This window comes from Saccharibacillus qingshengii, assembly GCF_013185195.1.
Taxonomy (GTDB): Bacteria; Bacillota; Bacilli; order Paenibacillales; family Paenibacillaceae; genus Saccharibacillus; species Saccharibacillus qingshengii.
This window is the reverse complement of sequence record NZ_JAAZWC010000001.1, coordinates 285765-343435: the sequence shown is the minus strand read 5'-3', so window position 1 is coordinate 343435 and position 57671 is coordinate 285765. Positions and strand designations below refer to the sequence as shown.

57 protein-coding genes (1 of these 57 only partly in view) are annotated in these 57671 nt (G+C 53.9%); 46 read left to right on the top strand and 11 right to left on the bottom strand.

Going from position 1 to position 57671, the window contains the following annotated elements; all coding sequences use genetic code 11:
• Positions 1-41, top strand: partial view of a hypothetical protein gene (locus tag HRQ60_RS01570; RefSeq protein ID WP_172193879.1) — the final stretch only. 349 nt of this gene lie to the left of the window's left edge; the window shows 41 of its 390 coding nt (coding positions 350-390); its start codon lies beyond the left edge, outside the window; its stop codon occupies positions 39-41.
• Positions 42-157: 116 nt separating this feature from the next.
• Here the strand turns inward: HRQ60_RS01570 and lexA are convergent, their stop codons facing one another.
• Entirely contained in the window at positions 158-784 is a 627-nt protein-coding gene (lexA, locus tag HRQ60_RS01565) for a transcriptional repressor LexA (RefSeq protein ID WP_172193878.1), read from the bottom strand.
• A 310-nt stretch (positions 785-1094) separates the two neighbouring features.
• Here lexA and HRQ60_RS01560 point away from each other — a divergent pair, with 310 nt between their 5' ends.
• From HRQ60_RS01560 to HRQ60_RS01465, 20 genes are all read left to right on the top strand, one after another.
• The gene (locus HRQ60_RS01560) at positions 1095-1496 is read left to right on the top strand and encodes a LysM peptidoglycan-binding domain-containing protein (RefSeq protein ID WP_172193877.1); all 402 of its coding nucleotides are present in this window, start codon (positions 1095-1097) and stop codon (positions 1494-1496) included.
• Positions 1497-1641: 145 nt separating this feature from the next.
• Positions 1642-1842: a DUF896 domain-containing protein gene (locus HRQ60_RS01555; protein ID WP_172193876.1), complete on the top strand. Its 201-nt coding sequence runs from the start codon at positions 1642-1644 to the stop codon at positions 1840-1842.
• A 157-nt stretch (positions 1843-1999) separates the two neighbouring features.
• Positions 2000-2530, top strand: a complete 531-nt coding sequence (locus HRQ60_RS01550) for a hypothetical protein (protein ID WP_172193875.1) — start codon at positions 2000-2002, stop codon at positions 2528-2530.
• A gap of 60 nt (positions 2531-2590) precedes the next feature.
• A complete protein-coding gene (locus HRQ60_RS01545; RefSeq protein WP_172193874.1) occupies positions 2591-3400 on the top strand; it encodes an HAD family hydrolase in 810 nt (269 codons plus the stop codon).
• A 148-nt stretch (positions 3401-3548) separates the two neighbouring features.
• Positions 3549-4490, top strand: coding sequence for a ribonuclease Z (gene rnz / locus HRQ60_RS01540; protein ID WP_172193873.1), 942 nt, complete (start codon positions 3549-3551; stop codon positions 4488-4490).
• Positions 4491-4496: 6 nt separating this feature from the next.
• Positions 4497-5303, top strand: coding sequence for an HAD-IIA family hydrolase (locus HRQ60_RS01535; protein ID WP_172193872.1), 807 nt, complete (start codon positions 4497-4499; stop codon positions 5301-5303).
• An 18-nt stretch (positions 5304-5321) separates the two neighbouring features.
• Positions 5322-6149, top strand: a complete 828-nt coding sequence (locus tag HRQ60_RS01530; RefSeq protein WP_172193871.1) for an Fpg/Nei family DNA glycosylase — start codon at positions 5322-5324, stop codon at positions 6147-6149.
• A gap of 27 nt (positions 6150-6176) precedes the next feature.
• Positions 6177-6545, top strand: a complete 369-nt coding sequence (locus tag HRQ60_RS01525) for a cyclic-phosphate processing receiver domain-containing protein (protein WP_343044579.1) — start codon at positions 6177-6179, stop codon at positions 6543-6545.
• Complete coding sequence (locus HRQ60_RS01520) at positions 6542-6850, top strand: thioredoxin domain-containing protein (RefSeq protein WP_172193870.1); 309 nt, start codon at positions 6542-6544, stop codon at positions 6848-6850. The genes HRQ60_RS01525 and HRQ60_RS01520 overlap by 4 nt, the downstream gene beginning before the upstream one ends.
• A 122-nt stretch (positions 6851-6972) precedes the next feature.
• On the top strand, positions 6973-8049 hold the full coding sequence (locus HRQ60_RS01515; protein WP_172193869.1) for an SAM-dependent methyltransferase: 1077 nt from the start codon (positions 6973-6975) through the stop codon (positions 8047-8049).
• 210 nt (positions 8050-8259) lie between these two features.
• Positions 8260-9663, top strand: a complete 1404-nt coding sequence (locus tag HRQ60_RS01510) for a protein kinase domain-containing protein (protein ID WP_172193868.1) — start codon at positions 8260-8262, stop codon at positions 9661-9663.
• Between the two features lie 50 nt (positions 9664-9713).
• Positions 9714-10688, top strand: a complete 975-nt coding sequence (locus tag HRQ60_RS01505) for an SAF domain-containing protein (protein ID WP_172193867.1) — start codon at positions 9714-9716, stop codon at positions 10686-10688.
• 12 nt (positions 10689-10700) lie between these two features.
• A complete protein-coding gene (locus HRQ60_RS01500; RefSeq protein ID WP_172193866.1) occupies positions 10701-11372 on the top strand; it encodes a hypothetical protein in 672 nt (223 codons plus the stop codon).
• Between the two features lies 1 nt (position 11373).
• Positions 11374-12219: a CpaE/TadZ family protein gene (locus tag HRQ60_RS01495; RefSeq protein WP_172193865.1), complete on the top strand. Its 846-nt coding sequence runs from the start codon at positions 11374-11376 to the stop codon at positions 12217-12219.
• Positions 12220-12222: 3 nt separating this feature from the next.
• The gene (locus tag HRQ60_RS01490) at positions 12223-14118 is read left to right on the top strand and encodes an ATPase, T2SS/T4P/T4SS family (protein ID WP_172193864.1); all 1896 of its coding nucleotides are present in this window, start codon (positions 12223-12225) and stop codon (positions 14116-14118) included.
• Positions 14115-16193 (top strand): hypothetical protein, encoded by a 2079-nt coding sequence (locus tag HRQ60_RS01485; protein ID WP_172193863.1) that lies wholly within the window; start codon positions 14115-14117, stop codon positions 16191-16193. The genes HRQ60_RS01490 and HRQ60_RS01485 overlap by 4 nt, the downstream gene beginning before the upstream one ends.
• Positions 16194-16229: 36 nt before the next feature.
• Positions 16230-16694, top strand: a complete 465-nt coding sequence (locus tag HRQ60_RS01480; RefSeq protein WP_172193862.1) for an ABC transporter permease — start codon at positions 16230-16232, stop codon at positions 16692-16694.
• 61 nt (positions 16695-16755) lie between these two features.
• Positions 16756-17136, top strand: coding sequence for a hypothetical protein (locus tag HRQ60_RS01475; protein ID WP_172193861.1), 381 nt, complete (start codon positions 16756-16758; stop codon positions 17134-17136).
• A 3-nt stretch (positions 17137-17139) separates the two neighbouring features.
• Positions 17140-17691 carry a hypothetical protein gene (locus tag HRQ60_RS01470; RefSeq protein ID WP_172193860.1) on the top strand — a complete coding sequence of 184 codons (552 nt, stop codon included), beginning with the start codon at positions 17140-17142 and terminating at the stop codon, positions 17689-17691.
• Entirely contained in the window at positions 17678-18652 is a 975-nt protein-coding gene (locus HRQ60_RS01465) for a hypothetical protein (RefSeq protein ID WP_172193859.1), read from the top strand. Before HRQ60_RS01470 ends, HRQ60_RS01465 begins: the two co-directional genes overlap by 14 nt.
• Positions 18653-18709: 57 nt before the next feature.
• Here HRQ60_RS01465 and HRQ60_RS01460 read toward each other — a convergent pair whose 3' ends face one another.
• The 3 genes from HRQ60_RS01460 to HRQ60_RS01450 all read right to left on the bottom strand — a co-directional run bounded on the left by HRQ60_RS01460 (position 18710) and on the right by HRQ60_RS01450 (position 20910).
• Positions 18710-19033: a helix-turn-helix domain-containing protein gene (locus HRQ60_RS01460; protein ID WP_172193858.1), complete on the bottom strand. Its 324-nt coding sequence runs from the start codon at positions 19031-19033 to the stop codon at positions 18710-18712.
• Positions 19034-19304: 271 nt separating this feature from the next.
• A complete protein-coding gene (locus HRQ60_RS01455; protein WP_172193857.1) occupies positions 19305-19946 on the bottom strand; it encodes a thiamine diphosphokinase in 642 nt (213 codons plus the stop codon).
• Positions 19947-20184: 238 nt separating this feature from the next.
• Positions 20185-20910 carry an alpha/beta hydrolase gene (locus HRQ60_RS01450; protein WP_172193856.1) on the bottom strand — a complete coding sequence of 242 codons (726 nt, stop codon included), beginning with the start codon at positions 20908-20910 and terminating at the stop codon, positions 20185-20187.
• 276 nt (positions 20911-21186) lie between these two features.
• On the opposite strand from HRQ60_RS01450, the gene pdhA reads away from it, so the two are divergent.
• From pdhA to HRQ60_RS01410, 8 genes are all read left to right on the top strand, one after another.
• The gene (gene pdhA, locus HRQ60_RS01445; protein WP_172193855.1) at positions 21187-22254 is read left to right on the top strand and encodes a pyruvate dehydrogenase (acetyl-transferring) E1 component subunit alpha; all 1068 of its coding nucleotides are present in this window, start codon (positions 21187-21189) and stop codon (positions 22252-22254) included.
• A 125-nt stretch (positions 22255-22379) separates the two neighbouring features.
• Complete coding sequence (locus tag HRQ60_RS01440) at positions 22380-23357, top strand: alpha-ketoacid dehydrogenase subunit beta (RefSeq protein WP_172193854.1); 978 nt, start codon at positions 22380-22382, stop codon at positions 23355-23357.
• A gap of 30 nt (positions 23358-23387) precedes the next feature.
• Positions 23388-25088, top strand: coding sequence for a 2-oxo acid dehydrogenase subunit E2 (locus tag HRQ60_RS01435; protein WP_172193853.1), 1701 nt, complete (start codon positions 23388-23390; stop codon positions 25086-25088).
• Positions 25089-25091: 3 nt separating this feature from the next.
• Positions 25092-26516, top strand: a complete 1425-nt coding sequence (gene lpdA, locus HRQ60_RS01430; RefSeq protein ID WP_172193852.1) for a dihydrolipoyl dehydrogenase — start codon at positions 25092-25094, stop codon at positions 26514-26516.
• A 313-nt stretch (positions 26517-26829) separates the two neighbouring features.
• On the top strand, positions 26830-27624 hold the full coding sequence (locus HRQ60_RS01425) for a thymidylate synthase (RefSeq protein ID WP_172193851.1): 795 nt from the start codon (positions 26830-26832) through the stop codon (positions 27622-27624).
• A 14-nt stretch (positions 27625-27638) separates the two neighbouring features.
• Positions 27639-28142: a dihydrofolate reductase gene (locus HRQ60_RS01420; RefSeq protein WP_172193850.1), complete on the top strand. Its 504-nt coding sequence runs from the start codon at positions 27639-27641 to the stop codon at positions 28140-28142.
• A gap of 117 nt (positions 28143-28259) precedes the next feature.
• Positions 28260-29747 carry a glutamate synthase subunit beta gene (locus HRQ60_RS01415; RefSeq protein WP_172193849.1) on the top strand — a complete coding sequence of 496 codons (1488 nt, stop codon included), beginning with the start codon at positions 28260-28262 and terminating at the stop codon, positions 29745-29747.
• Between the two features lie 225 nt (positions 29748-29972).
• The gene (locus tag HRQ60_RS01410) at positions 29973-32252 is read left to right on the top strand and encodes a type IA DNA topoisomerase (RefSeq protein WP_172193848.1); all 2280 of its coding nucleotides are present in this window, start codon (positions 29973-29975) and stop codon (positions 32250-32252) included.
• A 15-nt stretch (positions 32253-32267) separates the two neighbouring features.
• On the opposite strand, the gene HRQ60_RS01405 is transcribed toward HRQ60_RS01410, so the two are convergent.
• Both HRQ60_RS01405 and HRQ60_RS01400 read right to left on the bottom strand, forming a co-directional pair.
• Positions 32268-33032, bottom strand: a complete 765-nt coding sequence (locus HRQ60_RS01405; RefSeq protein WP_172193847.1) for an HAD family hydrolase — start codon at positions 33030-33032, stop codon at positions 32268-32270.
• 63 nt (positions 33033-33095) lie between these two features.
• The gene (locus tag HRQ60_RS01400; protein WP_172193846.1) at positions 33096-34040 is read right to left on the bottom strand and encodes an ArsR/SmtB family transcription factor; all 945 of its coding nucleotides are present in this window, start codon (positions 34038-34040) and stop codon (positions 33096-33098) included.
• Between the two features lie 107 nt (positions 34041-34147).
• Between HRQ60_RS01400 and HRQ60_RS01395 the strand changes: the two genes are divergently transcribed.
• The 6 genes from HRQ60_RS01395 (at position 34148) to HRQ60_RS01370 (ending at position 40265) form a co-directional block, all read left to right on the top strand.
• Entirely contained in the window at positions 34148-35323 is a 1176-nt protein-coding gene (locus HRQ60_RS01395; RefSeq protein ID WP_246280995.1) for an MFS transporter, read from the top strand.
• A gap of 73 nt (positions 35324-35396) precedes the next feature.
• A complete protein-coding gene (locus HRQ60_RS01390) occupies positions 35397-36122 on the top strand; it encodes a phosphonate ABC transporter ATP-binding protein (protein ID WP_172193845.1) in 726 nt (241 codons plus the stop codon).
• A gap of 61 nt (positions 36123-36183) precedes the next feature.
• Positions 36184-37482, top strand: coding sequence for a hypothetical protein (locus HRQ60_RS01385; protein WP_172193844.1), 1299 nt, complete (start codon positions 36184-36186; stop codon positions 37480-37482).
• Between the two features lie 50 nt (positions 37483-37532).
• Entirely contained in the window at positions 37533-38231 is a 699-nt protein-coding gene (locus HRQ60_RS01380; RefSeq protein WP_172193843.1) for a response regulator transcription factor, read from the top strand.
• Positions 38228-39691, top strand: a complete 1464-nt coding sequence (locus HRQ60_RS01375; RefSeq protein ID WP_172193842.1) for a sensor histidine kinase — start codon at positions 38228-38230, stop codon at positions 39689-39691. The genes HRQ60_RS01380 and HRQ60_RS01375 overlap by 4 nt, the downstream gene beginning before the upstream one ends.
• A 61-nt stretch (positions 39692-39752) precedes the next feature.
• Positions 39753-40265, top strand: coding sequence for a GNAT family N-acetyltransferase (locus tag HRQ60_RS01370; RefSeq protein ID WP_172193841.1), 513 nt, complete (start codon positions 39753-39755; stop codon positions 40263-40265).
• Between the two features lie 108 nt (positions 40266-40373).
• On the opposite strand, the gene HRQ60_RS01365 is transcribed toward HRQ60_RS01370, so the two are convergent.
• Positions 40374-41585, bottom strand: coding sequence for a glucose-1-phosphate adenylyltransferase (locus tag HRQ60_RS01365; RefSeq protein ID WP_343044587.1), 1212 nt, complete (start codon positions 41583-41585; stop codon positions 40374-40376).
• A 245-nt stretch (positions 41586-41830) separates the two neighbouring features.
• Between HRQ60_RS01365 and glgB the strand changes: the two genes are divergently transcribed.
• From glgB to HRQ60_RS01350, 3 genes are all read left to right on the top strand, one after another.
• Positions 41831-43942, top strand: coding sequence for a 1,4-alpha-glucan branching protein GlgB (gene glgB / locus HRQ60_RS01360; RefSeq protein ID WP_172193839.1), 2112 nt, complete (start codon positions 41831-41833; stop codon positions 43940-43942).
• Positions 43939-45369, top strand: coding sequence for a glycogen synthase GlgA (gene glgA / locus HRQ60_RS01355; RefSeq protein ID WP_172193838.1), 1431 nt, complete (start codon positions 43939-43941; stop codon positions 45367-45369). The genes glgB and glgA overlap by 4 nt, the downstream gene beginning before the upstream one ends.
• A 170-nt stretch (positions 45370-45539) precedes the next feature.
• On the top strand, positions 45540-45911 hold the full coding sequence (locus HRQ60_RS01350) for an iron chaperone (RefSeq protein ID WP_172193837.1): 372 nt from the start codon (positions 45540-45542) through the stop codon (positions 45909-45911).
• Between the two features lie 106 nt (positions 45912-46017).
• Here the strand turns inward: HRQ60_RS01350 and HRQ60_RS23860 are convergent, their stop codons facing one another.
• The 3 genes from HRQ60_RS23860 to HRQ60_RS01340 all read right to left on the bottom strand — a co-directional run bounded on the left by HRQ60_RS23860 (position 46018) and on the right by HRQ60_RS01340 (position 49544).
• Positions 46018-46152: a hypothetical protein gene (locus HRQ60_RS23860; protein ID WP_281358010.1), complete on the bottom strand. Its 135-nt coding sequence runs from the start codon at positions 46150-46152 to the stop codon at positions 46018-46020.
• A 182-nt stretch (positions 46153-46334) separates the two neighbouring features.
• The gene (locus HRQ60_RS01345) at positions 46335-48116 is read right to left on the bottom strand and encodes an alpha-glycosidase (protein WP_172193836.1); all 1782 of its coding nucleotides are present in this window, start codon (positions 48114-48116) and stop codon (positions 46335-46337) included.
• 204 nt (positions 48117-48320) lie between these two features.
• Positions 48321-49544, bottom strand: a complete 1224-nt coding sequence (locus HRQ60_RS01340; RefSeq protein ID WP_172193835.1) for a M20 family metallopeptidase — start codon at positions 49542-49544, stop codon at positions 48321-48323.
• A gap of 202 nt (positions 49545-49746) precedes the next feature.
• Between HRQ60_RS01340 and HRQ60_RS01335 the strand changes: the two genes are divergently transcribed.
• The 7 genes from HRQ60_RS01335 (at position 49747) to HRQ60_RS01305 (ending at position 55596) form a co-directional block, all read left to right on the top strand.
• Complete coding sequence (locus HRQ60_RS01335; RefSeq protein ID WP_172193834.1) at positions 49747-51222, top strand: ABC transporter substrate-binding protein/permease; 1476 nt, start codon at positions 49747-49749, stop codon at positions 51220-51222.
• Positions 51209-51931: an ATP-binding cassette domain-containing protein gene (locus HRQ60_RS01330; protein WP_172193833.1), complete on the top strand. Its 723-nt coding sequence runs from the start codon at positions 51209-51211 to the stop codon at positions 51929-51931. Before HRQ60_RS01335 ends, HRQ60_RS01330 begins: the two co-directional genes overlap by 14 nt.
• 153 nt (positions 51932-52084) lie before the next feature.
• Positions 52085-52777, top strand: coding sequence for a dihydroorotate dehydrogenase electron transfer subunit (locus HRQ60_RS01325; RefSeq protein ID WP_172193832.1), 693 nt, complete (start codon positions 52085-52087; stop codon positions 52775-52777).
• The gene (locus HRQ60_RS01320) at positions 52774-53718 is read left to right on the top strand and encodes a dihydroorotate dehydrogenase (RefSeq protein WP_172193831.1); all 945 of its coding nucleotides are present in this window, start codon (positions 52774-52776) and stop codon (positions 53716-53718) included. Before HRQ60_RS01325 ends, HRQ60_RS01320 begins: the two co-directional genes overlap by 4 nt.
• A 16-nt stretch (positions 53719-53734) precedes the next feature.
• Positions 53735-54079, top strand: a complete 345-nt coding sequence (gene lpdD, locus HRQ60_RS01315; protein ID WP_172193830.1) for a prenylated flavin chaperone LpdD — start codon at positions 53735-53737, stop codon at positions 54077-54079.
• A 102-nt stretch (positions 54080-54181) separates the two neighbouring features.
• Entirely contained in the window at positions 54182-54853 is a 672-nt protein-coding gene (locus HRQ60_RS01310) for a PspA/IM30 family protein (RefSeq protein WP_172193829.1), read from the top strand.
• Between the two features lie 332 nt (positions 54854-55185).
• A complete protein-coding gene (locus HRQ60_RS01305; protein ID WP_172193828.1) occupies positions 55186-55596 on the top strand; it encodes a DUF350 domain-containing protein in 411 nt (136 codons plus the stop codon).
• A gap of 216 nt (positions 55597-55812) precedes the next feature.
• Here HRQ60_RS01305 and xerS read toward each other — a convergent pair whose 3' ends face one another.
• On the bottom strand, positions 55813-56913 hold the full coding sequence (gene xerS / locus HRQ60_RS01300) for a tyrosine recombinase XerS (RefSeq protein ID WP_172193827.1): 1101 nt from the start codon (positions 56911-56913) through the stop codon (positions 55813-55815).
• Positions 56914-57109: 196 nt separating this feature from the next.
• Here xerS and HRQ60_RS01295 point away from each other — a divergent pair, with 196 nt between their 5' ends.
• Positions 57110-57604, top strand: a complete 495-nt coding sequence (locus tag HRQ60_RS01295) for a GNAT family N-acetyltransferase (RefSeq protein WP_172193826.1) — start codon at positions 57110-57112, stop codon at positions 57602-57604.
• Positions 57605-57671: the final 67 nt, after the last annotated feature.

Genomic DNA, 57671 nt, shown 5'->3' with positions numbered 1-57671 from the left:
GCGGCCAGGAACACCCGCCTAGGCGGCGTAGGGCCGATTAACGACAAGTCTATTCAGAATGATCACCCGTATCCATGCAGACACACCAAAAAAACTCCTCCGAAATTCGGGGGAGTTTTTTAGTGCGAGCGATAGGCCGTAAAAGACCTTGTCGACCTCAATGGAAATTGCGGAACAAGCCGACGACTTTGCCCAAAATCGTAACGTGAGTCAGGCGAAGCGGTTCGTACGTTGGATTTTCGGGCTGAAGGCGAATATGGTCTTTCTCCTTGTAAAAGGTCTTGACCGTCGCTTCGTCTTCTTCGGTCATCGCAACGACAATGTCGCCGTTGTTGGCCGTCTGCTGCTGGCGTACAACGACATAGTCGCCGTTGTTGATTCCGGCTTCGATCATGCTGTCACCCATAACGGATAACATGAATACCTGATCGTCCCCGACCATCGTCTGAGGCAGCGGGAAGTAATCCTCGATATTTTCGGTAGCCGTAATCGGTACGCCTGCCGTAACTTTGCCGACAACGGGAACGCGCCGGATCGTCGAGGCGAACAAATTGCCGCTTTCCGATTCTTCAAGTCCAAGCAGCTCGATCGCACGGGGTTTCGTCGGATCGCGTCGGATCAAGCCTTTTTTCTCCAGACGGTCCAAGTGTCCGTGAACGGTAGAACTGGAAGCAAGGCCTACCGCTTCGCCGATTTCCCGGACGGAAGGCGGATACCCTTTCGACTTGACTTCGGTACGGATAAATTCCAGAATAGCCTGCTGGCGTATGGATATCTTCGACATGTCGTATCAACCCCATCCATTATTCGTTAGTAGTTGGCTTATAAGTACCCGGCAAGGAAGATGATGATTTCGAATGCGAATACGGGAAAATTATATCATAGAACTTCCGTTCGTACAAACGTAAGTTCTAAGATTCAGCTGCTCATTCTGCCGAATCTGCTCGTTTTCGCTGAAAAGCTTAGGCCGCGCGGATAAGAAAATGCGAACAAATTTTCCCGAACAAACGTTCCAAAAAACTCTTGTCCAAAACGTATGTTCGTGCTATATTGGATTCCAGAAGGCAGAACAAACGTTTGGGAGAGTGTTGAAAATGCCAAAATACACGACTTATAAAAGTATCTATGAAACGGCCGGTACAACCGACAAATCGAGCATGGGCGCACCTTATTCCATTTCTTCTTTTTTACATAGTCTGGGACTGTCCAAATACCGGTGGACGAGAACGGGAGCTTCCCGGATCCGTCTGGTCCTGTTCGTTGTAATTGGACTGTTCGCGGGGACCGGAGTGGTTCACGCCCTGCAGAGCAGCGAGCCTGCCGCGGAAGTGCATACGGTTATCGTGTCGCCGGGCGACACCTTATGGTCCATCGCCGAACGAAGCAAACCGGCCGGAGCGGATATCCGCATTTTCATCACAGGCATTCAGCAGAAAAATGGTCTGAGCGGAAGCGAAATTCAAGTCGGCGAAGAATTGATTCTTCCCAATTTTTAACGGCTGCACGCAGGGTACTGTGACGGGTGTGAACCCTTGAAGCGTGCGGCTTGTAGAAACCTATAGAGCTTGCAGGGCTGTCGCCTTGACAAGCTCTTTTTTTCGTGTGAAAGTATAAAGAAGTATGGTTACAAGGAGGGTGCACATGGATATCGATACTCTGGTAAGCCGGATCAACGAGCTTGCCCGTAAACATAAAGCCGAAGGCTTGAGTGAAGAAGAACATAAAGAGCGTACGGAACTGCGCAAAATTTACTTGGGCAATATACGGCGCAACTTTCGTCAGGAGCTCGATTCGATCGAATGGGTCGATGAAGAGCCGAGCAGCGATTCGAAGCTGCATTGAGGAACGGCGTCAGCCGGGTTATCTTTACCTTGGCAAGCGGCGATATCGGAATGCGCTTCACCGGAACGGAAACGGCTCGCCGGTTCGCGGAAAAGGGAGTGCCGCGGCTGGGCGGGTTTTTCTTGTATAGAGTTACCTATTTTAAGGGGGAAAACGAATGTCCCGTTCATGGGAGAGAAAGGTACGCCAAAATCAGCAAAAAACAAACAGCCTCAGACAGAAAACCGGGCAGGACCGAATCGGAAGTTCGGGAACAGGCAGCCAAACGTTCGATACGTTCAAAGGAAGAAACTATATGTTCCCATCCTTCCTGCTTATCGTTGCGATTTTCCTGACCATTATTACGGTAGCCGCGCAAACTTCGGGAGTTAAAGAAGCTTCGGGCGCTTCGTACTGGTTTATTATCGTCATGTATCTGATTCTGGCCGTGATCATGTTCCTGCGCCGTCCATTTCTGCGGATCGGCAAAGATCGGATGAGTACGATTCGCTTCAACCGCGAACGGACGATCATGGCCGGCGATATTGCCAAATTCCGTATCGAAAAAGGCTACGTGACCGTAGAAACCAAAGGCAAAGGCGCCAACTGGATTTTCTCGCGTTTCCTCAAAATGTTCAAGACGGAAGAGATTGCCCAGCGCGTTACGGAGTTTGCGGCTCAGCACCAAATTCCGGTAGAAAAGAAATAGTCCGTTTTTTGCAGGCAGGAGTCGACAGAACGATTATACAAAAGAGCGAGGGGACAACGAATGACGGTGAACAACGAAGTCAAAGCGGTGATTTTTGATCTGGACGATACGCTGTTGTGGGATGAACGCAGTGTCAAAGAATCTTTTGTGGCAGCTTCCGAAGAAGCGGCACGCCGCACGGGCATCGACGCGAATGCGCTCGAAGCGGCCGTGCGCGAGCGAGCACGCGACTTGTATGCGACTTACGAAACTTTTCCTTTTACCCAGATGATCGGCATCAGTCCTTTTGAAGGGCTGTGGGCAAACTTCGATAAAGGCGAACAGCCCGAATTCCGCAAGCTGCAGGAAATTGCTCCCGTGTACCGCAAAGAAGCCTGGCGTCTCGGTCTGGCCGATCTCGGTATCGAGGACGAAGAGTTGGCTGTGGAACTTTCCGCTCTGTTCGCTTCCGAACGCCGCAAGCGCCCTCTCGTGTATGAGGAGACTTACGAAGTGCTGGATGAACTCAAAGGCCAAGTCAAGCTGCTGCTGCTGACGAACGGCTGCCCTTCGCTTCAACAAGAAAAGTTGGACGGCGTTCCGCAGCTAGTGCCTTACTTCGATCATATCGTGATCTCGGGTACCTTTGGCAAAGGCAAACCGGATACGTCGATTTTCTATCACGCTCTTGATCTGCTTGGGGTCAAACCCGAAGAAGCGTTAATGGTCGGAGACAAGCAAAGCACCGATATCCGCGGCGCATTGGATACCGGCATTCCGTCCGTCTGGATCAACCGCGGCGGACGTTCGCCTCATTCGGGCATTGTGCCCGTTTATCAAATCGATTCCCTGCGCGACCTGCCCGAGTTGGCGGGAATCCGCGTTTCCTGAGAAATCGGCGACACGGTTTTCCGTCCGCCCGCTGCGGCGGGCGGGCTTTTTTTCGCCCTTTCGCCGAATGCGGGAGAAAAGGCGCAGGCCGACAGCCGAAAATCGGGTATAGGATGCCTATAGAATGAAGAAAAGGAGGAGTGCGGCTGTGGAACTTTATTTTCTCGGCACCAATGCGGGGCTGCCGACCACGCAGCGCAACGTTACATCCGTCGCGCTCCGCATGTTGGAGGAGCGGCGTTCTTCGTGGCTGTTCGACTGCGGCGAAGCCACGCAGCACCAAATTCTGCATTCGCCGCTCAAATTGAGCCGCTTGGAGAAGATTTTTATCACACATATGCACGGCGATCATGTCTTCGGGCTGCCGGGGCTGCTGTCCAGCCGTTCTTCGCAGGAGGGCAGCCCGCCGCTTACCGTATATGGACCGCAGGGGCTGAAGCAGTTCCTTGAAGTGACGCTCGGATCGACGCAGAGCCGCGTCACTTTCGGCCTCGAAATTGTGGAACATGCCGGCGGAGTGATTTTTGAAGACGAACGATTCAAAGTGGAAGCCCGGGCATTGGAACACCGGATTGAAAGCTACGGTTACCGGATTACGGAGAAAGACCGTCCCGGCAGTCTGAATCTGGAACTTCTGCAGGAATGGGGCGTGCGTCCGGGGCCCGAATACGGTAAGCTTAAGAATGGAGAGAACCTCGAAGTGGGTGGGCGTCTCATTACGCCCGAACAGGTTCTTGGTCCGCCCAAACGAGGGCGCGTGGTAACGATTCTGGGCGATACGCGTCCCACACCGAATATCGATCCGCTTGCACACGGAGCGGATGTGCTGGTGCACGAGTCGACTTTCACCGACGAATTTGCCGATTTGGCCTATACTTATTACCACAGTACAGCTGTTCAAGCTGCCGAAGCGGCAAAAAAGGCGGGGGTGGGCGAGCTGATCTTGACCCATTTTAGTTCGCGTTACAAAGATCTGGAACAGCTCCAGCCTCTGCTGAATGAAGCAAAGGCCGTATTTGCACACACGCAGCTGGCGATCGAACATCACGTGTATCCGATCCGCCTTGCGCATGAACAAGAAAAGGAATGAAGACAGATGCAGAGCCGAAATGCGCTTTTGATCGATCTGGATGGAACGCTTTATCACGGTGAACGCAGGGTGCCCGGCGCCGACGAACTGATTACGGCGCTGAACGAGCAGGGGATTCCGTTTCTTTTTCTGACGAACAATTCATCCGCCGCGTCGGAAACGGTCGCGCTCCGGTTGAATAAAATGGGAATCCCGGCCAAACCGGAACAGGTCTGCACCTCTTCGATGGCGGCCGCCGCTTATATGGCAGCGCGGAAGCCCGGAGCTTCCGCCGCTATCTTCGGCGAGTCGGGACTGCGCGGAGCGGTTGCTGCAGCCGGATTGACCGAGTTCACAGGCCAGACCGGAAAACCGGATTATGTGATTCAGGGGATCGACCGCGAGTTTTCCTACGAAAAGCTGGCGCGTGCGGGCAGCTTGATTCTGGCCGGAGCCGAATTTGTTCTAACCAATCCTGACCTGCTGCTGCCTTCTGAAGGCGGTTTGATGCCGGGAGCGGGTACGCTTGGCGCTTCGCTGGAAGCCATGACAGGCGTTAAACCGACGGTGATCGGCAAACCTTCGCCGATTCTGATGAATTTTGCTTTCAATCTGCTGGGTGTCGGCGCTTCGCAGGTCACGATCATCGGCGATAATATGATGACCGATATCAAAGCGGGAGCCGATTCCGGCTGCCGCTCGCTGCTGCTGCTGACCGAAGAAGGCGTAACGACACCGGGCAACCTGGAGCGTCACAAGAAATTGTCCGGCGTAGAGCCGGATCTGGTCCACTCGACGCTGCACGAAGTACGGGAATGGGTATTAAGCCGATAAAGAAAGGAACGATGCGCTATGCCGGAACTGCCGGAAATCGAACATTATCGCAGACAGCTTGGACAATGGATACTGGATCGCCCGATCGAACACGTCCATCTGCATCATGCCAGCAGTACAGATGTCGTACCGGAAGAGTTTGCCGCTGCACTGAAAGGAAGAAGTCTGCTCTTTTTGGAACGCCGCGGGACTTTTCTTATTTTCCATCTCGACAACGGACATCGCCTTCTGATTGCTCTGGCCAAAGACGGAGCTTTATACTGCGGCGAAGCCGGAGAAGAGCCTCCGTTTGCCTCGCAGGCCGAGATCGGTTTCGGCGAACGGACGCTGTATGTCGCGGGCAAAGGCAGCGTACTGCGTCTGCTCACGGTACGCGGACTCGACGACGTTTTGAAGACGCTGGGTCCCGATCCTTTTTCGCGTCAAGCCACGCCTGAATATTTCTTGACCCAACTCAAAAAACGCCGCGGTGCGCTGCGCAGTATTCTGACCGGGCAAAAGCTCCTCTCGGGCATCGGACCGCGTTATGCGGACGAGATTGCTTTTGCGGCCGGGCTTCTGCCTTCCGTGAAAGTACAGGATCTGAACGGCGAAAGCGCCGCACGGTTGTACGAAGCGCTTGAAGAAGTGCTGGAAGCCGCGATCGATTCGGGCGGCTGTATCGCGACTCCGCTGAGTGCGGAAGACACGATAACCGGCGGATACCTGTCGCAGTGCCGAGTCTACGAACGCGAAGGCGAACCCTGTACCGAAGGCGGATCGTTGGTGCAGAAGATGGATGTAGCGGGCAAAAAAGCTTTCTATTGTCCACAATGTCAGTATGAGCAGACGCCCGTTTTTTCTTGACCGGAGGCCTTCGAGAGGAGTGAAAAGGTGACGAACACGGAAAACAAACCGAAAATCCATCTCTACATGGACGATTGGCGTCCTTGTCCCGACGGCTTTGCTTTGGCCCGTACCGGCGAAGAATGCCTGACCCTGCTGCAGGAATGCGAAGTCGGCATTTTGTCGCTGGATCATGAGATGGGACCGGGTGAACCGAGCGGAAGCGAAGTTGCGGCGAGAATCGTAGCGAACGGCACCTTCCCTCAAGAAATTTATTTGCATACATCCAGTGAGTACGGCCGGCGCAGCATGTACGAAATTCTGTATGCGGGCAAACCGGACCACGTCGTGCTGCATCGCGGTCCGATGTCCAGCGAGGTCCGCAAACGTACGGCGGACGAACAATCGCGCCCGTGAGAGAATCGACGGAAAAGGAACTGCTGCGCTGGATTGAAGCCGGAGAACGTCAAATTATCGTTTTCGGACATACCCCTTTTTGCGGAACATGCCGCGTCGCCCGCCGTATGCTTGAAGTGGTCGAACAGATGGATCCGGAAATCGACGTGTATGCGCTGGATCTTAACTTTGCGCCCGCATTTATTCAAAAGTACCGGATCAGCAGTACGCCTTCGCTGAGCGTATTCGAGCCGGGCAGACGCGGCGAGCCCAGAACGGTCTATGCGATGCAGTCGGTTCCGCATCTGCTCGATTTTATCGGGTAATCGCAAATCGGACCGGCCGTGCGCCAAATGAAAGAAACAGGAACGAACAAGAAGAGACGCGGCAGGCGGGGGGTTCCGGTCAACGGACCCTGCCGCCCGGACTCTGTGGAGGGTAACGTATTTTGAGTGAGCATGAAAAAGAAAACGTAGAGCAGGCCGATTTGGCGGAAACGGTCCAGGAAGAAAGTCTCTTTATTTGTACCGCCAACCGTGATTTCGCCGCTTACGCCCAGGAAGAACTTCGCCGGTTGTTCGGATCGGTCAAAAGCAGTGTGCTGAGCGATCGCGAAGTACTACTGGTCCGGTTGAATACGGGGACGGAAGACGCGGTGCGGCAGATTACGGACAGCCGTCCCATTTTCCTGCGCCATATCCAGCCTGTCCAATTCGAGCGTCAAGGCGATAATATCGGCGAGCTGCTGAGCGAAGCGGCTGCGTTCGTAGCGGGCAGCGGATTGATCGGAGCGGGAATCAAAGCGGCGCTTCAGGTTCGCAAAAGCGAGGATGCCGGAGGCGAAAGCGCTCCGAAGCTCAAAGAATGGCTGGAAGAGCTTCTGCGCGCAACGGAAGCCGAGTTCGTCTCGGCGGGTGCCGATTGGATCGTGTCGGTCTATGTGACTGCAGGAGCCGTATATGCCGGCGTATCGCGTCCCGAAGACAATTTGTCGGACTGGAGCGGCGGAGCGGTTCGTTTTCGCCGGGAAGAAGGACAGCTGTCCCGTGCCAAGTTCAAGCTGCTGGAAGCCGAGCGCGAGTTCGGTCTGGATCTGTCGGCTTACCGCAGTGCGGTCGATATCGGAGCGGCACCGGGCGGATGGACGTCGCTGCTGCTTGAACGGGGACTGAAAGTCACGGCGGTCGATCCGGCCAAACTGCATCCGTCGCTGCTCAAAATGCCGAATTTGACTTATATCCGCAAGAATGCGGCCGAAATGAAATTCCGGGAAAACGAGTTCGATCTGCTGGTATGCGACATGAGTTGGAGCCCCAAGCTGATGGTACAGCTGGTGACCGGGCTGCTGCATGCGCTCACGCCGGGGGGGACAGCTGTTGTAACGATCAAATTGATGCACAAAAAGCCGATGGCGCTGATCAAGGAAGTCATTGCTTCGTTTGAAGAGTCGCGTCTGCAGCTGCAGGGTGCCAAACAGCTGTTCCACAACCGGGAAGAAATCACGCTTTACATGATCAAGTATTGAGAAATAGATCTTTACACTTAGCAAGCAATAGGTTTATAATGACCTCAAAATCATAAAAGCGACAATACAGGGAAAGCATCCCTCATGAACTCGGTCTTCGGACCCGGTTCGCGAGGGGTGCTTTCTTTTTTTGTCCGGAAAGGGGTGGAGTTCTTCATGCCGTACCCGTCAAATTTGGAACGAGGCGCCCTCATAGGAGAACGATATCGGGTGGAAGGCCTATTGGGAAGCGGAGGGATGGGCAAGGTCTATCTGGCTTCCGATGCCAAGCTTCCGGGCAAACGGTGGGCGGTCAAAGAAACGATGGCCGATACGGCGGATTACGAACGGATCGAAAATGAAGCGCGTATGCTGACCCGTCTGCGCCATCCGAGTCTGCCGCAGGTCGCCGATTTTTTTCCTCCGGATGCAGAGGGCCGCGTATTTCTTGTGATGGAATATATCGAAGGCATGAATCTGTGCGATTATGCGGAACGGGTGGGCGGGTATCCGGCTGTTCCTTTCATACTGGATCTGGCCCTGAGGATTTGCGAAGTGTTGGAGTATTTGCACGGACAGAGTCCTCCGATCGTTTTTCGCGACCTGAAACCCGGCAATGTGATGATCGGTCCGGACGGAACGGTCCGCCTGATCGATTTCGGGATTGCGCGCAGCGCGAGTCCCGACAAAAATGCGGATACCGTGAAGCTTGGAACGATCGGCTTTGCGGCGCCCGAGCAGTATGAAGGAAAAAGCGACCCTGCCAGCGACCAATACGCTCTTGGCGCACTGCTGCTGTATCTGGGTACCGGAGGGCGTTTCAGCGAATGGACGGCCGAAGCGCAGCGGGCACTTCGGCCGGATCTTCCGCCGCCGCTGATTCCGGCAATCCGCAAAATGCTCAGTTATCGCCGGGAAGACCGCTATCCGAATCTATCGGAAGTAAAAAAGAGGCTGCGGCCCGCACCGATCGAAAGCGAACATCTTTCTTCTGCCAAAAGCGGAGGAGGAACCTTGACGATTGCGGTGCTTGGGACTTTTGCCGGCTGCGGCACGACGCACACGGCCATAGCGGCGGCACATACGCTGGCAAAAGAAGGCGGACGTACCGCTGTTGTCGAACTGGGCAGCCGTTTCGGCGCTTTTGAACGGCTTTCCGGAGAATGGATAGGCGAACCGCTAAAAGGAAAAACCAGCTTTACGGTTCAAGGGGTCGATTATTGGCCGGCAGCCAAACGAGAAACCTTGGCGGGGATTTTGGGAAGAGGTTACCGCCATGTTGTGCTTGATCTGGGGCTGTGCAGGGAGGAGCGGGATTTCGAAGAATTCCAGCGTGCCGATTTTGCCTGGATCGTCGGTTCGGGCAGCGAGTGGAGAAGCGGCGATCTGACGGCTTTTGCCCATCGCGAAAGTCTCCGCTTCCGCCCCAAGTGGACGTATCTTCTGCCGTATGCGCTGCCGGAAACGGTTCGGGAAATGCGCGGCAGACTGGGACACAAAAAAGTGTTTTCGCTGCCTCCGCTGCCCGATCCGTTCGGAGGAGGAGCCGAATCGAAGGAAGCTTTTGAGCCGATGCTGGGTGCACTGTATACACGCGCCGAGCGGCGTTCACTGCTGAAGCGCAAGCCGAGGTAAAAGGGCGGGGAACCGCGTTCAAGTGCAGGAAACGAAGGGAGAAACGAAACATGTCGAGAATCAAATTTCGCCAGCGTCAGCGTCTGTTGGCCGGCGTGGCGGGAGCCGCGGCGGCACTGCTGATCGGGGCGGCGGCGGTCATCCCGTATGTCCGTCATATCGAGAAGAAGTATGAAGGAGAGCAGGTGGTGTACGAACGGCAGATCGAGGAGATGAACGCCGAACGAATCCCGGTCTTTGCGCTCAAGCGCGATATTCGGGCGGGAGAAAAAATCGAATCCGACGATCTTGCGGAAATCGAAGTGGTCAAAGCGACAGTGCCCAGCGATATGCCGGCCAAAGAAGACGCGGTCGGCCGTTACGCCAAAGTTTCTCTTTCCCGCAACACGCCCGTGAGCGAATCCATGCTGTATGAAGGCGAAGTCACGCCCAAAGATTTGCGGAATCAGGAATTCCGTCTGATCGAACTGCCGAGCCGCCTGCAGACGGGAGAATTTATCGATGTGCGGGTCAAGTTTCCGACCGGCGAAGATTTTATCGTCCTTTCGAAAAAGCGCACCGAACAATTGGCATCCGGCACCGTGTGGGTACGGATGAACGAACGCGAGATTTTGACGATGTCTTCGGCTATTGTCGATGCGTATCTGAACGATGCTTCGATCTACGCGGTCACTTATGTCGAGCCGGGGCTTCAACAGGCAGCGGCCGTTACCTATCCGTCCAACGCCCGTGTGCTTGATCTGATCGAAAACGATCCGAATATTGTTCAGCGGGCCGTTACCGAACTCGAACGCCGGATGCGCGACAAACTGGAAACCGGACTCGACCTGCTTACGCCCGAAGAGATCCAGAAGTACATCAACAACAAAGCCAACGGCGCCGTCATCAATCCGGGCACTCAGGACAATGCTTTGATCCCGGATGAACAGGCTTCTGCAGACGGCGGCGCAGACAGCCAAACGCCCGCCGCTCCGCAGGAAGAACCGGCTGAGCCGGGTCCGGCGGAAGCCGAAGCGGGCAACTGAGGAGGAATCGAATTGAACGAAGCTGTTTTTATAGGAGACTGCGACAAAAGCGATCTGCTTTTTTATCTGGGGAAACTGGCGGCGGAGGCGGGACGCAAAGTGCTGATCGTCGATTATACGCTGCACCAACATTACGAGTTTTCTTTTCCGGCTTTGGATATGCCCGGAGAGCCGCAGGAATACGACGGGTTCGAAGTCTGGATTCCTGTGGACGGCATACAGCCCGGCAGACGGACGGACTATGATCTGGTTCTGTATGATACGGATGATCCGCGGCGGCTGCCGCAGCTTCCGGAGTCGGCCTGCCGTTTTCTGGTCACGGGATGTGAACAAACGTCTGTCCGACGGGGCGTCAGGCTGCTGGAACATTTTTTCGCGGATCGTCCGATCGCCGAGCTGTGCGCTTTTCGCAAAGTGCTGATCGAAGGAGCGAGCGAACCGGGAGAAGCTTACTTTTCCGAGCAGTTTGAGCCTTTTCCGATCGACTGGAAAGAGTCCTTCGTTTATTATCCCGACGAAAGCGATTTGGCGCTGAAGATTGGCAATCAGTATGCCGGTAGATTGAAGCTCAAAGGTCTCTCGCCGGAAATGAAAAAAGCCGTACAGGGGATTGCATCGGTATTGCTGGAAAAAGAACAAAAGGAAATGCGCAAGCTCTGGAAAAGAGCCGAGAGGAGCAAATGAGATGGGGCAAATCGCATTTTGGAGCGTGGGACATGGAGCGGGGGTAACCGCATCGGTCGCCGCCGTCGCGTCATTGATTGGGAGCGAATATCAGATTCGCACGCTGGTTTCGCAGCCGCAGGGAGAAGAGAATACGCTTGAGCGGGGGTTTGCCCGCTCGATCAATACATACAGCCGCGACCTGTCTACGGAGGCGGGAACAGGACTTGATGCGCTGGTCCGTCTGGCCCGCAGCGGGAAGCTGGAGCGGGAAACGGTCAAGAATAACGCGCTGCTGATCGAACGCGACCGTCTCGATCTGCTCAGCGGGTCGGAGCGCATGAATCGGCTGCAGTTTGAAAATGCCGGCGGTCTGATCGGAAACATCTATGCCCAGGCCCGGGGGTATTACGACTGTATTTTGCTGGATATCCGTTCGGGAACCGACAGTCCGGCTGCCGCACAGGCGCTTGCGGACTCGGACTTGGTCGTCGTGTGTCTGAACCAGAATGCGGGGATGCTGGAGCGTTATTTCGACCGCAGCGGTTGGCCGGCCGAACTTCACGGCAAAAAGCAGCTGCTGCTGTTCTCCGGGTACGATCCGCGTTCGAAGTACAAAGCATCCAATATTTTGCGAAAATACGGCCGCAGGGAACCGACATTGACGCTGCCTTACAATTCCGATTTCCGTGACGCGGTCAACGACGGCGATATCAAAGGATTTATTGCGCGAAGCCGCCCGCTTGACCGCAGACACGACAATTACTCGTTTATCACGGAAGTACGCCGGACGGCGGAGAAACTGCTGGAAGAAATCGGCGTCAACACAAGATTGAAACATGTGAATGCCGCCAAAGGAGCGTCGTAAAGCATGGATTGGATAAATCTGCTCCTGATTGCCGGGATTCTGATCGGAGTCTTGTTGTGGCTGTTTCTGATCCTTCGCCAAAACCCTTCGACTGAAGACCGGTATGGGCAAAATGCAGAGCTGTTCACCGTCGAAGGACTTCAGGCGTACGTTACAACGGCTGTCAATGCGTTCGTCAATGCCAATTTGCTTGATCTTGGTTTGTCCCAAGAAGAGTTCGAACGCAGAAGAAATGTGGTAGCCGAACTCAAAAACTCGCTCAAGGCCTGCAGTTCCGGCAGCCTGGCGGACAAAACCTACGTGAAGTCGTTTATTGCCGATCTGCTGCTTCGGGGCGACGCCGTCAACGAAACGACCATCGATCGGGTACTGCCTTTCGGAGACGAGCGGCGCCTCAGCGACCCGGACAAGTTCGATATTCTGCTGCATGTCTACAAGCGGGAACACGGGATGCAGGCTTTGAGCGTGCTGTTCGAAAAGTACGGGTTGGCCGAATTGAAATCCGTGATCGAAAACGGAGAAACCGAGTCGTATATCATTACTGCCGAAGAGGTTCGGGATCTGTACGCCCAGGAATCCCCGTCCTTGTCGTTTGACGACAAACTGCAGATCGTAGTCCAGCGTATCTATCAGCAGTACAAAGGGTTCGGGCCGATCGACGAGCTGCGCGATCAGACGATCGACGGCGTATCGGGCGGCGTCTCCGGGCTGCCTTCGCAAATGCGGGAAATCGAGGATGAGGTGGAGCTGATGCAGTCCATGCGCGAAAAAGGGCCCAGAGGCTGCGACAGCGTCTGGATCTTCTATCGGGGGAAATCGATCCGTCTGGCTTTTCTCGGCTTTGGCAGCGACCTGGAACTCAAACGGGTCTGTCAGAACATTTACAAGTTCGGAAGTCCCGGACAGCTGTCCGAAGCCAAAGCGTACATGGTCAATGAGATGCAGGACGGATCCCGGGTAGTGGTTGTGCGGCCTCCTTTTTCCGAAAGTTGGGCGTTTTTCGTCCGCAAGTTCGATCTGCCCAATTTGAGTCTGGACCGTTTGCTTGCTTCGGAACGCGTAAGCGGAGCCGAGCTGCCGATCCGGATGCTGGATTACCTGATGAAAGGTGCCCAGGTAACCGCCGTAACGGGAGAGCAGGGTTCGGGCAAAACAACGCTGTTGATGGCTATGGTCAAAAGTATCTACGGTACCTTCAACCTGCGGGTTCAAGAGCTGGCGTTCGAGCTGCATCTGCGCCGATTGTATCCCGAACGCAACACGCTGGCTTTTCGCGAAACGGACAAGATCAGCGGTCAGGAAGGACTGGATCTCCAGAAAAAAACAGACGGAACGGTCAATATTCTGGGCGAGGTAGCCACGGATCCGGTAGCGGCTTGGGCAGTCCAGATGTCCCAGGTCGCAAGCAAGTTTACGGTGTTCAGCCACCATGCCAAAACAACGAAAGACCTGATCTGGTCGCTGCGCAATTCGCTGCTTAAGACGGGAACTTTCCAAAATGAACGGATCGCCGAAGAACAGGTGGCAAGTGTGATTGCCTTCGATGTGCATCTGGAAAAAGAACGCGAGGGTACCCGGTATATCGAGCGGGTAACCGAATGCCTGGTGCTCGATCCGGACGAAGAAGGGTTTGCGGAGCTGGGACGCAGACTTGCGAACGGCGCAGACGAGGCGTCGGCCTTGAACGTGCTGGCGCAGGCGAATCTGAATTATTACCGCCGGATGACGGGGCGAACCTTCGAAGCCCGAAATATTATCGAATTCCGCGATGGAGTCTATGTTGCGGTTCACCGGCCTACGACGAGAAAAGTCGAACAGATGGCGAGCAATATGTCGAAGGCGGACGCAGCGTCTTTCCGTGCTTTTCTGGAACGGTACTGGGGGAGCGAATCCGCATGAATGTGAAACTGCTGATCCTGCTTGCGCTGGTTCTGTACCTGGTTCCCGCCGTCCTCTGGTTTGTGCTGAAACGCCGCAGAACATCCGGCAGCGCCGAGGAAGAATCGCTGACCAGCTGGATGAAACGGCAGCCGGGTCTGAAGAAAGACAATCCCGCACTTACGCGCTTGTATCAGCGTTCCTATGTCCGTTTCTCGCAGATTCCGATTTTTCGCGGACAAGTCAAACGGATCCGTCAGCGTCTTATGGTAGTCAGTCCGTACGACGAGATGACCCTGCGCAAAGAAACGATGAGAATTACGTACGCCGTACTATTGATTGTACTCGGTCTGGTTCTGGCCTTGGCTCTGTTTGGCCGGAATTATTCCGTTATGGTGTTGGGTTTGATCGGCTGTCTGGCTCTGAACGGCATGCTGATCGACCTGTTCGTCCATCGCGTGGAAAACCGTTTGTTAAAAGATTTCCGGGACTTTCTCGAAGATCACCGGCATCAATTCCAGGCGACCCGAATGGTGGATGAAGCCATTTACGAAGCGGCCCAGCTGTCCGGACACGATATGAAGCTGCACGGCGAACGGATCCACGGCGTACTGACAGCCAAAGATCCGGCCCGCAGCCTGACTTCTTACTACGAGGTGGCGCCCAACCGTTATCTGAAAGGATTTACCGGAATTGCCTACATGATTATGGAGTATGGAGACAAGGCTACATCCAAAGGTTCGCTGTACCTGAATGCCATCAGCAAATTTGTGCAGGACATCAACTTCGATCTGCTGCGCAGAAACCGGCTGAGTTACCAGTTGAACAGTCTGACCGTAATCTCTCTGGCTCCTATTCTGCTGTCGTTTCCGCTGCAGCGATGGGCGGAGAACTATTTCCCGGTGATGGGTGAATTTTATGAAGGACGAATCGGGACGGCATCGAAGCTGCTGCTGTATGCGGTATCCGTTACCGCTTATGTATTGATCCGCAAATTGGCCGAGACGGAAGAATCGCGGTATACGCCCAAATCCGGAGGTCTCCGTTGGGAGAAAAAGCTGTACGCGTACCGTTGGATTCGTTATGTGGTCGATCGGTTCGTACCTCCGCCGCATACGAAAGCTCATCTTCACCTGTCCAGGCTGATCAAAGAATCGAATTCGCCTCTTATGCTCGAATGGCTGACGGTTAGACGTTTGCTGCTCGGACTGCTGGCGGCTGTATTTACGCTTGGTATGTTCATCTCCGTGCACGGGCATCAAGCGGAGAGGATCCGTGAAGCTCCGACTTATTTGAAAGGCGGTCTGATGATCGGGCGCATGAACGACGAAGAACGCACGGAAGCCGAGCGGCGTACCGACTTCGACCGGGAAATCATGAGAGGAATCGCAACCCGCGGAGCATCGTGGGAAGAAACGGTTCGGCAGCGTGTCCGCCAAAATTCGGGAGAGCTGCTGAGCGAAATTCAACAGAATGAAGCGGCTGTCCGGATTATTCAAAAATTAGACGAGGCGGATAACGAATACCTGAAATGGTGGGAGGTGCTGATTGCCGCGGGAATAGGGGCGGCCGCCTATTTCGTGCCGCTGGGTATTATGCATTTTCAGCGGCGGGTTCGGGGGATGGAGATGCAAAGCGAAGTCGACCAGTTCCGAATGCTGCTCTCGATTCTGAGTCAGTTCGACCGGATGAGTGTGGATATTATTCTGGAATGGCTGGAACGTTTCGCGATCATTTTCAAGCCGGCTCTTCAACGCTGTCTGCTTGATTTCGATGCCGGCGCTTCTACGGCGCTGACCGAACTCAAGAACGAAGCACCGTTCCCGTCGTTTGTCCGGTTGATCGAACGGCTCGAGAATGCGCTGGAGCGTATTTCGGTCCTGGAAGCGTTCGACGATCTGGAGATGGAACAGGAATATTACCGGGAGCAGAAAAAAGAAACGATGGACCGTCTGATCGAAAACAAAGCGAGTTGGGGCCGGGATATCGGATTTGCTCCGATTCTTTTTATGCTCGGGGCCTATATTATCGTGCCGTTCCTGTACGTGTCGTTTATGCAGATGAAAGACCTTATCGCTCAACTGAGCCAAATTTAGTTTGATCCAAATTCACTCAAAAGGGGATTATTTATTATGGGAAGCAATGCAACTTCGGGATTGAAACTGGCTGCCGGTATTTTTCTTACGCTCGCGCTGATTACGACGGTGGTTGTCATCTTTATTTCTTCGCAGGATGCGGCCAAGGAAGGGCAGACGCAGTTTTCGACGATTCAGACGCAGCTCTCGCAGACCCGATTCAATATTTACGAAAATACGACGCTATCCGGCAGCCAGGTCATGAACGCCGTTCGCCAATACAATAATGATGCGCAGTTTGGCGTTTACGTACTGACCGGCAAAGGCGGCGCGACTTATTACGGCAGCCAGTTCAACCAAACGACCGGCGTGATCACGGGGGAAGACAAGAACACGAACCTGAGCCCGGCTCTGAACGAAGCGGACAACAACTTTATCAATCCGTCGGGGAAATTCAAATCGTCTATTGTACGCGATGCCAACAACATGGTACGCGGAATCATCTTTACCCAAGCCAAATAAAATCCGAACAGAAGCGTTGGTTCTCCGGTAATGCCGGGGACCCACGCTTACGGGGGAAGATATGGGAAACGCAAAAAGCTTTATGATGCTGGCGGCGGTGTTCTTTTTGTTCATCGGCGCTTGTACCTATGCGGCGGAAGTCGTGCATGCGATCGACGGAGGGACCCGCCTGCTTTATCGCGTAAATGAAAATAACGACAGCAAAGTCAAGGCCAAGCTGGATGCTCCCGAAAGCGAAGTGTACAGCGCGGCGCAGATTGTGTGCATGATCCGGAATATCGAAGAACTCGACGCCGACATTGAGGTCGACGGTCTTCTTTATTCGCGCAGCATGGACTATGAAGACCTGAATCCGGCTCTAGTCGATTCGAGCAAAATCTATCGTGCGGTCTATATGCGGGATATTTCCGGATATCTGATCAAAATCGTATTTAGGGGCTGAAAGATGAAATATGTAACCGGCATATTCGCCGCCCTGCTGGCCGTTCTGCTGCTGTTTATGTATCCGATGTACGAACAGGCGAGAAGCCAGGACAAAATCGCCGGCAGTATCGTCCAAGGGGCCGCCGCTCGTTTTGTCGACAGCGCGCGCACCAAAGGGGTTCTGACTCCGCAGATGTACGAAGAGTTTAATGCGCAGCTGGCTGCAACCGGCAATCAATATGAAGTGGAACTGGAGCATCTGCACAAAAAGTACAACCCCGATTACAGCGATCCCGCGCGCGCCGATACGTTCCAAAACAGTTTTACGACGTTTTATGACGGGTTCTATAACGAACAGATTCTTCCCATCCTGTTTCCGGATAACGATGCACCGCCCGAAGACGATTCCCGTATTTACAAGATGCAGGTAGGCGATTACATCGGCATCCGGTTAAAAAACGTCAATCGAACCGCCGCGGTGCAGCTGTGGGATTTTCTTGTCCATGACAACACGGAAGATGCGGCATCGGTCATGATGAACTACGAAGGAATGGTTCTCAATGAAGATTACTAGCTTTGCGATTGTGTTCGTTCTTATTTTTTATCCGCTGTTCCAGATTGCTTCCATGCATCTCGAGGACCAGGATCGGGCCCAGCGTCTTACAGACCGGTACAATATGATGATGAAGACGGCTATTCAGGATGCGGCTTATGTATTGAACGAGACGGTGGACCAGGATTTTGAGCCCGGGTACGGATCGAGGAAGTTTTTTCGCGCCAACAAAGAACGTGCGGCCGAGACGTTCTACCGGACGCTTGCGCTGAATTTTAATATCGATGGGGATCCGGTAGCTATTGGCGCACTTGCCGGATATGTTCCCGCAATCGCCGTAATCGATTATGACGGATACTCTATCTATGCTACGGAATCTTTTGTTGATGATCATGGACAAGCACAGATGAGAGAGGTATGGTCTCCGAAAAAGCCTTACACCTACTCGGATACCCAAAACAATACGGTGCAGTTTTCTCTGGACGGATTTGTGAAGTGCTTCGATCGCGTTTCCGGCCGTTGGGTGCAGGGACCTCGAAGCGAACTGGCCGATACGTTACAGATCCCTCTGCTGCGCGATGCGGAATTGTTCGAAAGTGTCCGGCGGCAGACGATTATTAACGCGATACAAAGCGACCTGGCTTACACGATCAACCGGCATAACCGTTACGCCGCACGTTACGGGATCGATTACGTATTCACGCTGCCGCAGATTTCCGGTGAGGAGTGGGACAACGGCATTGACGATATCGGCTTTGTGGCTTTTCTGCAGGGAATACCGGTCGGCGATCAGCAGTATAACGATTACTCATTTGCCGGAGGACGTCTTACAAAAAAGAAAATGGTCTATGCGTCCGCGGATCCAAAGACGGGAATCAAATACTACTCGCGGAATCCAGCCGAGCTGCCTGCCAAGATCGAAGAACGTTTTGAAAGCGAGAAAGAAGCTGCGCGTTCGGGATACTTCCCTGTCCGAAGATAAACAAGCAAGGGTAAAGAGCGAAATGGGATCGGAATTTGGGGAAAGCCCGTCAGGGATTCACTTACTGCGTCCACTCTCAAAACTGCGCAGCAGTTCAAGCAGATGATGCTGTTGGGGTTCGTTCAAGCGGTTGAACAGTTCGAGTACCGCACGTTCATTTTCTTTTAACGGATGTTCAAGCAGGTCGTCGATCGGGAGAAGTTCGGACAGAGGAATGCCCAGTGCGCGGCTGAGGCTGCTCAGGGTGTTGAGTCTGGGAGATCGCCGATTGCATTCGATATCGCTGATTGAGGATTGGGAGACATTGGCGCGGTACGCCAATTCAACCGAGGAGAGGTGACGAGCTTTGCGCAGATAGCGCAGTTTGCTTCCGATATCCATAAGATCCGCCCTTCTATGAGAGAAAATAAATAAATGGTGGAAACAGGGCGGATCTTGATAAGTTCCGAACGCAGCCCTCAAGTAAGAATATATACCGAATCGGCGCCGATGGTCTACGGATTCTTTTTGGGGCTGCGCTCCGGAACAGAAAACGTGCAAAACGCGCAGCCCTGTGCCGCATTGCGGTAGAGGGCTGCGCGTTTGTTTTTGCTGCGGAACAAAAGAGGGCGCACGGCCTGCGTAAGAGAAGTGAGGCCGAGTCTGCGCAGGTTCAATCCCGGCTCTGGATCACGAGCAGCAGGCCGCTTTCGATCGTGACGGTGCCGGTCGGGCCCGCAAGTTTGTTGCTGACGGACAGCGATTGCCCTTGACGAAGAGTCGCATTCTGCAGCGGGTATTCGAACCCTTCCAGCGTGACTCCGCTGACTTCCATGGTAGCCGGAATCAGGGAAACGTATGTAAATCCACGTTCTTCCACGACCAGATGACTGCCGGTCAGCCGAATATAGTTGTTGCGGTCGCGAATGGTGCAGACGACTTGATGGCGAAGCGCGCGGATCAGCAGCTGCACGTTGGCGAGCGTATGATCCATCCGTCCGCCGGTAACGCCGAGCATGACGATTTCCGACGGGCGTTCGTTCAATGCCAGCTCGAAGGCAAGCTCCGTATCCGTATAATTCTTGTCGACGGGATCGCAGGAGTCGATACGGCCGCTCGAAGCCCGAATGCGCTCCACGTCTTCGCCCGAGACCGAATCGAAATCGCCTACCGCGATATCGGGACGAAGGCCGTGTTCAATCAGGAGAAGTGCTCCGCGGTCGGCGCCGATCAGCAGATCGCCGGGGCGTATATGATTGAGATAGTCGTCTGTCCATGCGCCTCCGGAGACAATAACGACACGTTTGTCATTCATAGGAAGGTTCCGCCTCCTTTCTCGATTTGGAAATAGGCTGACGCTTGCATCGCCGCCCTACGGGTATCAGTATAGCGGACGCAGGGCGGGGCTTACAATGAATTTCGCGCGTCTGCCGCTCTCGGCAATACCCGGCAGAAGACGTGAATAGATGCTTTGAAGCTTGATTGCGGCAGCGTTCCCGTTTGACGCCAAACAAGTTTGCAGGATTGACAAAAAAATACGCGTAAGAGAGCGCTTAAACGGTTAAAAAATACTTAAGTGCGTCCAGAAGTTCTTTTTGCCAAAATCCCCACAAATGCTTGCCTTCCTTCTCCGAATAACGGACTGTCGCTCCGCGCTCAAGCAGCAGATCGCGCGTGCGGCGGTTGAGATCGACGAAGTCGAATATGCCGTGATCCGTCTCGTATTCATTTTCCTGCAGCCCTACAATCATGTATACGTTCAGCCAATCCAGATTGGCCGTGCGGGCCAGAATCTCCTGGGACTCTTCGTAAAAAGCGCCGGACAAGCTGATTATGCGGGGAAATTCGCCGGGGTAGAGCAGGGACAGATGCAAAGACAGGGATCCGCCCAGCGAATCTCCGGCCAGAATGCGTTCGTCGCTCCGGGCCCGATACTTCTGCTCGACGAAAGGAATAATTTCTTCCGCCACGCACCGGGTATACGCTTCGTGCAGATTTCCGAAAGGTGCATATTCGGCAGTCCGCTTTTTCACATCCACTTCAATGCCCACTATAATGAAAGGTTCCGCTCCTTCGTCAAGGATGAGCTGATTGGCGTAAGTGGCGATTCGTCCAAAGTTGAAAAACTCCTCGCCGTCCTGGCAGTATACGACCGGATAGCTGAGCACTTCGTTGTAACCCGGGGGCAGATAGATGCGCAGGGTTCTCTCTTCATTTAAAAAGGTACTGGCAATGACTTCTTTCACAATGGTACGTTTGAGATAACGGGAATCGGTCATGGAAACTGTCTCCTTTTATACGTATTGCCGTCCGTTTTGCATGCGCTTTACACGGCGGCCGCGAATGCGGTAAGATTGGGTCTGTGCGGATGAAAAACCGTAAAATGTTCAAATTAGTGTTTCTTGTTATATGAATATTAATGACCTGTTATATATACAAGTCGAGAAATCCCTGAACAATTATGCTTAATTTCTTTGACGCGAGTATAGAACAGGTGTATAATAATGATATAACAGAGGGCCAAGATATTCAAATTTTTTATTGAGGTGAAAACAATGAGCAAGGTTCCTTATGAAGTGTATACGGAAGAAGTCGAGGCTCTTTCCGTTCTTTCGCCGGATGGCGAAATTGTTAACGAAGCATTGATGCCAGAATTGACTGACGATCAACTGAAAGAAGTTATGCGTCGGATGGTATTTACCCGGACTTGGGATGAAAGAGCAATCAACCTGGGCCGCCAAGGACGTCTTGGTTTCTATGCACCGGTATCCGGTCAAGAAGCAACGATGGTCGGCAGCGAATTCGCCCTGCAAAAAGAAGATTTCGTTTGCCCGGGCTACCGCGATATTCCGCAGCTCGTATGGCACGGACTTCCGCTGTATCAAGCATTCCTGTACTCCCGCGGTCATCAGCACGGCGGACAGATTCCGGAAGGCGTAAACGTTCTGATGCCTCAGATCATCATCGGCGCGCAGATCCTGCACGCGATGGGGATCGCGATGGGCTTCAAGCTCAAAAAACAAAAACAAGTCGCAATCACCTATACGGGTGACGGCGGTTCGTCGGAAGGCGATTTCTACGAAGGCCTGAACTACGCCGGCGTATTCAAACTGCCTGTAATCTTCTTCGTACAAAACAACGGCTATGCGATCACGACTCCGTTCGCGAAGCAAACCGCTGCCCTGTCGATCGCCCACAAAGCGATTGCCGCAGGCATCAAAGGCGTAAAAGTCGACGGCATGGATGTTCTGGCCGTTATCAAATCGGTTCAAGACGCTGCAGAACGCGGACGTAATGGCGAAGGTGCAACGCTGATCGAAGCCGTCACTTACCGTTTCAAGCCGCACTCCCTTTCCGACGATACTTCGAAGTACCGGACGAAAGAAGAAGAAGGACAATGGAGCGAGAAGGACCCGATTACCCGTCTTGCGAAATACCTGGAGAAAAAAGGACTTTGGACAGCCGAAGATACGGAACGCGTAAGAGCGGAAGCCAAAGAAACCGTAGCCGAGCAAATCAAAAAGGCTGAGAAAACGGACAAAATGACCGTTTCCGGCCTGATCGATTCCATGTTCGAACATACACCTAAACACCTGGAAGAGCAAAAAGCGGAATTCCAGTAAAAGAATCGGTTCCGGCGGAGCGGTCTTCAAGAGCGCTCCACCGAACCTTTTACCTGCGCAAACAAGATTCACATGAACATAGAGCGGTATTCTATTGAACGTAACGTTAAGGAGGAAATGTAGCAATGGCACAAATGAATATGAAAGAAGCAATCCGCGACGCAATGCGCGTGGAACTGAAACGCGATCCGAACGTGCTCATCTTCGGCGAAGACGTGGGTAACGTCGGCGGCGTATTCCGGGTAACGGAAGGACTGCAAAAAGAATTCGGCGACGAGCGCGTATTCGATACGCCGCTGGCTGAATCCGCAATCGGCGGTATGGCTGTCGGTCTGGGCGTACAAGGTTTCCGTCCGATCGCAGAAATTCAGTTCGTCGGCTTCATCTTCGAAGCTCTCGACCAAATGATCGTTCAAGCGGCGCGTATGCGTTACCGTTCGGGCGGCCGTTACAACTCGCCGATCGTATTCCGTACGCCTTTCGGCGGCGGCGTAAAAGCGGCTGAGCTGCACACGGATGCACTCGAAGGCCTGCTGGTTCAAAGCCCGGGTATCAAAGTGGTGGTTCCTTCGAACCCTTACGATGCAAAAGGCCTGCTGATCTCCGCGATCCGCGATAACGACCCGGTCTTCTTCATGGAACACTTGAACTTGTACCATGCATTCCGCGCCGAAGTGCCGGAAGGCGAATACACGGTCGAGCTGGGCAAAGCGAATATCGTTCGCGAAGGTTCGGACGTTACGATCCTGACTTACGGCATGTGTGTACACACTTCCGTCAAAGCCGCCGATCAGCTTGAAAAAGAAGGCATCAAGGCCGAAGTCATCGACCTTCGTACCCTCAACCCGCTTGATATCGATACGATCTTGGCTTCGGTCAAGAAAACGAATCGCGCGATCGTCGTTCAGGAAGCCCAAAAAACAGCCGGCGTAGCCGCTGAAGTCATCGCTCAAATTAACGAAAAAGCTATTCTTCACCTGGAAGCTCCAGTCCTTCGCGTGACTCCTCCGGATACGGTTTACGCATTTGCGCAAATCGAGGATGCATGGCTGCCGACTCCGGAACGCATTATCGCAAACGTGAAGAAAGTTCTCGAATTCTAATTCGTAATATCCAGAAGGAGGTAGTGCAACGTGGCAAAATTTGAATATAAATTCCCTGAACTTGGCGAAGGCCTGCATGAAGGCGAAATCGTCAAAATGCATATCAAAGCCGGGGACAAAGTCACCGACGACGATATCATCATGGAAGTACAAAACGATAAAGCGGTCGTGGAAGTTCCTTGTCCGGTAAACGGTACGGTACTTGAAGTTCGCGCTGCAGACGGTGAAGTTCACCATGTGGGCGACATCATCGCGATCATCGAAGCCGAAGGCGAACTGCCTGAAGGTTCGGAAGAAACAGCACCGGGTCCTCAAGCGGATGCGGCTCAGGAAGCGAACGCGGCAGTAGGTGGAGTGGACACGAAGTCGTCGCCGGCAACAGCGGATCCTTCGGAATCGCAGGGCGCTTCTTCGCAGGGTTCCGCAAGCAACAAGTTTGCTTACAAGTTCCCTGAACTTGGCGAAGGCCTGCATGAAGGCGAAATCGTCAAGATGCATATCAAAGCCGGAGACAAAGTCACCGACGACGATATCATCATGGAAGTACAAAACGATAAAGCGGTCGTCGAAGTTCCTTGTCCGGTAAACGGCACAGTGCTCGAAGTCCGCGTAGCCGACGGAGAAGTTCATCACGTTGGCGATATCGTAGCGATCATTGCGGTAGAAGGCGAAATGCCGGAAGGTTCGGAAATGATCGAAGAATCCGCTCCGGCAGCCGAAGCGAAAGCTCCGACCGCAACTTCCCCGGCAGCCGCTCCTGCATCGGCTTCGAGCCGTGAAGTATTGGCAACGCCAAGCGTGCGCAAGTTCGCCCGCGAAGAAAGCGTCGACCTGAGCCAAGTTCAAGGCACAGGCAAAAACGGCAAAATCTCGCGTGAAGACGTAGAGAACTTCAAGAAAAACGGCGGACAAGCCCCAGCTGCTGCATCCGCTCCAGCCGCTGCTGCGACTGCGGAAGCTCCGGCTGCCGCGAAAGCCGAAGCTCCAGCCAAGGCTGCAGCATCCGCTCCGGCCGCATCGTCTGCCGCTGCCGACGAAGAACGTGTACCGTTCAAAGGAATCCGTAAAGCCATCTCGAACGCGATGGTCAAATCGGCCTACACGGCTCCGCACGTTACCATCATGGACGAAGTCGACGTAACTGAACTGGTCGCTTTCCGTACCCGCATGAAACCGCTGGCCGAGAAGAAAGGCATCAAGGTTACTTACCTGCCATTCATCGTCAAGGCTCTGGTTGCCGCAGTACGCGAATTCCCGGCTCTGAACGCTTCGATCGACGAAGTGGCTAACGAAATCGTCTACAAAAAACATTATGACATCGGGATTGCGACAGACACCGAGAACGGTCTGATCGTACCGGTTGTCAAAGACGCCGACCGCAAGAGCGTGTTCAAGATCGCGGAATCGATCAGCGATCTGGCCAAACGCGGCCGCGACGGCAAGCTTGCTCCGAACGAGATGAGAGGCAGCACGATCTCCATCACGAATATCGGTTCCGCAGGCGGTATGTTCTTCACTCCGATCATCAACTATCCGGAAGTGGCAATCCTCGGAACGGGCCGCATCAGCGAAAAAGCCATTGTAAGAAACGGCGAAATCGTAGCTGCTCCAATGATGGCATTGTCCCTGAGCTTCGACCACCGTCTTATCGACGGCGCTACTGCACAAAATTGCATGAACTATCTTAAATCCCTGCTCGCTAATCCCGAGCTGATGGTAATGGAGGTATAAACAATGGTAGTAGGAGACGCTTCCCTGGATATTGACACATTGGTAATCGGTGCGGGACCCGGCGGCTATGTAGCCGCCATCCGCGCCGCTCAACTGGGACAAAAGGTTCTGATCGTGGACAAAGCCGAGCTCGGCGGTGTCTGCCTCAACCGCGGTTGTATTCCTTCCAAAGCTTTGATCTCGGCTGCGCACAGCTACGAAAACGCGCTGCACGGCGAAGCTTTCGGTATTACGGCAAGCGACGTCAAAGTCGACTTTGCCAAAACTCAGGAATTCAAGAACAGCGTTGTCAAGAAAATGACAAACGGCGTAAGCGGACTGCTGAAAGGCAACAACGTTGAAGTCTTCAACGGCGAATGCATGTTCATCAACCAAAACGAAGCGCGCGTGTTCAACGATCACGAATCGCCGCGCTACCGTTTCAAGAACTGCATCATCGCGACGGGTTCCCGCCCGATCGAATTGAAGCCTTTCCCGTTCGGCGGACGCATCTTGTCTTCGACCGAAGCACTGAACCTGCCTGAAATTCCGAAAAGCCTCGTCGTAATCGGCGGCGGTTATATCGGTGCCGAGCTGGGTCAGATGTATGCGAAGTTCGGCACGAAAGTGACGATCATCGAAGGTCTGGACACGGTTCTGCCTGGTTTCGATAAAGACATGACCAACCTCGTGTCGAAAACCATGAAGAAAAACGGCATTGAAATTCATGCGAATGCCAAAGCCGAGAGCGCAACGCAAACGGACACAGACGTTACCGTGAAATTCTCCGTCGGCGGAGAAAGCAAAGAAATCACGGCTGACTACCTGCTCGTAACCGTAGGCCGTCGTCCAAACACGGACGGCGAACTGGGCCTGGACATGATCGAAATCGAGCTCGACGAGCGCGGTCTGATCAAAGTCGACCAACAGGGCCGTACGAATATCCCGCACATCTTCGCAATCGGCGATATCGTACCGGGTCTGGCACTGGCGCACAAAGCTTCGTACGAAGGTAAAGTGGCGGCTGAAGCGATTGCCGGCCATGCATCCGTCGTCGATTACAAGTGCATGCCTGCCGTGGTCTTCACGGATCCGGAATGCTCGAGCGTCGGCCTTACTGAAAAAGAAGCCAAAGAAAAAGGCTTCAATGTGGTAGCGGGCAAGTTCAGCTATGGCGGCAACGGCCGTGCGGTATCGCTGAACCATCCGGAAGGCTTCGTCAAGATCGTAGCCGAAGAAAGCACCGGCGTCGTATTGGGCAGCCAAATCGTTGGTCTTGAAGCCACGAACATGATCGCCGAAATGGGTCTTGCTGTCGAAATGGGCGCTACCTTGGAAGATCTGGCTCTGACTATTCACGCTCACCCTACACTGGGCGAAATCGTGATGGAAGCAGCCGAGCTGGTTCTGGGCAACCCGATCCATGCGATCGCTCCTAAGAAACGTTAATTCACGGCTCCAACAAAATAAACTCAAAGTTCGGATTCGTATTTTCATTCTTACTCACCGAATTTTGTCCGAACAAAGCGGGCGCCTCCGGGCGTCCGCTTTTTCATGTCTGCTTCCAAAAGTTCGGGACGCGGCCCGGTGAATTTTGCTGCCGATTTCCTCTTTTTCTGAAGAGTAAAGTCTATTCTTTTTTGCGGCGAACATGATAAACTAGACGAACGAGCATTTGCTTTCGGCTTTACAAAATAAGAATGACGAATAAGGGCGGCGCTGCGGGTACAACGTGGACACCCTGGAACAGAGGTGACTTTTTTTGCGTAAATATTTGGATTTGCTGCAGGATATTTTGGATCACGGTACGGAAAAAGGAGATCGTACCGGAACCGGTACGGTATCGGTGTTCGGCCGCCAGCTTCGGTTTGATCTGCAGGAAGGATTTCCTCTGCTGACCACCAAAAAACTCCACTTGAAGTCGATCGTGCATGAACTGCTGTGGTTCCTCAAAGGAGAAACCAATGTCGGCTATTTGCAGGAAAACGGCGTGCGGATCTGGAACGAATGGGCCGATGAAAATGGGGAGCTGGGACCGGTCTACGGTTCGCAGTGGCGCGCTTGGGAAACGCCAGACGGCCGGAAGATCGACCAGATTTCTCAGGTGATCGATTCGATCAAGCACAACCCTGATTCCCGGCGTCATATCGTCAGTGCCTGGAACGTAGCCGAGATCGACAATATGAAGCTGCCTCCCTGCCATCTGCTGTTCCAATTTTATGTGGCGGACGGCAAATTGTCGTGTATGCTGACGATGCGTTCCGTGGATACGTTCCTCGGTCTGCCTTTTAATATTGCCAGCTATTCGCTGCTTACTCATATGATCGCCCAGCAGTGCGGACTCGAAGTCGGAGAATTCATCTGGTCGGGCGGCGATGTCCATATTTATTCCAATCATATCGAGCAGGTCCGTACCCAGCTCGAACGCGAGCCGGGCGAACTGCCGCAGCTTCGAATTCTGCGCAAGCCCGATTCGATCTTTGATTACCGGTATGAAGATTTCGAATTCGAAAATTACAACCCGCAGCCGGGCATCAAAGCGCCGATTGCCGTATAGAGGAGGGAAGCGTTATGCCACAGGTTACGCTGATTTGGGCGCAGGACCTCAATGGACTGATCGGTAGGGATAATGATCTGCCTTGGCGCCTTCCGGCCGATATGGCGTACTTCAAGCGCGAGACGCTGGGCAAGCCGGTGGTGATGGGACGCAGGACGTGGGAGTCGTTCGGTTCCAGGCCGCTCAAAGACCGGGTGAATATCGTGCTGACCCGCGAGGCTTCTTATGAAGCGCAAGGAGCGGTGGTCGTGCATACGCCCGAAGAAGCGCTTGCGGCTGCGGTCGGAGCGGAGATCATGGTGATCGGCGGTTCGCAGATTTATGAGCTGTTCCTGCCTTTGGCCGACCGTCTGCGTCTGACCCGGGTGCAGGAAACGTTTGAAGGGGATACCCGCTTTCCGGAAGTCGATTGGAGTGTATGGTCGCTTACCGAGTCCCGGGAAGGAATGGTCGACGAGAAGAACGTATATCGGCATGTTTTCGAAATTTACGAACGTACTGCAGAAAATGCAAATTAAATTCCGTATAATCTATTTTAAAAAGCGTATGAAAAATGATAATATAGTTGAAATATATGTTTTGCGCTAAAATAGAGAATAAAAATCGAGAACTTATGCGGATGGGGGAAACGTTCGATGTCTACACCTACTGGATTTATGGAATATAAGCGTCAGCTGCCGGCGGACCGCAGCCCGCTTGAGCGGATCAAGGATTGGGAAGAATTCCATAAACATATGTCGGAAGAAGAACTGCGTACGCAGGGAGCAAGATGCATGGACTGCGGAACGCCATACTGCCATGTGGGCGTCAATATGACGGGCGGAACTTCCGGCTGTCCGGTACACAACCTGATTCCGGAGTGGAACAATCTGGTGTACCGGGGACAATGGAGAGAAGCGCTCGAACGTTTGCACAAAACGAATAACTTCCCGGAATTCACCGGCAGAATCTGTCCGGCTCCCTGCGAAGGTTCCTGTACGGTCGGTTTGATCGGACAGCCGGTAACGATCAAGACGATCGAGGAAGCGATTATTGAAAAAGGATTCGCCGAAGGTTGGGTACAACCCGAGCCGCCGAAGAATCGTACAGGCAAAAAAATAGCCGTAGTCGGTTCCGGACCTGCAGGTCTGGCTTGTGCGGCCCAGTTGAACAAAGCCGGTCACTACGTCACGGTCTACGAACGTTCGGACCGGGTCGGCGGCCTGCTGACTTACGGAATTCCATCCATGAAACTTGAAAAAGATATCGTGCAGCGCCGCGTGGATCTGCTGGCGGCCGAAGGCATCACTTTTGTGACTTCGACGGAAATCGGCAAAGATATTCCGGCCCAGCAGCTGACTGACGAATATGACGCTGTCGTACTTTGCGGCGGTGCAACGAAACCGCGTGAATTCAATATTGAAGGCAGCCATCTCAAAGGCGTCACGTATGCGATGGACTTCCTGAACGGAACGATCAAAAGTTATCTCGATTCCAATATGGAAAACGGCGAATACATTTCGGCTGCCGGCAAAGACGTCATCGTGATCGGCGGCGGCGATACCGGATCGGACTGTGTAGCGACCTCCCTGCGTCACGGCTGCAGTACGATCACCCAGTTCGGTACGCATGCCAAAGCTCCGATGGAGCGCGATATGCTGGCCAATCCTTGGCCGCAGTTCCCGAATGTCTATACGCTCGATTATGCACAGGAAGAAGCCAAAGCGATGTTCGGCGACGATCCGCGCGAATTCTCCATCATGACGACCAAGTTCGTAGGAGACGAAGAAGGCAACCTGAAAGAACTGCATACCGTACAAATTCAGCGGATCGTCGATGAAAACGGACGTAAAATTTACGCGCCGATCGAAGGCACGGAGCGGGTGTTCCCGGCTCAGATGGCGTTGATCGCGATCGGCTTCGACGGACCGGAGCAGACGCTGGCCCAGCAGTTGGAACTGCAAACGGACCGCTGGACAAACGTCAAAGCCAAATACGGCGAGTACAAGACCAATGCCGACAAAGTGTTTGCCGCTGGCGATATGCGCCGCGGACAAAGTCTGGTCGTTTGGGCGATTAACGAAGGCCGGGAAGCGGCACGCGAAGTAGATAAGTTCCTTATGGGAGCTACGGTGCTCGTATAATCGTTTTTCCGAAAAGCCGAATACCAAAAGGCCGCACCTGAGGTGCGGCCTTTTTCATGCTTCTTTTCCGCGTTTCGCCGCTTCCGCAAACCGTTTGTCGGTAGCGAAAAAAATGGCCGCATGCTAAAATAAATATTCGGATGTTCGTACGCAGAAACGTGACCAGGCAGGTCGGGAAGAAGACTCCCGGCCTTTTGCTTGCTTTACCCACAGGAGGAGATTGACTTGCAGCTTATTATTGCGGAAAAGCCCGACCAGGGAGCCAAGCTGGCGGCACCGTTCAAACATAGAAAAACGCAAGGGTATATCGTGATCGACAAATGCCCCGCGTTTCCGGACGGGGCTTATGTCAGTTGGGCGGTTGGGCATATTTGCGAGCTTGTACCGCCCGAAGAATACGACCCGGGCTACAAACGCTGGAGTCTGGATCGACTGCCGATTCTGCCGGGCAAGTTCAAACATCGGGTCACGCCGTCAAAAGCCAAACAGTTCAATCTGCTGAACGATTTGTTGAAGCGGCCCGAAGTCAAAGAGATCATTATCGCGAGCGATGCCGGGCGTGAAGGCGAATATATCGTACGGATCGTAATCCAGCTCAGCGGAGTGAAGAAACCGATGAAGCGGCTATGGATTTCTTCGCTGACGCCGCGCGCGGTCGAGCAGGGATTTGCCAATCTCAAAGAAGAGATCGAAACGCGGAATTTGTATTACGAAGCGGTCAGCCGTTCCTGCGCCGATTGGCTCGTCGGCATGAACGGTTCACGCGTCTACTCGCTGCTGTTCCAGCGTCGGGGGGTCCAGGGCGTATTTTCTACGGGGCGCGTGCAAAGTCCGACACTGGCTCTGATCGTAGCCCGGGAGAAAGAGATTTCCAATTTCAAAACGGAGCCGTTCTGGGAAGTCAAAGCCAAATTTGCAATCCACGGCGCGGAGTATGAAGGAACCTGGTTCAAAGGAGAAGAAACGCGTCTGAAAACGCCGGAAGAAGCGGAAGCGATCCGTTCGCGCTGCGAAGGCAAAGAGGCCGTAGTCGATTCGATCGAAACGGAACGCAAAGAATTTCAACCGCCGCAGCTGTTCTCTTTGTCTTCGCTGCAGGCATCGGCCAACCAGATTTTTAAATATTCGCCGCAGGATACGTTAAGCTCCCTCCAGCAGCTTTATCTGGACGGTTTTATCTCTTACCCGCGCTCGGATTCGGCCTATGTCACGGACGAAGAAGCCAAACAGTTCCCGGATATTTTGAAAAAGCTTGAAGGATTCCAGGAGCTGAAACCGTTCCTGCCCGCTTCCAAACCGACGCTGATCGGCAACAAGCGGTACGTGAACGCCTCCAAAGTCGGCGATCACTATGCGATTATTCCGACCGAACAGGTTCCGCCGCCGGGCAAACTTCAAGGCATGGCGCTCAATTTGTATCTGCTGATTGCCAAGCGGCTGATTGCGGCACATGAAGAGAAAGCGATTATCGATTATACGAATTTGGTGACGCTGGTGAACGGGCTGGATCCTTTTATGACCAAAGGCAAAGTGATCGTCCAGGAAGGCTGGCGTAAAGTGCTGTACGACAATACGCCCAAGAAAAAGCCAAAATCCGGCAAAGAAGACGACAAAAGCGAGAAAGAAGACGACGAAGAAGACTTGTCCGTCCTGCCTCCCGTCCAAAAAGGCGATACCGGCCGCACAGCCGACGTTCAGGTCAAAGAAGGCAAGACGCAGCCGCCGAAACGCTATACGGAAGGACAGCTCATTACCTTGATGAAGACGGCCGGCAAGCATCTGGACAATGCCGAACTGGAGAAAGTGCTTCAGCGCACCGAGGGTTTGGGAACGGAAGCGACGCGCGCAGGCATCATCGGAGGACTGAAAGACCGTCAATATATCGAAGTGCGCAAGAATATGGTTTACGCGACAAACAAAGGGACGGTACTGGTCGAAGCGCTGGGAGAAAGCGTACTGGCTTCGGCCGAGATGACGGCGAAGTGGGAGCAGCGGCTCGGCGAGATCGGGCAGGGTCAGGAGTCGCCGAAAGCTTTTATGGAACAGGCACAGCGTCTGGCGCAGAAGATCGTATCCGACGCGGTAGCGGCCGAGAAAGACTGGACGTTTACGGTCGAACTGCCCAAAAGCGAAGAACGTCCAGCCTACGGTCGAAGCGGCGGCCAACCTGCGGCGGAAGGCCAGCGGGAAGCGCGCGGAGGATCGCCGGAACTGGGCGCATGTCCGATCTGCGGCAGACCGGTGGTCGATAAGAAGAAGTTGTATGGCTGCACGGGTTATCCGGACTGCGGATTTACCGTTTCCAAAAAGATCTTGGGCAAAGCGATCTCCGGTACCCAGGTCAAACGCCTTTTGGACAAAGGGCAGACCCTAATGCTCAAAGGATTCAAAAAAGGAGAAAAAAGTTTCGACGCGGCGCTCGCCTGGAATGCGGAACAGAAGAAACTCGATTTTCGGTTTGCGGATCGGTCAGAGAAAACGGATAAAGCCAAATCGGGACAATAATCAAAAACGGACCCTTTAGAGGGTCCGTTTTTGAAGAGAAGAGGATGTGAAGCGTTCGATCAGTTGAGGCACTTCGGGCAGTTTGGCCACAGTGTGCAGAGTGCCTTTGGACGATTCATTCAGCTCGATCATATTGTAGGCCCACTCGCGTTCCTGCTTAAGGTAGACGGCGTGGATATCGGCGCTCAGCGCGGGGGCAATATCGGTACGGAGCGAATTGCCGATCATCCAGGTCGAAGGGCGGGGCAGCGACTTCGCGCGCAGGATGCTTTCCAGCGCCTGTACGTTTTTGTGCTGATGGATAAAGATATCGCTGCCGAAATACGTACCCAGTTTCATCTGGTCGATCTTGCGCTGTTGAATACGGTCTTCGCCGCCTGTGTACAGATACAGGGCATGTCCTTCGCTGCGAAGGGATTCGAGGGTTTCGACCATACCCGGATACGCTTCGACTTCCTGATCGTAAACGCTGAGTCCGAGTTTCATCAAGAAAGCTTCTTCGGCGCTGCTGCCGATCCGTTTGTAGGCGTCGGCGAAATAGCGGTAAGTCGCAATGAGAGACTCGGGGAAATGATGGCTCGCGAATCCGACTACATGTACGCCGGCAATATCGATCTCGAGCTGCTTTTGGCGAACCTGCTCGGTCGTAAGGCCGAAATCGGCAAACCAGCCGGTCATGCGGGTGAAGAACTCGTCCAGAATCTTATCGAAGTATTTGTTGCAGTAGACGAGCGTGTCGTCCAGATCAAAAATCAGATGCTGCTTGCAGGTTCCTGTCACGGGAAGATTCACTCCTTTGGAAAACCGCGACAGGGATCGGTGCTGTGATTTCGAAGAATTCGGTCAAAGGCGAAGATACGATTCCAGAAACATTTGCAGTTCCGATGCCCCGTCGGGACGTATGCTGAATTTTTCGTTGGATTGTTCGCCGATATGCGTGCGCAGCAGTCCCGCGGTTCGCAGCAGCACCATATGGTGTTTAAGCGCTTCGGCCGGTTGTCCGAGGTCCCGTTCCATTTCAAGCAGGGAACGCGGCTGGTCGGCGACGTAACGCAGCATTTTGAGGCGGTCGGGCATAGCCAAAGCGCGCGTCATACGCAGCAGTACGGTCGGTGGTTCGTCTTCTTCCGCTTCCGGCACATCGACCGGATACTGGATCAGCAGCACGTTCTGGTAAAAGCAGTACGTATTCATCGGCCGATTATGCACGGTCGGGAACAAAATGACCGTCTTCAGATCCAGCGGAGTCTCGACAACAAGGCCGCCCGATGCGTATTCGACGAGGGCACTGGCATCCATCTTGAGCAGCAGCTCGCGCTTCTCCGCCGCGTCTTCTTCGATCAGCGGAAGGATGGAATCCCGGATATCCTTGAAGTAATAAGTATACCATGATTTCAGCAGGGGCGTGTAGTCGCGCTGAATGCGTGACATGTCCGCCTGCGTCAGCAGAGGGAGCTGCGGAGAAATGCGCTCGAGCAGGCGTTCCGCCGGTTCGGCGAGAAGACGGTCGAGGAACACCGGAATGTCTTCGCCTTCTTCGCGTTCGATGACCAGGGCATACAAGGCGTCGAAATCGAGAAACGGCCATTCATTCGCTTCGGCGAATCTTTGCCGAAGTTCGTGAGGCATGCCCGCTTCGGCTTCTTCGGACCAACCTGCACCGATATCGAGGTTCGGGAGCCATTTTTTTGTCATATGCACCATAAAACTTCCGAGCAGCTCGTAAATCTCGGATACGTCGATTTTGACCTCGTAATTGTTCAATCGATGACCTCCTATACCAAACATCGCCTTGCCTTTTGAACCTATTATGTATGTTTACGCATGAACTTGTCCACTACTAAGTGAGGTTGCGGCAGCCCGGAAAGGGTGCCCCCGGAGAAAGGAAGATTGTGTTGTCTGCGCGTTCCCAATATTCGTATTATATTTTGCTCGGAGTCGTGGTCATGGCGGGTTTGAGCCAGGGCATGCTGCTGCCGCTGCTGTCCATTTTGCTGGAGGAACAGGGGGTCTCCGCTTCGGTCAACGGCTTGAATTCGGCGGCGCTTTATATCGGTTCTTTTGCCATGACGCTGGCTGCCGAGCGCCTGGTCGGCGTTGTCGGATTCAAGAAACTGCTGATCGGCGGTCTCGTCATGGTGATGATTGCCCTTCCGCTGTTTCCTTTGATTCCGGGAATCGGAATCTGGTTTGTCCTCCGCATGATTGTAGGGGCCGGAGACAGCGCGCTGAATTATGTGGCCCAGCTCTGGGTGCTGCTGGTGACGCCGGCAGAGAAACGCGGGCGCAACCTGTCGCTTTACGGCATGTCCTACGGGATCGGCTTCAGTATCGGTCCGCTCGGAATCGGGTTGGTCGATTACGGCGATTATGTTCCGTTTGTGGGACTGGCTGTATTGTTCCTGATTGTGCTGATTCTGGTTCTGCGCTATTTGCCCGAGTATCGGCCGGAACGCGAAGCCCAGCATTCGACCGGCTTCGGACGTTTTCCGCGGATTTACCGGTATGCCTGGTTTGCGCTGATTCCCGCTTTCCTGTACGGCTATATGGAAGCTTCGCTGAACGGCAATTTCCCCGTGTACGGGCTGCGTATCGGCTTGTCCAAAGAAGACATTGCGCTGCTGCTGCTCTGTATCGGAATAGGCGGGCTGATTCTCCAGCTTCCGCTTGGGATGCTCAGCGACCGTTTCGGACGCCGTCCGATCCTGATCGCGGCCGGTATCTGCGGCGGACTGCTGTTTGTGCTCGTGCCGCTGGCCGGAACCAACCTGTGGGCCAATCTTGCGCTGTTCCTGGTGGCCGGCGGATTGGTCGGTTCGTTCTATTCGCTCGGGATGGCCTATGCCGCCGACCTGCTTCCCCGGGGTCTTATTCCGTCCGCCAATGTCGTAGCTTCTTTCCATTTCAGTATCGGCAGTATGGCGGGACCGGGGATCGGCGGTTACGGCATGCAGCACGGTTCTCCTTTTTTGCTGTTCTGGATCATGGGTGGCGCGTATGTGCTGTTCGGGATGATGGGGTTCTTTTTCCGGGGGACACAGGCGAAAAAGTTCGAGAAAAAAGCCGCCTGACGTGGCAATAGGCAAGCGTTTCGGGGTACACTAGAGGAGTCAAGTTTACCAAGTCAGGGGAGTCGGATGGCGAATGATCAAGGTGAGAGGTTTGAGAAAGACCGTAAGCAGCGACAAGATACCCGTGCTCAAAGGGATAGACTTCGATCTCGTACGCGGCGAATTCGTGGCGATCGTCGGACCGAGCGGAAGCGGCAAAAGTATGCTGCTGCGCTGCCTGGCTCTGCGTGAAAAGTGGGATGGCGGAACGTTCGTCGTGGATGATCTCGACATCTTCAAAGCAGGCTGGTCCGGCCGCAGACGCATTCAGCGGGAATGGGCGTATCTGCAGCAGAATCCGGATCTCGACCCGAACCGGACCGCGCTGAAAAACGTGCTCATCGGTCAGGTCGGCCAGACGCCGGCTTGGCGTCGCTTCACAGGAATGGTGCGTACCGACGATTATATGGGCGCCATGGACATGATCGAATCGTTTGGTTTGCTGGACAAAGCCAAATTGAAATCGGGCAGCCTGAGCGGAGGCGAGAAGCAGCGCATTGCAACGGCGCGCGCTTTGGCTCACGGTGCGAACGTGCTGCTTGCGGACGAACCCGTGATCGGGCTCGACCCGCAGACGGCCGACAGCGTGCTCGGCATGCTCAAGAACTTGTGCGAGAAGCAGGAAACAACCGTGGTTGCGGTGCTTCCGATCGAGTTGGCGGAGAGACATGCACACCGGATCTGGAGTATGGAAGACGGCAAAATCGTACTCGATATTCGCGGAAGACGGTTGACGATGGCGGAGAAAAGCCGGCTGTAGCCGAATGCGGCGCAGCGAACGACAGAGAGAATGGCCCAAGCGGAAGAGAGTGAGCGAATACATGAAGAAAATGTGGTTGAGCGCGGCTTGTGCGGCAGGTCTGCTGCTTCTGTCGGGCTGCAGCGACACGCTGTCCCTGCCGGACCCGACGTCGCTGATTCGGCCTCCGCGCCTTCCGGCGGACAAGGAAGTGCTCAAGAACGTTATCGACCGGCAGCTTCCGGCGGGGGCGACAGCGGTGCGTACACGGGATTCCGAGGATACGCAGGCGGTCCATTACGCCGATCTTGATGGAGACGGCAAACGAGAAGCGGTCGTTTTTTACAAGCCGGTCGAAAACGGAAGGAATATTCATCTGATGATCCTGCAGGAGCAGGGCGACACCTGGGTGAATGTGCTGGATATCGAAGGCAAAGGCCAGCAGCTCGACAAGCTGGACTTTACGGATATCTCCGGCGACGGTTATACCGATATCGTCGTCGGTTACGGTGCGGATGGGGAAGACGGGGCCAACGGTACGAACAGCACGCTGATGGTCTATTCGTATGCGGGCCAGGCTCTCGAGATTTTGGGAACCAAACTCGAACTGCCGTATTCCGAATTCGCTCTGGTCGATATGAACAAGGACAATCTTCAGGAACTGGTGCTGGTCAATCTCAAGCCGAATATCGGAACGGAGATCCGCGTGTATCAATACCAGGGGACCGACTTCCAGGAACTTTCTTCGCTGATTCTGCCCAACAAGACCGTTACGGGCTATTACAATGTAACGGCAGGCGAAGTGGCCAAAGATCAGAACGGCGTGGTGCTCGATATTATGATCGGCGCGGGTTCCTATACCCAGGTCGTCATGATGAAGAACGGTATTTTGCAATCGGTACTGGGCGAAGACGCGGCGTTCAAAGACGGCTTTGTCAAAAGCGAAGATGTGAACGGAGACGGCATTATCGAGATCAGCATGCTGAAGACGCCTTACGGCTGGAGCGATTTCAAGAACAAGGAAGATATTCCGATCCTGACGGTCTACGGGCAGTGGGACGGCAGCAAAGGCGTGACCCCGGTCAGGGAACAGTACCGCGATGCGAACGGACGATTTACGCTGCCGCCGTTTCCGCAGGAACTGTTGGGTAACGTGACCTTGAATACGGTATCCATGGTCGATAAATACCTGCAGTTTGTACGGATCGACGACCGGAAATGGCTCGAGGAAGTTCGGTTCTTTACCCCGGCCCAATGGCAAAACGAATCCGAAGAAAAAGGCTGGATCAAGCTGTACAGTACAAGCAGCCAGGTGATTGCGTACCGGGTGAATCCGGAAGGCGAACTGGCCGCCGGCAAAACCGGCGCCCCGGCCACTTGAGTGCGCATCCATGAAATATAACGGCAGGGAAGTCCGGGAAGGAGATTCTCATGAGTAAAGTATTGATTTTGGAAGACGAGGAATCGATCCGCAGTTTTATTGTCATCAACTTGAAGCGCAACGGATTTGAAGTGCTCGAAGCCGCGGAAGGCAACGAGGCGCTCCATATTTTGCAGACGGAACCGGGGATCGATATCGCGCTGCTCGACGTGATGGTTCCGGGCATCGACGGTTTCGAAGTGTGCCGGCGAATCCGGGAAACGAACGAACGTATGGGGATTATTTTCCTGACGGCCAAAGTTCAGGAACAAGACAAAGTCTACGCGCTGTCGGTCGGAGCCGACGACCATGTCAGCAAGCCGTTCAGCCCGACGGAACTGATTGCGCGGATCCATTCGCTGCTCCGGCGCGTCAATGTACACCGGGAGACCGCGGCCAAAGTCACGTTCGATTCGGGTCCGTTCAAGCTTGATCTGATTTCCAAACAGTTCAAAAAGAACAGCCAGGCGATCGAACTTACACCGACGGAGTTTTCGTTGATCCAGTTTTTCCTTGAAAAAGAAAATACGCCGCTCAGCCGGGACGTGCTGCTCGATCACGTCTGGGGCAAGGAATATATGGGCGATCCGAAGATCGTGGATGTCAATATTCGCCGGCTGCGCCAGAAGATCGAAGACAATCCGTCGGAGCCCGAATACTTGCAGACGGTATGGGGGCACGGCTATAAATGGAAAGGCCAGGGTCAATGATCAAGAAAGGGATCGGCAGACAGATTGTGCTGCACTATTTCATCGTCATCTTCCTGGCGCTGATGCTCGTGGAAGTGGTATTTCTGTTTGCAATCCGGGCTTATTACTACGATACGATCTACAACATGATTTCGAGCCATATCGATGTAACGGTTCGAAGTGCGCTGATCTCGACCAATTCGAGCGATTACAGCGAGGAAGAATATCTGAGCCAGATTCTGGGCCTGCTCAAGCTGCCGGAATCCGAGCTGCAAATCCTGGACGGCAAAGGCGACGTCAAGATCAGTTCTTCGGGCTTTGAAGTCGACAAGCCGGTTCAGACCAGTGATATTCCGCAGGCGCTGGCTTCCGGCGGTACCGCCAAATGGATCGGGCGCCAGGCGACGACAGGCGAGCCCGTTATGGCGGTCACCACGACTCTTCAGCAGGGAGGCGGACAGGTCTATCTGGCTCGTTTCGTTACTTCGATCGAAAAAGTCAACCAGCGGCTGACCGAGATCACGCTGGTCTCGATGGCGGTTATCGCTGCGGTGCTCGTGACCGTGCTGATCGTCAGTATCGGATTGGCCAATTCGATCGTGCGGCCGATCAACAATATCATTGCCGTTTCGGCGCAGATGGCCAAAGGCCGGTTCGATGTCCGGGTCGAAGGCGATTATCGATACGAGCTCGGCGAGATGGGTTCCACGTTGAACTACATGGCCGAAGAAATTGTGCGAAGCAACCAGATCAAAGACGACTTTATTTCTTCGATCTCCCACGAACTTCGCACGCCGCTCACTTCGATCAAAGGCTGGAGCGAAACGCTCGATTCCGGGGGTTACGATCCGGACGAGACCCGGCTCGGCATGGGAATCATCGCCAAAGAAACGGAGCGCCTGATCGGGCTCGTCGAAGAACTGCTCGACTTTTCGAAGCTGCAGCAGAACGAGATGAAGCTGACGATGAAAAGGGTCGAACTCAAAGAACTGCTCAAAGAAATCGTGCTGAACGTCTGGGCCAAAGCCGAACTCAAAAAAGTGCAGCTGCGCGTGGAAGCGGACGATGGGTCGTTTGCCGTTTACGGCGACGCGAACCGCCTGAAGCAGGTGTTCTTGAACATCGTCGACAATGCGGTGAAGTTCTCGCACGAAAGTTCCGTGATTGTACTGCATTTGTCTCGCGAAGACGGCTGGGTTCGTGCCGCGGTGCAGGACAGCGGGATCGGGATCGACGAAGAGAATCTGAAGCGGGTCAAAGACCGTTTCTTCCAGGTGAATACGCAGGGCGGAGGAACGGGTCTGGGTCTTGCGATTACCCAGCAGCTCGTGGAGCTGCATGAAGGACAGCTGGAGATGACCAGCGAACTCGGCGTGGGCACGACGGTCAGCGTCAAGCTGCCGCTGTTGGAAGAATCGGCAGCCGAAGAACCGGAGCCTGAGCTTCCGGAGGGTCCTGGGCAAGGACCCGAACAGATCTAATCGGCTGGGAGGATTGGCCGACCGAGAAAAGTCCCTTATCGGATAGGAGCGTAAGAAGCGAATGAATTTTTCTGCGGAAATGAAAATTCGTGAAGCAGGTCCCGAAGATGTACCGATTTTGGCAGAGATGCTGCACGAAGCGGCCGAGCTTATGGTTGAAGCGGGAGTAGACCAATGGAAGCCCGAAATGTTTGTAGAGGAGGCGGTCCGGGGCTATTTTGAGACCCGGCGCGTGTTTCTTCTGACGGCGGACGGTCATCCGGCAGGATTGTGTACGCTGCAATGCGGCGATCCGTCCTACTGGAAAGAGCTGGACGACGAACGGTATCTGTATCTGCATCGGCTGACGGTTCGCCCGGCTTATCGGGGAACGGATTTCGGTGCCAGGATGCTCCGTTTTGCGGAAGAAGAAGCCCTGCGGCAGGGCAAACTCGGGCTAAGACTGGATTGTGCCGCCCATCTGCCCAAGCTGAATGCCTATTACCAAAACCAGGGATTCCGATTCGTCGCCGAGCGCGACTTGAACCGGAGTGTAGGCGGTCGTTACGTGAACCTGTATCAAAAAACCTTTTGATTCCGGGGATGCCGAATCCGCCGTATGTTCCGGGAACGACAAAAAGTCGTATCCGAATTTGATTTCACAAATTCGGATACGACTTTTTTGAATAAAAACAGATCCTATTTACGAAGAAATGTTGCCGGTCCGGCGGATATTCGCCGATTCATAGGGATCCTGAAGAGCGCGTACAGGCTGGGACCGAACCACAGGTTTGGCATAAACGGTCTCATGCGGCCCAATGACCAGAATTTCGTTTGGTGTACCCTGGATCACGGCTCCGTCGCGAATGACGGCTTGTTCTCCGATAATGGCATATTCAATCTTGACGTTGCGTCCGATTTGGGCTGCCGGCATGATCACACTGTCGGCAACCGTAGAACCTTTCCCGATCTGAACGCCGCGGAAGAGCACCGAATGTTTGACGCTGCCTTCGTTCACGCAGGTTTCATGGACCATCGAAGCGATCGGAGAAGGGGACAGGGTGCGGCGGAACAACGCGGGACGGCTGAGCTGCCGATTGGTGAACATTGGCCAATCCGGTTTGTTCAAGACGAACTCGCTGTTATCGCCGAGCAGATCCATATGCGCTTCCCACAGGCTGCTCACGGTACCCACGTCTCTCCAGTAGCCGGCAAACGGATAAGCGCTCACCTGTGAACCGTCGCTTAGCATCAGAGGCAGAAGATCTTTGCCGAAATCGTGGGTGGACGTTGCGTGATGAAGGTCGTTCAGCAGATAGCTGCGCAGATACGACCATTTGAAGACATAGATTCCCATCGAAGCCAGGCTGCTCATCGGTTTGGCCGGTTTTTCCGTGAAGTCCACGATCCGCATGTTGGCATCCGCGGTTACAATACCGAAACGGTGAGCTTCATTCAGCGGAACTTCCATCACCGAGAGAGTGGCATCCGCGCCGGAACGCTTGTGGGCCTCCAGCATCTCGGCATAATCCATATGATAGATATGATCGCCGGACAAGATCAGCACATGTTCCGGATCATGGCGATCGATAAACTCGATATTTTTGGTGATGGCATCAGCGGTGCCGCGATATTCCCCGTGTTCCCCGGAAGGAAGCAAAGTGACTTCGCCGCTTCCCGCGGCGATCTTCCAAGGCTGTCCCTCGCCGATATGCTCATGAAGCGATTCGGCGGCGTACTGGGTCAGCACGCCGACGGTATCGATTCCCGAATTTAGGCAGTTGCTGAGAGGGAAATCGACAATGCGATAATGCCCGCCGAATGGCACCGCCGGTTTGGCCAATTTGGATGTGAGCGGTGCAAGTCGTCGGCCTTCCCCCCCGGCAAGCAGCATAGCGATGCAATCTTTCTTAATCCATGTTAATTTCCCTCCCGTGATGTATGTCAATATGGTACATAATTAAACGGAAGAATACGGCTTTGAAACTTTACCGAAAGGAAATAAGTTGCAATCTTCAAGGAAATAAGTTGCAATCTTCAGAAAATGTTTTTTTAGTATCGACTTATTCAGGTAAGCTTTAGACGGGTAATAAAACTATTGATGCGTCCAAAACCAACCACTTGGCGGACGCTAACATCGGATAAGGGAGAGTGAAGAGGATGGGCAAAGCGCGTACGGCTGGATCGCAGCCTTTATCGCAAGAAGACATTTACTTATTCCATGAAGGTAACTTTTTTCACAGCTATCGCATGTTCGGCGCTCATCCGACAACGGAAGGCGGCCAAGAAGGCGTCCGGTTTACGGTGTGGGCCCCCAATGCCGCAGCCGTCGGAATCGCAATGGACCGCAATGGCTGGGAAGGAAGCCTCAATCCTATGGAATCCGTTGCCGAATCCGGCGGGATTTGGAGCTTGTTCATCGAAGGGATCGGCCATGGGGAACTGTATAAATACGATATCCGCTCGGTAACGGGAGAGCGTCTGCTCAAAGCGGATCCGTACGGCGTTTATGCGGAAGTTCGTCCCCAAACCGCTTCGCGCGTAGGCTCGATCGAAGGATACGTCTGGGGCGACCAAGCCTGGAAAAGAAAACGGAAAGCGCCTTACGCCAAACCGGTCAACATTTACGAAATACAGTTGGGCACCTGGAAGCAAAAAGAAGACGGAACCTTCTATACATATCGGGAATTGGCCGACGTGCTGATCCCCTACGTAAAAGAAATGGGGTATACGCACCTGGAGTTTATGCCGTTGACCGAGTACCCTTACGATCTGTCATGGGGATACCAAGCGACGGGATATTTTGCTCCGACCAGCCGCTACGGTGAAGCCAAAGATCTCATGTACTTGATCGATCGCTGCCATCAGGCTGACATCGGCGTGCTGCTGGATTGGGTGCCCGGCCACTTTGCCAAAGACGCCCACGGCCTGCGCCAGTTCGACGGAACTCCGCAGTACGAGTATGCCGATCCGATGCTGGCCGAGAAGCCGGGTTGGGGAACGCTCTCGTTCGATTTCGGCAAACCGGAAGTCCAATCGTTCCTGATCTCAAGCGCTCTTTATTGGATGGATGTATTCCATTTTGACGGTCTGCGGATCGATGCAGTGACCAGTATGCTGCGCCTGGATTTCGAGAAGAAACCCCATCAATGGGCACCCAATGCGCAGGGCGGCGTAGAAAATTACGACGCGATCCACTTTTTGCAGAAACTGAACAAAACGATCTTCGGCTATTATCCGAACGCGATCATGGCGGCCGAAGAATCGAGCGCCTGGCCTCTGGTCACTTCGCCCGCGCACGAGGGAGGCCTGGGTTTCAATTACAAATGGAATATGGGCTGGATGAACGATACGCTCAAATATGTGGAAGCCGGATTCGAGACTCGTCCTTCCCTGCATAATTTGCTGACGTTCCCGCTCGTCTACGCACATTCCGAGAATTATGTGCTGCCGCTGTCCCACGACGAAGTGGTTCACGGCAAGAAGTCGCTGCTGGACAAAATGCCGGGTCTGTACGAAGAAAAGTTCGCGGGTCTGCGCCTGCTGCTTGGCTACCAGATCACGCATCCCGGCAAAAAGCTCCTGTTCATGGGAGGAGAGTTCGGCCAGTTTATCGAATGGAGAGACGAGGAGCCGCTCGACTGGATTCTGCTCGACTATGAAGCGCACCGCAACATGCAGGCTTACACGGCGGCGCTGAACCATTTTTACCTGGAAGAAAAAGCGCTTTGGGAAATCGACCACGACTGGGACGGTTACGATTGGATCAGTGCTTCCGATGAGGCTCAGAGCGTCATTACCTTTATGAGAAAAGGCAAAAAAACAGGCGACACGCTGTATATCCTGATCAACTTCCAGCCTGTGGGCTACGACGATTACCGAATCGGCGTCGATAAATCGGGCGGCTACAAGGAAGTGTTCAACAGCGACGAGACGCGGTTTGGCGGAGAAGGACGCTTGAACGACGACGCGCTGCGTGCGGTCAAAGAACCTTGGCACGGCCGGGAGTACCATCTGTCGGTCAAGCTTCCGCCGCTGGGAATCGTCATCCTCAAAAAAAGCGGACGGCTTGCGGATACGCTGAAAGCGGCGGTTCGCAGCGAAACGGCTGAGCCCGCGCCAAAGCGCAAAAGTACAACCAAAAAAGAAGCGGACGGATCGAAAGCAGCTGCAGCGAAAAAAGCGCCTGCCAAGAAAAAAGCTTCTTCCAAATCGGAGGAGCCGCCGGCAGCGGACGAAAAAGGGACCAAAAGAAAGGGGAAAGCAAAATGAAATTGCTGTTTGCAGCCGCAGAAGCGGCGCCTTTTATCAAAACAGGTGGGTTGGCCGATGTGATCGGCGCTTTACCCCGGGCATTGAAGCAGGCGGGGGCCGATATTCGTGTCGTGCTGCCCAAGTATAAAGGCATCCCCGATGCCTACAAGGAAAAAATGACGCATGTCGGCGAAACCAGCGTCAACCTGGGCTGGCGCGGCCAATACTGCGGCATCGAACAATACGACGACGACGGCATTCCGGTGTACTTTGTCGATAACGAATTTTACTTCGGCCGCGACGGAGTGTACGGTTACGGAGACGACGGCGAACGGTTTGCCTTTTTCAACAAAGCGGTTCTGGATATTCTGCCGGAAATCGGCTTCAAGCCCGATGTGATCCACTGCCATGACTGGCATACGGGCATGATTCCGCTGCTGCTGCAGGACACGTATGCCCATGATCCTTTTTACGACAATATTGAGACGGTCTATACGATCCATAACCTGCTGTATCAAGGCGTATTCCCGTATGCGGTATTCGGCGAACTGCTGGGACTCGACAACCGTCACTTCACCAATGAAGGCGCGGAATATTACGGAAACGTGAATTTCATGAAAGCCGGCATTGTTTATTCGGGCAAAGTAACCACGGTTAGTCCGACCTACGCGCAGGAGATCCGTACAGCTTATTACGGCTACGGGCTCGACGGCCTGCTGTCTTCGATCGGCGACAAGCTGACGGGGATCGTCAACGGGATCGACACCAAAAGTTATAATCCGAATACGGACAAAACCCTGCATACCCGCTACAAGAGCAGCCTGGCCAAAAAGCGCGAGAACAAAACGGCGCTGCAGACAGAACTGGGGCTGCCGGTCAGTGTAAAAACGCCGATGATCGGAATCGTGTCGCGTCTGGTTGAACCGAAAGGTCTCGATCTGGTCGTGCGCGTATTGGACGAGCTGCTGTACGGCGAAGATGTTCAGGTGGTAGTGCTGGGTACCGGCGAAGCGGGCTACGAAGACTGGTTCCGCCAGGCCGCTTATCGTCATCCGGAACAGCTTGCGGTACAGATCCGCTTCAGCGAAGCGCTGTCGCGCAATATTTATGCGGCCAGCGATCTGTTCTTGATGCCGTCCATGTTTGAACCGTGCGGCATCAGCCAGCTGCTTGCCATGCGTTACGGCAGCGTTCCGGTCGTGCGGGAAACCGGCGGACTGAACGATACCGTCCAGGCGTACAACGAATACACGGGCGAAGGCAACGGCTTCAGCTTTGGAGCGTACAACGCGCACGATATGCTGCATACGCTGCGCCGCGCACTCGCTTTCTACCGCGAAGAACCGACATGGAAAAAGATCGTTCAGAACGGAATGAGCTCGGATTTCAGCTGGCTCGCTTCGGCAAAAGAGTACATGGGAATCTACGAAGAATTGAAAAGCTGACCCCTGTGGAACCTTGTATTACCCCATAGGAGGAAGCGCGTGAAGAACCGGACCTGTTGTCCGGTTCTTTTTTTATGGAAAAAGCTTGCCAAAACGGGGGGATACCCGGCAAAATAAAGAAGTACAAATGTTCGTACGGCTGACAAAAATAGGTTGGAGGAGGAAAAGTGATGGACGTTTTTGCGGAATACCTGGCCAAGGTCGACGATCCGCTGCAAAAAGAACGGTTGGAAAATGTATTTGCCTGGGTACAGGAGGCCTTTCCGAATCTGGGCACAAAAATGGCTTGGAATCAGCCTATGTTCACCGACCATGACACGTTTATTCTGGCATTCAGCAGCGCCAAAGCGCATATGTCCGTTGCGCCGGAAGCGGCGGCCATGCAGCATTTCTCCAGCCGGATCGAGCAGGCGGGTTATACCCAGACCGCGCAGCTGTTTCGGATCCCGTGGAAGATGCCTGTCGATTACGAGCTGCTGCAGGATCTGATTGCTTTTAATATCGAAGACAAAGCGGATTGTACGACGTTCTGGAGAAAATGAAGCGCAGGAAAGAAGCAGTCGGACAGCGGCTTCCCGCCGATCCGACTGCTGAAGTCCGTGGGAACCGCGATCGGTTTTCACCGATCACGATTCAGCTGTGCCCGTTTCAAAATGGACTGAAGTAATAAACCAACATAAACAAAGCCGTCTTCACCCCGGTGCCGACCGATCCTCCGCTCAGACGTTTTACCACTGCTAATACTGATACCACAATCGCTGCCATCGAAACGACGAAGAACATACCCGCCGCCTCCTTCCGTATCCGGTTATCCCCCTAACCACTTAAGGAAAAATAACCAAATTAAAGAATTTAAAACGCTTTCTTTTTGGGATATCGGAGAAAATTTTTCGGCAAAAAGCCGCCTGCGCAGCAGGACGGCTTCTTGGTGTTTCAAAAACGGGTTTTATCGAGCCAACAGCGGTTCAATCGGCTTCTTCTTCGCTCTCGGGAAGACCGCTTCTGTCCAGATTCCGGTACAAAATCCGATATCCGTACGGATCGAGCGGAATAGCCAGCTGCCCCTCCGCAGTCGGCACATTTTCTCCGGTCAGCGCGTCGCGCCAATCGTCGGTTTCGATCGGATGCGACAAAGTGCGGGCCTGATCGGTATTGTTCATCCAGAAGGTAAAATGGATATGGTCGTTGATCCGTTCGTATACAATACACGGATTGCCGGAATCGGCCATCAGGAAGCGGAAACGGCCGCCTCGCAGCGCCGCGTTATTCTTGCGCAGCACGATCATCATCCGATAGAAATTGAACAGCTCGCGGTCCTGGCGGGAAGGATTCCATTCCATGCATTTGCGGCAGTCCGGGTCCGCGCCGCCCTGCAGTCCGATCTCGTCGCCGTAGAAAATGCAGGGCGTGCCCATATACGTGAACAGGAATACGATCGCAAGCTTGAGCTTGCGTTTGTCGCCGCCCAGCCGGGTGAGCAGACGCGGCGTATCGTGACTGCACAGCATATTGAAGACCACTTCGTTCGTCTGCTGCGGATAACGCATCAGCAGGCTGCCCATATGACTGGCAAACTGATAACCGTCCATACCGCCGCCGAAGAACGCCAATACTTTATCGGAAAAAGGATAGTTCATAACGGAATCGAACTGGTCGCCCATAAGCCACGACAACGAGTCGCTCCACACTTCGCCGACCAGATACGCATCCGGTTTGGCCGCTTTCACCACATCGCGGAACTCGCGCCAGAAATGATGGTCCACTTCATCCGCGACATCGAGCCGCCAGCCGTCGACGCCGATTTCCTGAATCCAGTATTTGGCGACGCCAAGCAGATATTTGCGCACTTCCTCGTTGCCGGTATTGAACTTGGGCATATTGGAATAGAAACCGAAGGTATCATAGGTAGGAATGCCGTCTTTGACGCTAAGCGGGAACTCGTTCACATGGAACCAATCCGCGTAAGGCGAATAAGGACCTTTTGCGACGACATCCTGAAAAGGAGGAAAGTGGTCGCTGCAGTGATTGAATACCGCATCCAGGATGACGCGAATTCCCTTGCTATGACAAGCTTCAACGAGTTTTTTGAGCATTTTGCTGTCGCCCAGATGAGGATCGACCGTTTTGTAATCGATCGTATCGTATTTGTGATAGGAGTTTGCGGTGAAGACGGGAGTGAAATAAATAGCGTTGATCCCCAGTTCCACCAGATAATCGATATGGTTCAACACCCCGCGCAGGTCGCCGCCGAACGAATCGGTGAGATTGGGCTGTCCGCCCCACGGAAGTGTGCCGGGAGGATCGTTCGACGGATCGCCGTTTGCGAACCGGTCGGGCATAATCTGATAGAAGATCGCTTTTTTGGCCCAATCCGGCGCGGCGAACAGATCGACTTTGTGAATATAGGGGAATTCGTAATAGCCTCCCGTCGGCATCGGCATTCCGTTATGCAGTTCATTGTCGGCTTTGTACAGGGTTTCGCTGCCGGCGATCAATCGGAATATGTAAGCGACACGTTTGAAATTTGGACGGACCGGACCTTCCCAATAATCGAAGTATTCGTCGGTGGCCGCTTTTTCCAGCTCGACTTCGAAATAGGTTCGATTCCAGTCGTACTTGTCGCCGGTCAGTGCGGTTACCCGGTCGACATCGTTCTTCTTGGTGCGAAACCGCAGATGGATCGTATGCAGATCGTAGGCGTACGCCCATTTATCGCGCGGTACATGGTACATGGCTTCACGAAACATGGAATCGCCCCTTTTGTCGGAATGAACAGGAAAAATCGTCAGGCGGAGGACAGTTACCCAGCAGCATACAGATGGATGTTATTACCCGGAAAAAGTTTACATTGAAACCAAAAGAATCAAAGCGTCGGATCAACCCGGGAAAAGCACACACCAAAAAGCCCTTCTCCGGCGTATTCGAAACGAACACGGGAAAAGGGCATACGGTTACTGCACGTTCGATCCGGAAAAAGGAATCAAGGCGCTCGAATGGGAAGGGAGTTCAAGGAATTCCCGGCGTACGCGCTCCAGCAGACCCGGAACAGTCAGGGTGTCGCAGACGGTACCTGCCAGCATCTTGGCCCCGAAAATCATGGCTTCGTAGGCGGTATCCTGCTGCGCTAGATCACGGAAACCGATACTGTGCAGCTCGTGGCGTTCCTTGACAACCTGAATGTACGGATGAATCGCAGGGCAGCGGGTAGAGACGTTGCCGACATCGGCCGAACCTCCGTTTTCCGGCTCCTGAATGATTCCGGGGTCGACGCCGGCTTCGATCAGATTGCGGGTAAAGGTCTCGGACAGCGTCTCATTGGTAATCAGTTCGTCGTATGAGTATTCGTAGTTCGACACTTTCAGCTCGCAGCCGGTCTGCAGTGCGGCACCTTCGGCGATCCGGCGGACTTTGGCCACCAGTTCGTTCGTATAGGGCCGATCGGCCGAGCGGATATAGAACTGTGCCGAAGCGTAATCGGGAATAATGTTGGCCGCGACGCCGCCCTGATTGATAATGCCATGGATCCGGGCGTCCGTGCGCGTCTGCTGGCGCAGGGCGTTGATTGCGTTGAACAGCTGCAGCACCGCGTCCAGGGCATTGATGCCGGCTTCAGGGCTGGCTGCGGCGTGCGAAGCTTTTCCATAGAATTCATATTGGATCGCATCCATCGCCAGCGCGCTGCCGGATTTCTGGAACGCGTAATACGGATGCGCCATCAGCGCGAAGTCGCAGTCATCAAATAATCCGGCGTCGGCCATCGTAACTTTGGCGCCGCGGGTTTCTTCGGCCGGCGTACCGTAAACGCGCAGCGTACCTCCCAGCTCCCGTACGGTTTCTTGGAGACCGATCGCCGCTCCCAGGCTCATCGTGCAGATCAGATGGTGTCCGCAGGCATGGCCGATTTCCGGGAGCGCATCATATTCGCACAGCAGCGCAATGGTCGGTCCCGGCTTGTCCGAGCGGAATGTACCGATAAAAGCGGTCTGGATTCCGAGTACCGGAGCTTCGACTTCAAAGCCGTGCGCCAAGAGCGATTGTTTGAGCCTGGCGGACGCTTTGAATTCTTCGTTTCCGAGCTCGGGGTTCTGTGCGATATAGACGGCGATCTCTTTGAGTTCCGCTTGATAGCGGTCGATCGTATCTTCGATTCGCTGCTTATGCGCTTTATTATTCATCAATGAAAAGACTCCCCGCTTCGTTTATTTAGAAGTGAATTTTAGCATGGGAAGCGAACGTTTTCAACGCTGACGCGGCTTTTTGAGGAATGAAAAAGAAAGAAAAACAAAAAAAAGAGGCGACATTTGCTGAATATTGTTGTATAAATATGAATATCATTTTATAATGACTTGTCATTTTACAACAGAGTGGAGAGAGAGCATGCTGAGACTGAAACGGATCATCCCGATGCTGCTGGCTCTGCTGATGCTGACGTTGGCGCTGTATCCCGGCCACGGACAAGCACAAGCACAGGGCGACTCGGGCACAAACGACAAAAAGACGATTATCGTCGGATTAAGCGCGGATTTCGCGCCGTACGAATTTATGCTGACGGTAGACGGCAAGAGCAAGATCGTCGGTTCCGACGTCATGATCGCCGAACAAATCGCGGCCGACATGGGCGCGGAACTGAAGCTTGAGAATATGCCGTTCGACAGTCTGCTGCCGGCGCTCCAGAGCGGCCGGATCGATATGGTCATCTCCGGCATGACGCCGACCGACGAGCGCAGACAAAATGTCGACTTCTCGGATCTGTACTACATTTCCAAACAGGTCATCCTGACGCGCGCCGAAGATGCCGACAAGTTCCCGACGATGGCGGAACTCGAAGGTCTGCCGATCGGCGTACAGACGGGTTCGATTCAAGAAGAAATCGCGAATAGTATTCCGGACGCGCAGGTCACGGCCGTCAAAAGTATCTCCGACGTCGTCAGCCTGCTGCTGTCCGATCGCGTAGACGCAGCCGTCTTCGAAGGACCGGTCGCCGAGGCGCAGGTCAAGAACCGTGCGGGTCTGGCGATCGCCGAAGCCGTGCCGGAAGACAGCGATACGCCGATGGCGATCGCCGTGGAGAAAGGCAATGCGCAGCTGCTGACCGATATCAACAGCACGCTGAAGCGGCTGAACGATGAAAATGCGGTCGAAGGCTATATTCAGGCCGCCAACGAACTGAATTCCGGAGAGAACGCGCCGAGCAACATTTTCTCGTTCTTCTGGAAATATCGCGGTTATTACGCGGACGGCGTTCAGTATACCCTGCTGCTGTCGGCATTGGGCGTCCTGTTCGGATTCCTGATCGGTCTGTTGGTTTCCCTGCTGAGGTTGTCGGGTGTCAAGATTCTCAAATGGATTGCCGTAGCCTATATCGAAGTGCTGCGGGGCACGCCGATGCTCGTCCAGCTCCTTATCATTCACTTCGGTTTGGCCAGCGCTTTCGATATCAAGTTTACGGTGCTGCAGTCGGGTATTATTACCTTGTCCCTCAACAGCTCGGCTTATCTGGCGGAAATCTTCCGTGCGGGAATCCAGGGCGTCGACAAAGGACAGATGGAAGCGGCGCGTTCGCTCGGCATGCCGCGCGGACTGGCGATGCGCACCATTATTATCCCGCAGGCGATCAAAAGCGTCCTGCCGGCGATCGGCAACGAGTTTGTCGTCATTATCAAGGAGTCGTCCATCGTATCGTTTATCGGGGTCGCCGACTTGATGTTCCAAGCCAATGCCGTACGTACGCTGACGTATTCCGGACTGTATCCGCTCGTCATCGCGGCGTTTATCTATCTGATTATGACGCTTATTCTGTCGAAACTGTTGAATGTATTGGAACGGAGGTTGAGTGCCGGTGATATCCGCTAAAAATCTGCAAAAGTCTTTTGGCAAAAATCAGGTCCTCAAAGGGATCGACGCCGAAATTCAAAAAGGTGAAGTCGTGGTCGTAATCGGTCCGAGCGGTTCGGGCAAAAGTACGTTTCTGCGCTGTCTGAACCGACTTGAAGAAGTAACGGGCGGAGAGATTCTGTTCGAAGGCAAGCCGATTACGGACAAGAAGCACAATATCGACAAGACCCGCGAGAAAATGGGCATGGTGTTCCAGCAGTTCAATTTGTTCCCGCACAAGACCGTGCTGGACAATATTACGCTGGCGCCGACCAAACTGCTCGGACTGTCCAAAGCCGAAGCCGACAAGCGCGCCGAAGCGCTGCTGCAGTCGGTCGGTCTGGAAGACAAGAAAAACGCGTATCCGGCGCAGCTGTCGGGCGGTCAAAAACAGCGGATCGCGATCGTGCGCGCACTTGCGATGCAGCCCCACGTCATGCTGTTCGACGAACCGACGTCGGCGCTTGATCCGGAGATGGTTGGCGAAGTGCTGGACGTCATGAAGAAGCTGGCCGAAGACGGCATGACGATGGTGATCGTCACGCACGAAATGGGCTTTGCCCGCGAAGTCGGCGACCGGATTCTGTTCATGGACGGCGGCGTGATCGTCGAGGAAGGGACGCCGGAAGAAGTATTCGGCGCACCGAAAAACGTACGGACGCAGGACTTTTTGAGCAAAGTGCTGTAAGGAAGAGCCAAGTTTGCAAGCGAACAGAGATCGGATGGCGAAAGCCCGGACTGCAAAGTCCGGGCTTTTCGTGATGCTTGTCATAGCTATTCCTTCTTCCCTGGGGCATCATGGACAAGATATGCGCAAATCAGCAGTTCGGGGGAGGATCTTATGGCGACAATCATTTCCAACCGCCGCGTGGCGGAAGGCATTTACGTGATGCACGCGGAAGGGCGTTTCGAGGCGAAAATGGGACAGTTTTTTATGGTGAGAGGTTGGGACGGTTATCCGCTCTTGTCGCGCCCGCTCAGCGTGTACGACCAGGACGAATACGGAGTCAAGTTTCTATATAAAACGGCCGGAGAAGGCACGCAGATGCTGTCTCGGATGACAGCGGGCGACGACGTCACGCTGCTTGGACCGCTCGGCAACGGTTTTCCTCAGGCGCAGGGCCGGACCGCACTCGTCGGAGGCGGAATCGGAATTGCGCCTCTTTACTATACGGCGAGGCATCTGGAGCAGGCCGATCTGTACTTGGGATTCAGTGAGGAAGTGTATGAAGAGCATGAATTCGGAGCGCTTGGTCATAAGCTGGAGATCGATCTAGGAGGCAGGGTGCTGGACCGCGTCGATTTCGATGCCTACGATACCATTTTCGTGTGCGGACCCGAACCGATGCTTCGTGCCGCCCAGATCAAAAGTGCCATGTCATCGGGCAGAGCCGACGTCTATGTCTCGCTCGAGAACCGGATGGCCTGCGGAATCGGAGCCTGTCTGGTATGCAGCGTAGGCTGCGAGAGCGGGCGAAAAAAAGCGTGTACCGACGGACCGGTATTCCGCGCGGAAGAGGTGGTGCTGGCATGATCGAATCGACATTGGATATGTCCTGCCGTATAGGGCCGGTGACGTTCAAGAATCCGCTGATCATGGCTTCCGGAACGTTCGGCTTTGGCAAAGAATACGGGAATCTGTACGATTTGTCCAAGCTTGGCGGGATTTCGGGCAAAGGCATTACGCTGCATCCGCGTCCGGGCAACCCGGGGATCCGCGTCTACGAGACGCCTTCCGGCATGCTGAACAGCGTCGGCCTCGAGAACCCGGGCATCGCTTCATTTTTGGCGGACGAGTGCGCTTTTTGGGAAAAGCTCGATACTGTCCGCATCGTCAACCTGGGCGGCGGTACGGTGCAGGATTACGTGCAGGGGGCCGGGATGATCGACGCAGACAGCCGTATCCGCGAACGGGACGGACGAAAAGCGGTCGATATGATCGAGCTGAACATTTCCTGTCCGAACGTCAAAGCGGGCGGCATGGCCTACGGCATCAAGACGAGCGTTGCGCGCGAAGTCGTCCGCGAAGTGCGGGCCGCCACCTCTCTGCCTCTCATGGTCAAATTGTCCCCGAATGCGGAAGATATCGCCGATATGGCGCAGATGTGCGAAGAAGAAGGGGCGGAAGCCGTCTCGCTGATCAATACGCTGTCCGGCATGAAGATCGATGTGCGCAGACGCCGCAGCGTGTTCGAGAATTTGTATGCCGGATTGTCGGGTCCCGCCGTCAAGCCGATCGCGCTGCGCATGGTCCATCAGGTGTGCAAAAGAGTACACATTCCCGTCGTGGGGATGGGGGGCATTTCGAGTTCGGAAGATATGATCGAATTCATTATGGCGGGAGCCCAGGCGGTCCAGGTCGGGACGTACAATTTCGTCAACTGGCATGCGGGAGCGGAGCTTGCCGAAGGTGTCGAGCGCTTTATGATCGCGGAAGGCATTCGGAGCCTGGACGAGATTCGCGGTATTTTATAAAGGAGGGCTGCCGGTCATGGCTTATTTGTACGATCCTGCCGATATTCGGGTCGAACGCAGGGAGATGGGGCGCGATCTGCTGCTGATCGTAACGGGAGGAGACGCGCATATCGGAGCGGTATCGATGGCTTATGCCGAAGAAGGCCGTGTTCGCGTCGAGACTTCAACCGTGCCCGGACACAAAGAGAGCGTGCTCAGCGAACCTGCCGCGCTGCAGGCCGCCCGTCTGCTGGCGTGTACGGTGACGGTGGCTATGGGCATTCACTATGACGGCCTTAACCGGGAGCAGATCGAAGAAATCGGGAGCATCGTGTCGATCCGGATCGAAGAGGCGCTGAACGAAGCCGCAAAATTAATTTAAAAATTTGGAACGCAATTATGAAACCGATCGTGTTGAGGTCCGTAATAAAAAGGGTAATGGTTGAAATCGAATAATAAGAATACGCTCAAGGAGGCAAACCGAATGTCCGTTTTTAAAAGATTGAGAGATCTCACTTTGTCCAACGTGTACTCATTGATTGAGAAAGCCGAGGATCCGGTTAAACTGACAGATCAGTACATTCGCGATATGCAGGAAGACCTGGCCGACGCGGAGAAAGCCGTTGCCGCCCAGATCGCAATCGAGAAGAAGTTCAAGCAGCTTTACGAAGAGCAGTCCGAGCTGGTTAACCGCCGTACGGAGCAGGCCCACATGGCCGCTCAGGCACAGAACGTCGATCTGGCTCGCCGCGCACTTGAAGAGAAGAATGCGGCTGAACAGAAGATGACCGAATACAAGAACAGCTTCGATCAGAACAAAGCGGCTGCCGACAATCTGCGCGGCAAGCTTGAAGAAATGCGCAAGCAGCTGACCGAGATGAAGAACAAGCGCGATACGCTGGTTGCCCGCTACAGCGCGGCCAAAGCGCAAACGGAAATCAACAAGACGATGTCCGGCTTCAATTCCGACAGCGCCACTTCCGGCCTGAAACGGATGGAAGACAAGATGCTCAATATGGAAGCCCAAGCCGAAGCCAGCAACGAGATGTCTGCCAAAGGCAAATCGTTGGACGACGAGTTCGCCGAACTCGGCAAAAACAGCGCGGTTGAGAGCGAATTGGCCGAGCTGATGAAGCAATACGAGAAAAAAGAATAGGCAGCCAAATCGCTCAAGAGCGAATTGGCCGAGCTGATGAAGCAGTACGAGAAAAAAGAATAGGCAGCCAAATCGCTCAAGAGCGAATTGGCCGAGCTGATGAAGCAGTACGAGAAAAAAGAATAGGCAGCCAAATCGCTCAAGAGCGAATTGGCCGAGCTGATGAAGCAAAGTAGCAGGCCCGTGCACTCGCAGGGCGACGCGGCGAAGAAAGCCGGGCGAAGGGGAACGCATGTACGCATGCGGCTCCCTTCGCTTTTTCATGGTTTTGTGCCCGTGCTTTTCGGGAGAGCGGTGCTGTATACATAATCGGCGCAGGAGGAGGACGGAAAGTGGAATTTTCGGATTTGGCAAGACTGGCGGTATGGACGCTTTCCGGAGCGGTACTGTTGACACTGTTGATGGTAATCGATTCGTTGTTTACGAAATACAAAGATTTTCAGGAACTGAAAAAAGGCAATCTTGCCGTCACGATTCGTTTGGTCATGAAGATTTTTGCCCAGGCGCTTATTTTGAAGTATGTACTGGAAGGCTCTTCGGGGATTGTCAGCGCCTGGATTATCTCGTTCGTTTCTTTCGTTGTTTTGCTGGCGCTGGAGAGTGCGGTCGAGTTTGTTCTGCGCAAATGGGGCGGACTTAACCTGGATGAAGGTACGGAACGGGGCAATGTGGCACACGGCTTGTTTGCGGGAACGCTGCATGTGATCGGAGCCATGATTATTACGGCGGCACTGTCGATTTAGTACCTTGTCAACACTAAAGGTAAGGTTACGCTCCCCTGAGATTTCGTACCTGAAGCGTGTACGAAGTCTCCGACGGAATCGCACCTAAAGCATGCGCGTTTCAGGAAAACGTAAACCTCTGATTAAGAGTTGAAAGGGTACTAGAGCGGCAGGAATGTTGCAGGAATCCGCACGAAAAGGGGAGAATCGGCGAGCTGCCGGTTCCCCCTTTTTCGTTCAGGTCTCTTGCGTACCGGTTTCCCGGCTTCGCCTTTCAATGGCTTCGGACATCGTCTTATCCGTCAGATGCGCATAGATTTCGGTCGTTTCGGTAGAAGCGTGGCCCAGCTGTTCTTTTGTTTTGTAGATATCGTTTTGCAAATAATAATCCGTGGCAAACGAATGGCGCAGCTTGTGTACCGTCAGATAAGGTTTGCCGAAGCGTTTGGCGTATTTGATAATCATGGCCTGGATCGCTCGTTTGGTCATCCGCTTGCCCTCGGTTTGACCGTTCGGGATCGCGAGAAAAAGCGCTTTTTCCCTTTTGGGAGCGGCATACTGACTGTCGCGAAGCGGCAGATAACGTTCCAGCGCGGAACGTGCCTGATCGCGGAAATAGACCGGGGTCTTGAATGTTTCGTCGTTGCTGCCTTTGCGCAGAACGTGCAGCAGCTTGTTGCCTACGTCGAGATCCGAGAGGTTCAAGTTGATGACTTCCGAGACGCGCAGCCCCGAATTAAGAATCAGACTCGCAATACAAGCGTCTCTTTCCTTATTCTTGGCATGGGCATATAGCGCCTGCTTGTTGGTGGATACATCGGCGGCATAGCCTTCGCGGATATAATCGATAAAGGCGACAAGTTCTTCTTCTTCCAGAATCTTGCCTTTGAGCTTGGCCGCGGTATCTTTGGGTTTGTTAGTCCGTTTGATCTCGATCTTGGCCATGACGTTGCGTTTGAGCAGCGGATAAAAATCGTCGTCTTCCGCGATTTGGCTCAGATAATGGAACATCGAACGGAGCGCCGACAGCTTGCGGATGACGGTCGTACGGGAGTTCGTGCCTTCGGTCCGTGTCGTCAGATACAGCCGGTATCCCGTAATATTCTCGATCCGCAGCGATTCCAATTCGGTAAGGGTCACGTCTTTGAGGGCAGCGGCAGAAGAAAGACCTTCGGCGCGCAGCCAGTTGAAGAACGATTCGTAATCCCGGACATACTCCAGCAGGGTGGAAGGAGAGAGATCGGGGAGTTTGTAATCGATAAATTGCTGGACATACCAAGGCATCTCCGGCAGCTTCTCGCCAAGACGCGTACGGTCGATCGCTTTTTGAATACTCATGGGCTTCTCCTTTTTGCAAAAGATGAACAGGCCGTCCGGCCCAAACCGGTTAGTCGCTTTATTTTACCACATGACGAAGTGATTCAGGCAAACTCCCGTTCGTAAATTTCGAATGTCGAAGTTGCCTGGAAGCCCGCGGGTCGGTTACGATAAAGAGACAGCAGAGCGGATAACAGAGAAAAAGGAGCCGAAAAGAATGGGACCGATTGTAGAACTGGAACTTGTACCGGAACTCCGCCGGGCGGTGATCGAAAATCTGCTTCAGTTTTATTTGTATGATTTTACGCGGTATCTGGATATTGCGGCGGATGAAAACGGCCGTCTGCCGGATTATCCCGATCTGGACGAATTCTGGGCATATCCGCAGCGCAAATTCCCTTTCTTGATCCGTGCTAACGGAGAGCCGGCCGGATTGGCGCTGGTTGAACGGACGGACGATGAAGGAAGCCGGCCGTCGTATTATATGGTCGAGTTTTTCGTGCTGCAGAAGTTTCGCAGACGCGGAGTCGGCAGGGTAGCCGCGGCTATGCTGTTCGATCGTTTCAAAGGCCGCTGGAAAGTGACCCAACTCAAAAACAACGAGCCGGCCCAGCAGTTCTGGCGTCAGATTATCGGGATATATACGGCCGGAGCGTACAAAGAGCGCACGCATCCGTTTCAGGGACACCCCAGCCAGTATTTCGAAAGTTAAACGCTTGTCTCGTATAAACAGTAGGCTTTCGTTCGTCTGAATCGCACAAGGGTTAGGTGCGAATCAG

Bases quoted from the DNA above. Each gene is read 5' to 3' on its own strand.
- HRQ60_RS01480 (WP_172193862.1), top strand. From the start codon at position 16,230: ATGGGAAGCAATGCAACTTCGGGATTGAAACTGGCTGCCGGTATTTTT.
- HRQ60_RS01385 (WP_172193844.1), top strand. From the start codon at position 36,184: ATGAAGAAAATGTGGTTGAGCGCGGCTTGTGCGGCAGGTCTGCTGCTT.
- HRQ60_RS01345 (WP_172193836.1), bottom strand. From the start codon at position 48,116: ATGTTTCGTGAAGCCATGTACCATGTACCGCGCGATAAATGGGCGTAC.
- HRQ60_RS01400 (WP_172193846.1), bottom strand. From the start codon at position 34,040: ATGTTTGGTATAGGAGGTCATCGATTGAACAATTACGAGGTCAAAATC.
- HRQ60_RS01505 (WP_172193867.1), top strand. From the start codon at position 9,714: ATGTCGAGAATCAAATTTCGCCAGCGTCAGCGTCTGTTGGCCGGCGTG.
- glgA (WP_172193838.1), top strand. From the start codon at position 43,939: ATGAAATTGCTGTTTGCAGCCGCAGAAGCGGCGCCTTTTATCAAAACA.
- lpdA (WP_172193852.1), top strand. From the start codon at position 25,092: ATGGTAGTAGGAGACGCTTCCCTGGATATTGACACATTGGTAATCGGT.
- HRQ60_RS01310 (WP_172193829.1), top strand. From the start codon at position 54,182: ATGTCCGTTTTTAAAAGATTGAGAGATCTCACTTTGTCCAACGTGTAC.
- HRQ60_RS01440 (WP_172193854.1), top strand. From the start codon at position 22,380: ATGGCACAAATGAATATGAAAGAAGCAATCCGCGACGCAATGCGCGTG.
- HRQ60_RS01560 (WP_172193877.1), top strand. From the start codon at position 1,095: ATGCCAAAATACACGACTTATAAAAGTATCTATGAAACGGCCGGTACA.
- HRQ60_RS01550 (WP_172193875.1), top strand. From the start codon at position 2,000: ATGTCCCGTTCATGGGAGAGAAAGGTACGCCAAAATCAGCAAAAAACA.
- HRQ60_RS01420 (WP_172193850.1), top strand. From the start codon at position 27,639: ATGCCACAGGTTACGCTGATTTGGGCGCAGGACCTCAATGGACTGATC.
- HRQ60_RS01475 (WP_172193861.1), top strand. From the start codon at position 16,756: ATGGGAAACGCAAAAAGCTTTATGATGCTGGCGGCGGTGTTCTTTTTG.
- HRQ60_RS23860 (WP_281358010.1), bottom strand. From the start codon at position 46,152: ATGTTCTTCGTCGTTTCGATGGCAGCGATTGTGGTATCAGTATTAGCA.
- HRQ60_RS01415 (WP_172193849.1), top strand. From the start codon at position 28,260: ATGTCTACACCTACTGGATTTATGGAATATAAGCGTCAGCTGCCGGCG.
- HRQ60_RS01545 (WP_172193874.1), top strand. From the start codon at position 2,591: ATGACGGTGAACAACGAAGTCAAAGCGGTGATTTTTGATCTGGACGAT.
- HRQ60_RS01555 (WP_172193876.1), top strand. From the start codon at position 1,642: ATGGATATCGATACTCTGGTAAGCCGGATCAACGAGCTTGCCCGTAAA.
- lexA (WP_172193878.1), bottom strand. From the start codon at position 784: ATGTCGAAGATATCCATACGCCAGCAGGCTATTCTGGAATTTATCCGT.
- HRQ60_RS01335 (WP_172193834.1), top strand. From the start codon at position 49,747: ATGCTGAGACTGAAACGGATCATCCCGATGCTGCTGGCTCTGCTGATG.
- lpdD (WP_172193830.1), top strand. From the start codon at position 53,735: ATGGCTTATTTGTACGATCCTGCCGATATTCGGGTCGAACGCAGGGAG.
- HRQ60_RS01295 (WP_172193826.1), top strand. From the start codon at position 57,110: ATGGGACCGATTGTAGAACTGGAACTTGTACCGGAACTCCGCCGGGCG.
- HRQ60_RS01370 (WP_172193841.1), top strand. From the start codon at position 39,753: ATGAATTTTTCTGCGGAAATGAAAATTCGTGAAGCAGGTCCCGAAGAT.
- HRQ60_RS01455 (WP_172193857.1), bottom strand. From the start codon at position 19,946: ATGAATGACAAACGTGTCGTTATTGTCTCCGGAGGCGCATGGACAGAC.
- glgB (WP_172193839.1), top strand. From the start codon at position 41,831: ATGGGCAAAGCGCGTACGGCTGGATCGCAGCCTTTATCGCAAGAAGAC.
- HRQ60_RS01535 (WP_172193872.1), top strand. From the start codon at position 4,497: ATGCAGAGCCGAAATGCGCTTTTGATCGATCTGGATGGAACGCTTTAT.
- HRQ60_RS01490 (WP_172193864.1), top strand. From the start codon at position 12,223: ATGGATTGGATAAATCTGCTCCTGATTGCCGGGATTCTGATCGGAGTC.
- HRQ60_RS01495 (WP_172193865.1), top strand. From the start codon at position 11,374: ATGGGGCAAATCGCATTTTGGAGCGTGGGACATGGAGCGGGGGTAACC.
- HRQ60_RS01350 (WP_172193837.1), top strand. From the start codon at position 45,540: ATGGACGTTTTTGCGGAATACCTGGCCAAGGTCGACGATCCGCTGCAA.
- HRQ60_RS01530 (WP_172193871.1), top strand. From the start codon at position 5,322: ATGCCGGAACTGCCGGAAATCGAACATTATCGCAGACAGCTTGGACAA.
- HRQ60_RS01390 (WP_172193845.1), top strand. From the start codon at position 35,397: ATGATCAAGGTGAGAGGTTTGAGAAAGACCGTAAGCAGCGACAAGATA.
- xerS (WP_172193827.1), bottom strand. From the start codon at position 56,913: ATGAGTATTCAAAAAGCGATCGACCGTACGCGTCTTGGCGAGAAGCTG.
- HRQ60_RS01340 (WP_172193835.1), bottom strand. From the start codon at position 49,544: ATGAATAATAAAGCGCATAAGCAGCGAATCGAAGATACGATCGACCGC.
- HRQ60_RS01470 (WP_172193860.1), top strand. From the start codon at position 17,140: ATGAAATATGTAACCGGCATATTCGCCGCCCTGCTGGCCGTTCTGCTG.
- HRQ60_RS01485 (WP_172193863.1), top strand. From the start codon at position 14,115: ATGAATGTGAAACTGCTGATCCTGCTTGCGCTGGTTCTGTACCTGGTT.
- pdhA (WP_172193855.1), top strand. From the start codon at position 21,187: ATGAGCAAGGTTCCTTATGAAGTGTATACGGAAGAAGTCGAGGCTCTT.
- HRQ60_RS01460 (WP_172193858.1), bottom strand. From the start codon at position 19,033: ATGGATATCGGAAGCAAACTGCGCTATCTGCGCAAAGCTCGTCACCTC.
- HRQ60_RS01320 (WP_172193831.1), top strand. From the start codon at position 52,774: ATGATCGAATCGACATTGGATATGTCCTGCCGTATAGGGCCGGTGACG.
- HRQ60_RS01450 (WP_172193856.1), bottom strand. From the start codon at position 20,910: ATGACCGATTCCCGTTATCTCAAACGTACCATTGTGAAAGAAGTCATT.
- HRQ60_RS01380 (WP_172193843.1), top strand. From the start codon at position 37,533: ATGAGTAAAGTATTGATTTTGGAAGACGAGGAATCGATCCGCAGTTTT.
- HRQ60_RS01375 (WP_172193842.1), top strand. From the start codon at position 38,228: ATGATCAAGAAAGGGATCGGCAGACAGATTGTGCTGCACTATTTCATC.
- HRQ60_RS01325 (WP_172193832.1), top strand. From the start codon at position 52,085: ATGGCGACAATCATTTCCAACCGCCGCGTGGCGGAAGGCATTTACGTG.
- HRQ60_RS01465 (WP_172193859.1), top strand. From the start codon at position 17,678: ATGAAGATTACTAGCTTTGCGATTGTGTTCGTTCTTATTTTTTATCCG.